42 protein-coding genes, 1 tRNA gene and 1 riboswitch (1 of these 44 running past the window's edge) are annotated in these 57,671 nt (G+C 45.7%); of the genes, 33 read left to right on the plus strand and 10 right to left on the minus strand.

The annotated features are described in order from the left end of the window. The first annotated feature begins 37 nt into the window (after positions 1-37). Positions 38-114 (plus strand) — tRNA-Asp (locus tag NL647_RS24330). Positions 115-768: 654 nt separating this feature from the next. Here NL647_RS24330 and NL647_RS24335 read toward each other — a convergent pair. Continuing rightward, the gene (locus NL647_RS24335; RefSeq protein ID WP_253650748.1) at positions 769-2,094 is read right to left on the minus strand and encodes a sodium:proton antiporter; all 1,326 of its coding nucleotides are present in this window, start codon (positions 2,092-2,094) and stop codon (positions 769-771) included. A 189-nt stretch (positions 2,095-2,283) separates the two neighbouring features. Between NL647_RS24335 and metH the strand changes: the two genes are divergently transcribed. Then, entirely contained in the window at positions 2,284-5,964 is a 3,681-nt protein-coding gene (metH, locus tag NL647_RS24340; protein WP_253650749.1) for a methionine synthase, read from the plus strand. A gap of 66 nt (positions 5,965-6,030) precedes the next feature. Here the strand turns inward: metH and lysC are convergent, their stop codons facing one another. Further along, positions 6,031-7,383 (minus strand): lysine-sensitive aspartokinase 3, encoded by a 1,353-nt coding sequence (gene lysC, locus NL647_RS24345; RefSeq protein ID WP_005444309.1) that lies wholly within the window; start codon positions 7,381-7,383, stop codon positions 6,031-6,033. Between the two features lie 123 nt (positions 7,384-7,506). Then, a riboswitch (Lysine riboswitch) is annotated at positions 7,507-7,685 on the minus strand. A gap of 223 nt (positions 7,686-7,908) precedes the next feature. Between lysC and NL647_RS24350 the strand changes: the two genes are divergently transcribed. Then, positions 7,909-9,030 carry an alanine--glyoxylate aminotransferase family protein gene (locus tag NL647_RS24350; RefSeq protein ID WP_253650750.1) on the plus strand — a complete coding sequence of 374 codons (1,122 nt, stop codon included), beginning with the start codon at positions 7,909-7,911 and terminating at the stop codon, positions 9,028-9,030. A gap of 56 nt (positions 9,031-9,086) precedes the next feature. On the opposite strand, the gene NL647_RS24355 is transcribed toward NL647_RS24350, so the two are convergent. The 4 genes from NL647_RS24355 to NL647_RS24370 all read right to left on the minus strand — a co-directional run bounded on the left by NL647_RS24355 (position 9,087) and on the right by NL647_RS24370 (position 15,577). Further along, entirely contained in the window at positions 9,087-10,871 is a 1,785-nt protein-coding gene (locus NL647_RS24355; protein ID WP_017187912.1) for a PglL family O-oligosaccharyltransferase, read from the minus strand. A 67-nt stretch (positions 10,872-10,938) separates the two neighbouring features. Next, on the minus strand, positions 10,939-13,761 hold the full coding sequence (uvrA, locus tag NL647_RS24360) for an excinuclease ABC subunit UvrA (RefSeq protein WP_253650751.1): 2,823 nt from the start codon (positions 13,759-13,761) through the stop codon (positions 10,939-10,941). A 137-nt stretch (positions 13,762-13,898) separates the two neighbouring features. Further along, complete coding sequence (galU, locus tag NL647_RS24365; protein WP_005444317.1) at positions 13,899-14,771, minus strand: UTP--glucose-1-phosphate uridylyltransferase GalU; 873 nt, start codon at positions 14,769-14,771, stop codon at positions 13,899-13,901. Between the two features lie 161 nt (positions 14,772-14,932). Further along, complete coding sequence (locus NL647_RS24370) at positions 14,933-15,577, minus strand: LuxR C-terminal-related transcriptional regulator (RefSeq protein WP_009698824.1); 645 nt, start codon at positions 15,575-15,577, stop codon at positions 14,933-14,935. 294 nt (positions 15,578-15,871) lie between these two features. On the opposite strand from NL647_RS24370, the gene NL647_RS24375 reads away from it, so the two are divergent. The 26 genes from NL647_RS24375 to tldD all read left to right on the plus strand — a co-directional run bounded on the left by NL647_RS24375 (position 15,872) and on the right by tldD (position 46,950). Next, positions 15,872-16,411: a single-stranded DNA-binding protein gene (locus tag NL647_RS24375; RefSeq protein WP_005444320.1), complete on the plus strand. Its 540-nt coding sequence runs from the start codon at positions 15,872-15,874 to the stop codon at positions 16,409-16,411. Between the two features lie 251 nt (positions 16,412-16,662). Further along, on the plus strand, positions 16,663-18,672 hold the full coding sequence (csrD, locus tag NL647_RS24380; protein ID WP_253650752.1) for an RNase E specificity factor CsrD: 2,010 nt from the start codon (positions 16,663-16,665) through the stop codon (positions 18,670-18,672). An 11-nt stretch (positions 18,673-18,683) separates the two neighbouring features. Further along, positions 18,684-20,132, plus strand: a complete 1,449-nt coding sequence (locus NL647_RS24385) for an MSHA biogenesis protein MshI (RefSeq protein WP_005444325.1) — start codon at positions 18,684-18,686, stop codon at positions 20,130-20,132. Next, positions 20,129-20,779, plus strand: a complete 651-nt coding sequence (gene gspM / locus NL647_RS24390; RefSeq protein WP_005444327.1) for a type II secretion system protein GspM — start codon at positions 20,129-20,131, stop codon at positions 20,777-20,779. The genes NL647_RS24385 and gspM overlap by 4 nt, the downstream gene beginning before the upstream one ends. After that, positions 20,772-21,101: a hypothetical protein gene (locus NL647_RS24395; RefSeq protein WP_005444329.1), complete on the plus strand. Its 330-nt coding sequence runs from the start codon at positions 20,772-20,774 to the stop codon at positions 21,099-21,101. The genes gspM and NL647_RS24395 overlap by 8 nt, the downstream gene beginning before the upstream one ends. 20 nt (positions 21,102-21,121) lie before the next feature. Further along, a complete protein-coding gene (gene mshL, locus NL647_RS24400) occupies positions 21,122-22,765 on the plus strand; it encodes a pilus (MSHA type) biogenesis protein MshL (protein ID WP_029789687.1) in 1,644 nt (547 codons plus the stop codon). Between the two features lie 45 nt (positions 22,766-22,810). Next, positions 22,811-23,656 carry an ExeA family protein gene (locus tag NL647_RS24405; RefSeq protein ID WP_253650753.1) on the plus strand — a complete coding sequence of 282 codons (846 nt, stop codon included), beginning with the start codon at positions 22,811-22,813 and terminating at the stop codon, positions 23,654-23,656. Continuing rightward, a complete protein-coding gene (locus tag NL647_RS24410) occupies positions 23,641-24,738 on the plus strand; it encodes a lipopolysaccharide assembly protein LapB (protein WP_017187906.1) in 1,098 nt (365 codons plus the stop codon). The genes NL647_RS24405 and NL647_RS24410 overlap by 16 nt, the downstream gene beginning before the upstream one ends. After that, complete coding sequence (locus NL647_RS24415; RefSeq protein WP_005444338.1) at positions 24,735-26,459, plus strand: GspE/PulE family protein; 1,725 nt, start codon at positions 24,735-24,737, stop codon at positions 26,457-26,459. Before NL647_RS24410 ends, NL647_RS24415 begins: the two co-directional genes overlap by 4 nt. 8 nt (positions 26,460-26,467) lie before the next feature. Continuing rightward, complete coding sequence (locus tag NL647_RS24420) at positions 26,468-27,691, plus strand: type II secretion system F family protein (RefSeq protein ID WP_005444339.1); 1,224 nt, start codon at positions 26,468-26,470, stop codon at positions 27,689-27,691. A 4-nt stretch (positions 27,692-27,695) separates the two neighbouring features. Further along, entirely contained in the window at positions 27,696-28,157 is a 462-nt protein-coding gene (locus NL647_RS24425) for a hypothetical protein (protein WP_050922695.1), read from the plus strand. A gap of 290 nt (positions 28,158-28,447) precedes the next feature. After that, on the plus strand, positions 28,448-28,939 hold the full coding sequence (locus tag NL647_RS24430; RefSeq protein WP_061065403.1) for a type II secretion system protein: 492 nt from the start codon (positions 28,448-28,450) through the stop codon (positions 28,937-28,939). Between the two features lie 63 nt (positions 28,940-29,002). Next, a complete protein-coding gene (locus NL647_RS24435; RefSeq protein ID WP_005432800.1) occupies positions 29,003-29,233 on the plus strand; it encodes a type II secretion system protein in 231 nt (76 codons plus the stop codon). Between the two features lie 119 nt (positions 29,234-29,352). Then, positions 29,353-29,901, plus strand: a complete 549-nt coding sequence (locus tag NL647_RS24440) for a type II secretion system protein (RefSeq protein WP_017187903.1) — start codon at positions 29,353-29,355, stop codon at positions 29,899-29,901. Next, the gene (locus NL647_RS24445; RefSeq protein WP_253650754.1) at positions 29,898-30,479 is read left to right on the plus strand and encodes a type II secretion system protein; all 582 of its coding nucleotides are present in this window, start codon (positions 29,898-29,900) and stop codon (positions 30,477-30,479) included. Before NL647_RS24440 ends, NL647_RS24445 begins: the two co-directional genes overlap by 4 nt. Next, positions 30,479-31,192 (plus strand): PilW family protein, encoded by a 714-nt coding sequence (locus tag NL647_RS24450; protein WP_253650755.1) that lies wholly within the window; start codon positions 30,479-30,481, stop codon positions 31,190-31,192. The genes NL647_RS24445 and NL647_RS24450 overlap by 1 nt, the downstream gene beginning before the upstream one ends. Next, a complete protein-coding gene (locus tag NL647_RS24455; RefSeq protein ID WP_005533762.1) occupies positions 31,182-31,625 on the plus strand; it encodes a hypothetical protein in 444 nt (147 codons plus the stop codon). Before NL647_RS24450 ends, NL647_RS24455 begins: the two co-directional genes overlap by 11 nt. 8 nt (positions 31,626-31,633) lie before the next feature. Continuing rightward, positions 31,634-35,968 carry a DUF6701 domain-containing protein gene (locus NL647_RS24460; RefSeq protein ID WP_253650756.1) on the plus strand — a complete coding sequence of 1,445 codons (4,335 nt, stop codon included), beginning with the start codon at positions 31,634-31,636 and terminating at the stop codon, positions 35,966-35,968. A 152-nt stretch (positions 35,969-36,120) separates the two neighbouring features. After that, complete coding sequence (locus NL647_RS24465) at positions 36,121-37,164, plus strand: rod shape-determining protein (protein WP_005381144.1); 1,044 nt, start codon at positions 36,121-36,123, stop codon at positions 37,162-37,164. A gap of 147 nt (positions 37,165-37,311) precedes the next feature. Then, complete coding sequence (gene mreC, locus NL647_RS24470; protein ID WP_005444357.1) at positions 37,312-38,202, plus strand: rod shape-determining protein MreC; 891 nt, start codon at positions 37,312-37,314, stop codon at positions 38,200-38,202. Then, positions 38,192-38,680 carry a rod shape-determining protein MreD gene (mreD, locus tag NL647_RS24475; RefSeq protein WP_005444359.1) on the plus strand — a complete coding sequence of 163 codons (489 nt, stop codon included), beginning with the start codon at positions 38,192-38,194 and terminating at the stop codon, positions 38,678-38,680. The genes mreC and mreD overlap by 11 nt, the downstream gene beginning before the upstream one ends. A gap of 4 nt (positions 38,681-38,684) precedes the next feature. Further along, complete coding sequence (locus NL647_RS24480; RefSeq protein ID WP_253650757.1) at positions 38,685-39,254, plus strand: Maf family protein; 570 nt, start codon at positions 38,685-38,687, stop codon at positions 39,252-39,254. Between the two features lie 18 nt (positions 39,255-39,272). Continuing rightward, a complete protein-coding gene (rng, locus tag NL647_RS24485; protein WP_005444363.1) occupies positions 39,273-40,742 on the plus strand; it encodes a ribonuclease G in 1,470 nt (489 codons plus the stop codon). Between the two features lie 11 nt (positions 40,743-40,753). Then, complete coding sequence (locus NL647_RS24490; protein ID WP_050935753.1) at positions 40,754-44,632, plus strand: YhdP family protein; 3,879 nt, start codon at positions 40,754-40,756, stop codon at positions 44,630-44,632. Positions 44,633-44,671: 39 nt separating this feature from the next. After that, positions 44,672-45,493: a carbon-nitrogen hydrolase family protein gene (locus NL647_RS24495; RefSeq protein WP_253650758.1), complete on the plus strand. Its 822-nt coding sequence runs from the start codon at positions 44,672-44,674 to the stop codon at positions 45,491-45,493. A gap of 11 nt (positions 45,494-45,504) precedes the next feature. Next, positions 45,505-46,950: a metalloprotease TldD gene (gene tldD, locus NL647_RS24500; RefSeq protein WP_005444369.1), complete on the plus strand. Its 1,446-nt coding sequence runs from the start codon at positions 45,505-45,507 to the stop codon at positions 46,948-46,950. Positions 46,951-47,020: 70 nt separating this feature from the next. Here tldD and NL647_RS24505 read toward each other — a convergent pair whose 3' ends face one another. Continuing rightward, complete coding sequence (locus NL647_RS24505) at positions 47,021-48,397, minus strand: PhoH family protein (RefSeq protein ID WP_005444370.1); 1,377 nt, start codon at positions 48,395-48,397, stop codon at positions 47,021-47,023. A gap of 536 nt (positions 48,398-48,933) precedes the next feature. Here NL647_RS24505 and rapA point away from each other — a divergent pair. Continuing rightward, positions 48,934-51,843: an RNA polymerase-associated protein RapA gene (gene rapA, locus NL647_RS24510; RefSeq protein WP_085319115.1), complete on the plus strand. Its 2,910-nt coding sequence runs from the start codon at positions 48,934-48,936 to the stop codon at positions 51,841-51,843. 99 nt (positions 51,844-51,942) lie between these two features. Here rapA and NL647_RS24515 read toward each other — a convergent pair whose 3' ends face one another. After that, positions 51,943-53,208, minus strand: coding sequence for an NRAMP family divalent metal transporter (locus tag NL647_RS24515; protein WP_005432869.1), 1,266 nt, complete (start codon positions 53,206-53,208; stop codon positions 51,943-51,945). Between the two features lie 238 nt (positions 53,209-53,446). On the opposite strand from NL647_RS24515, the gene rluA reads away from it, so the two are divergent. Together rluA and NL647_RS24525 are read left to right on the plus strand one after the other, a co-directional pair. Continuing rightward, a complete protein-coding gene (gene rluA / locus NL647_RS24520) occupies positions 53,447-54,199 on the plus strand; it encodes a bifunctional tRNA pseudouridine(32) synthase/23S rRNA pseudouridine(746) synthase RluA (protein ID WP_005444373.1) in 753 nt (250 codons plus the stop codon). 32 nt (positions 54,200-54,231) lie between these two features. Beyond that, a complete protein-coding gene (locus NL647_RS24525) occupies positions 54,232-55,194 on the plus strand; it encodes a D-2-hydroxyacid dehydrogenase (RefSeq protein ID WP_253650759.1) in 963 nt (320 codons plus the stop codon). Between the two features lie 65 nt (positions 55,195-55,259). Here the strand turns inward: NL647_RS24525 and yjgA are convergent, their stop codons facing one another. Further along, entirely contained in the window at positions 55,260-55,784 is a 525-nt protein-coding gene (gene yjgA, locus NL647_RS24530) for a ribosome biogenesis factor YjgA (protein ID WP_005444375.1), read from the minus strand. 110 nt (positions 55,785-55,894) lie between these two features. On the opposite strand from yjgA, the gene pmbA reads away from it, so the two are divergent. Further along, on the plus strand, positions 55,895-57,238 hold the full coding sequence (gene pmbA, locus NL647_RS24535; RefSeq protein WP_253650760.1) for a metalloprotease PmbA: 1,344 nt from the start codon (positions 55,895-55,897) through the stop codon (positions 57,236-57,238). A gap of 83 nt (positions 57,239-57,321) precedes the next feature. Here the strand turns inward: pmbA and mgtE are convergent, their stop codons facing one another. Then, positions 57,322-57,671 carry the final stretch of a magnesium transporter gene (gene mgtE / locus NL647_RS24540; RefSeq protein ID WP_038898325.1) on the minus strand. Its footprint extends 1,006 nt past the window's final position, so only the last 350 of its 1,356 coding nucleotides appear in the window; its start codon lies off the right edge, out of view; the stop codon is at positions 57,322-57,324.

The raw sequence follows: 57,671 nt of genomic DNA on the forward strand, positions 1-57,671 counted from the left end.
TGAAGACAAAAACTTAGACTTTAGGTCTAACCAGTGCGGAGCGGTAGTTCAGTTGGTTAGAATACCGGCCTGTCACGCCGGGGGTCGCGGGTTCGAGTCCCGTCCGCTCCGCCACTTATTCAGACAAAGCCCTAGCAGAAATGCTAGGGCTTTTTCGTATCTAACAATTCAAATTCACCTATTGGTGTATGAACTCCGCTCGTGTGCGAGTCCAATTGAGTGCAAGTCCAACCGCTCCGCCACTTATTTAGAAACCTAGTCTCCGGACTGGGTTTTGTCGTTTCTAGAGTACGATTCCCTCTTTCTAGGAAACGAGCCCGCAAAAGTTTCAGGTAACCTGCAATTTCTTCCGACGTCCCTACCTTAATTACTCTTATTCAGAAAAACACCACACAACGACGTGGTTCGACAGAACAACTTTTGTATTTAGATACTCATTGACTTTTCAACTAGAGCTCAGTGGCTCGTAAATTTGCTTGAGCATTAATGTTTGGACTTCGTCACACTCACATAGAACGTTTTGTCCTCGCTAGTAAAGATCTCGAGGTTTGCAAAAGTGAATCTGATAGATTTTGCTAGCCATCTTTATGCATTCCCGTAGATTTTTCTCAAGTTGAAGCTATTCATTACCACTTTGGCTGCATTTGGTTGATCGAACTATAAAAGGTGCTGGGCTAGGGAATAGAATATTGTCTAGAGGTCTAGTCGCGAACAAAGTATAAAAAAGGCAGCCAGTTGGCTGCCTTTTTTTAAGAATTATCGCGGTACTTATTCTTGAGATGCTTTTGCTTCTTGTGGTTCCGATGAAACTTCTGCTTCCATGTCTTTCTCTGCTTGTTTCGCTTTCTCGATCATTGGCGTAATGGTGGAGCCTTGAATCAGGATTGAGAACACAACCACCGAGTAGGTCATCACCATGATGATCTCTTTCACATCAATCAATTTCTCTGGAATAACTAAGATACCCGATGGGATTGATAGTGCCATAGCTAGAGCGAGGCCGCCGCGCAAGCCACCCCAAGTTAAGATCTTAATAGACCAAGGATTATATTTTCTATAGCGCTTAAATCCGATGTAAGAAATGAACACGCTTAGATAGCGAGCAGCCAGTACTAGTGGTACTGAAATTGCCATCATGATCCAGTCTTCTTTGTGGAATTCGAACAGCAGCATCGACATACCAATAAGAAGGAATAGCACGCCATTTAAGAACTCATCGACCAATTCCCAAAAGTGGTCTAGATGATCTTCACTCTCTTTAGAGAAGCCAATAAAGCGCGTCCAGTTACCGATCATGATGCCCGATACTACCATTGCAAGTGGACCCGAAACATGAAGGTATTCAGCAAATGCGTAACCAGCGGTTGGCACACCAATAGTAAGCAATAGCTCCATTGAGTGGTCATCAGTGGCGCTGATTAAGTAGTGGAAAATAAGACCTAGTACGAAGCCATAAACGATGCCGCCAATCGCTTCTTGAACAAATAGAAGTGTCACACTGCCAACGGTAGGAGCTTCAGTACCGAAGGCGATGGTGAATAGTGTTACGAAAATTACCAGACCAAAGCCGTCGTTAAACAGAGATTCACCTTCGATCTGTGTAGAGATTCGTTTTGGTGCATTAAGCTTTTTAACAATGGCGAGTACTGCAATCGGGTCGGTTGGGGAGATAAGCGCACCAAAGAGCAGACAGTAGACGAGGTCAAATTGAATGCCGATAACTTGGCAGAAGCCGTAAAGTACAAAACCGATAAAGAAGGTTGAGAAGAGTGTTGCACCTAAAGCGAGTACAGTGATTTCCCATTTTTGATCTTTGAGGTTAGGGAGTTTGATACCCAAACCACCGGCAAAAAGTAGGAATCCGAGGATACCTTTAAGAAGAAAATCCTCGAAGTTAATGCTGGTAACCGTTTCGGTCGCTATCTCGGTGAGATGAAACCAATCATTTTGACCTGCGATTAGAATGAGGAGTGAAAGAATCATCGAACCGGCAGTGATTGCGATGGTGGTTTGCATCTTTCCTATCTTACTGTTTACAAAGGCAATAACCATTGCGGCTGCAGATAGAAAACATAAAGTATGATAGACCGACATAGAGCTCTCTATTTGTAACATTTTATGAATGGAATTCTCGGACGATGTTGACTAAATAGCAAACATTTTTTCGAGATTATTTTGTAACTCGACGGAGACAAAATAATCAGTAATTCGCATTTTAGACGTCTAGACTCCTTTAATTTGTGTGATAGGATGGAGAGATAACTAAAGGAATGAGGCTGTACTGTGGGAAGTAATGTAAGACAACAGATTGAAGCTCAATTAAAGCAACGTATCTTGCTGATCGATGGTGGTATGGGCACCATGATTCAGGGATATAAACTTGAAGAGCAAGACTATCGAGGAGAGCGCTTTGCGGATTGGCATTGTGATCTAAAAGGCAACAACGATTTGTTGGTGCTCACTCAGCCTCAATTGATTAAGGAAATTCACAGCGCTTACTTAGAAGCAGGCGCTGATATTCTTGAAACTAACACCTTTAACGCGACGACGATTGCGATGGCTGACTATGAGATGGAAAGCCTGAGTGAGGAAATCAACTTTGCCGCTGCAAAGCTTGCGCGTGAAGCCGCTGATGAGTGGACGGCAAAAACGCCAGAGTGCCCACGTTATGTCGCGGGTGTGCTTGGTCCAACAAACCGTACTTGTTCTATCTCCCCTGATGTAAACGATCCGGGCTATCGTAACGTCAGCTTCGATGAGCTTGTTGAAGCTTATTCAGAATCAACTCGAGCGCTGATCAAAGGTGGCTCTGACCTTATTCTGATCGAGACTATCTTCGATACACTTAACGCGAAAGCTTGTGCCTTCGCGGTTGATAGCGTCTTCGAAGAACTAGGCATCGAGTTGCCAGTTATGATCTCCGGTACCATTACCGATGCTTCTGGACGTACGCTTTCTGGTCAAACAACGGAAGCCTTCTATAACTCTCTTCGTCATGTTAACCCTATTTCATTTGGTTTGAACTGTGCGCTTGGTCCTGACGAACTGCGCCCGTACGTAGAAGAGCTTTCTCGTATTTCTGAATCTTTTGTTTCTACTCACCCAAACGCGGGTCTACCGAATGCTTTTGGTGAGTATGACCTTTCGCCAGAAGATATGGCGGAACACGTTAGAGAATGGGCGGAGAGTGGTTTCCTTAACCTAATTGGTGGTTGTTGTGGTACCACTCCAGAGCATATTCGCCATATGGCAATGGCAGTTGACGGCGTGAAACCTCGTGATTTGCCTGAGCTTACGGTTGCTTGTCGTTTATCCGGTCTTGAGCCTCTTACTATTGAAAAAGAGACGCTGTTTATTAACGTAGGTGAGCGTACTAACGTTACTGGTTCTGCTCGATTTAAACGTTTGATCAAAGAAGAGCTCTATGATGAAGCGCTAGAGGTCGCCCGACAACAAGTTGAGAACGGCGCTCAGATTATCGACATCAACATGGATGAAGGCATGTTGGATGCAGAAGCCTGTATGGTTCGCTTCCTAAACCTATGCGCATCTGAGCCTGAGATCTCTAAAGTGCCTATCATGGTCGACTCTTCTAAATGGGAGGTTATCGAGGCGGGTCTGAAGTGTATTCAGGGCAAGGGCATCGTAAACTCCATCTCTTTGAAAGAAGGTAAAGAGAAGTTTGTTGAGCAAGCAAAGCTGATCCGTCGCTATGGTGCTGCAGTTATCGTTATGGCGTTTGACGAAGTTGGTCAGGCAGAAACACGTGAGCGTAAGCTAGAAATCTGTACTAATGCTTATCGTATCTTGGTTGATGAAGTCGGCTTCCCACCAGAAGACATCATCTTTGACCCGAACATCTTTGCGGTTGCGACGGGCATCGAAGAGCATAACAACTACGCCGTGGATTTCATCGAAGCGGTTGCCGACATTAAGCGCGACTTGCCTCACGCGATGATCTCCGGTGGTGTCTCTAACGTTTCCTTCTCATTCCGCGGTAACAACTACGTTCGTGAAGCGATTCACGCGGTGTTCCTATACCACTGTTTTAAAAACGGTATGGACATGGGCATCGTGAACGCGGGTCAGTTAGAAATTTACGATAACGTTCCTGATAAGTTACGTGAAGCAGTAGAAGATGTGGTTCTTAACCGCCGTGATGATTCGACCGAGCGACTACTTGATATCGCGGCAGAATACGCCGGAAAGGGTGTCGGCAAAGAAGAAGATGCTTCTGCACTAGAGTGGCGTACTTGGGCGGTAGAAAAACGTCTAGAGCATGCGCTGGTTAAAGGCATTACTGAGTTCATCGTTGAAGATACCGAAGAAGCTCGCCTTAATGCCTCTAAGCCACTTGAAGTCATTGAAGGTCCATTGATGGACGGCATGAACGTGGTTGGTGACTTATTTGGTGAAGGTAAGATGTTCCTTCCGCAGGTAGTGAAATCAGCGCGTGTTATGAAGCAGGCGGTAGCGCACTTAGAGCCTTTTATCAATAAAGAGAAGCAAGCAGGTTCTTCCAACGGTAAGATTTTGTTGGCTACGGTAAAAGGTGACGTGCACGATATCGGTAAGAACATTGTTGGCGTGGTTCTACAATGTAACAACTACGAGATCATCGATCTTGGCGTCATGGTGCCATGTGAGAAGATCCTCAAGGTAGCCAAAGAAGAAAACGTCGACATTATTGGTCTTTCTGGTTTGATCACACCGTCTCTCGATGAAATGGTGCATGTCGCGAAAGAAATGGAACGTCTTGATTTCGATCTTCCACTTCTGATTGGTGGTGCAACAACATCCAAAGCGCATACGGCGGTTAAGATTGAGCAGAACTACAAACATCCAGTGGTTTACGTCAATAACGCTTCTCGTGCGGTTGGTGTATGTACATCATTACTTTCAGACGAACTTCGTCCTGGCTTTGTTGAGAAGCTGGACGTGGACTATGAACGCGTGCGTGATCAGCATAACCGTAAGAAGCCGCGCACTAAGCCTGTTACTTTAGAAGAAGCAAGAGCGAACAAAGTTGCGATTGATTGGGATAAGTATACGCCTCCTGCTCCTGTGAAGCCGGGCATCCATATCTTTGATGACTTTGAAGTGTCTACTTTGCGTAAGTACATCGACTGGACACCTTTCTTTATGACTTGGTCATTAGTCGGTAAATACCCAACAATCTTTGACCATGAAGAAGTGGGTGAAGAGGCGCAGCGCCTGTACAAAGACGCTAATGAGTTATTGGATCGTGTTGAGCGTGAAGGCTTACTCAAAGCGCGCGGTATGTGTGGTCTGTTTCCTGCTGCAAGCGTGGGTGATGATATTGAAGTTTACACCGACGAGTCGCGAACTGAAGTGGCGAAAGTGCTGCATAACTTGCGCCAGCAAACGGAGAAACCAAAAGGCTTCAACTACTGTCTGTCTGATTATGTTGCACCGAAAGAGTCTGGTAAGCGCGATTGGGTTGGTGCTTTTGCAGTAACTGGTGGTATCGGTGAGCGTGAACTTGCTGACGAATACAAAGCACAGGGTGATGATTACAATGCCATCATGATCCAAGCAGTAGCGGACCGTTTGGCGGAAGCATTTGCTGAGTATCTACATGAGCGCGTGCGCAAAGAGATTTGGGGTTACGCTGCGGATGAAGCTCTGTCGAATGAAGAACTGATTCGTGAGAAATACCAAGGTATTCGTCCTGCTCCTGGCTATCCAGCATGTCCAGAGCATACTGAGAAAGGACCGCTTTGGGAGCTTATGAATGTTGAAGAAAACATTGGTATGTCACTGACATCGAGTTATGCGATGTACCCAGGAGCATCCGTATCGGGTTGGTACTTCTCGCATCCTGATTCTCGTTACTTTGCGATCGCTCAGATCCAAGAAGATCAGCTGCAAAGCTATGCTGATCGTAAAGGCTGGGATAGGATCGAAGCGGAAAAATGGTTAGGTCCCAACATTAACGGTTAACCAAACCGTCTTGAAACTAAAAGGGCTGCAATTTGCAGCCCTTGTTTATTAGTGATTGAAAGTACTTTATTGCTCAAACAACTCGGTGTGTAATTTTTGGATTGCTTGTCGAGATACGGATTCGTGAACAAGGAAGCACAGGTTATGCGGGCTTGCTCCGTAACAGATCATACGTAGGTTGAAGTCTTCTAGCGTGCCAAATACTTGCTTCGCGTAGCCTTTGCTTTCACTCATGTTGTTACCAATCAGAGCGACGAGACATAGGTCGTGTTCTACTTCTACTTTACATAGCTCTTCAAGCTCTTCACGCGCGGCTTGTGGTAACTGAGGAGCACCGCCAGACGTGTCTGTTTGGTCAAGAGTGAGTGACACACTGATTTCAGATGTGGTGATCAGATCTACAGAGATTTTGTGCTTCGCTAGGATCTCAAATACTTTGGCTAAGAAGCCGTATGCGTGGAACATGTTAGCACTGCGTAATGTCACCATGGTTTGGTTGCAGCGCAGAGCAAGTGCTCGGAATAAAGGTGAGCTCTCTACTTGGTGGCGGATCCATGTACCACCTTTTTCCGGTTCTTTAGACGAGCCTACGAATACAGGGATGTCGTGACGAAGTGCCGGAACTAGCGTTGAAGGGTGTAGAATTTTTGCGCCGAAGTTTGCCATCTCTGATGCTTCGCTAAAGCTGATCTCTGGGATTGGCGCTGCTTTTGAGGCGATACGTGGGTCTGTGGTATAGATGCCCGGTACGTCGGTCCAAATCTCTAGACCTGCTGCTTTCACACCTTCTGCAATGAGTGCTGCACTGTAGTCACTGCCGCCACGACCAAGCGTGGTGGTATTACCTTCTTCATCTGAGCCAATAAAACCTTGGGTGATAACCACGTATTCTTGGCAAAGTGGTACTAACTTTTCTTGTGCTAGCTGCGAAATTGTCTCGACATTAGGTTCAGCTCGACCAAAATTACCATCGGTTTTTAGCACGTCGCGAATATCAAAACGAACTGCGTTCACACCACGCTCACGCATTAGTTGTGCAAGGATATGAGTCGACATTAATTCACCACAAGCGACTAAATGGTCTGTCAGTTTGGTGCTTGCTTGGATTGAAGCAGCCTCTGCCAAGCTCGTGACGGTATCAAGAATCGAATAAACCTCAGCTGCTGCTTCGGTTGCGTTTTCTAGCTGCGACAGAATCGATTCGTGGATACCTGCTAGTTTCTGAAGTACTTCTGCTCGATGTTCTTGGTCTTGAACACCATTTGCCAGCTCAACCAATAAGTTAGTGACACCTGAGCAAGCGCTGCTGACGACAAGACGAGTATTTGGGTTGTTTTCTATGATAGTGGAGCAACGACTCATTGCCTCAAAGTTGGCAACACTGGTTCCACCGAATTTTGCTACGTTAAATGCGCTCACTGCGTTCTCCCACGACTTCCTGAAACAATAACAACAATTAATTGGTTGCCCAATACATCCAATGTTTGGTGAGGAAAGGAACAGAGCAAATAGAGAGGTAGTTAGAATGTAATTTGAAAATTTACCCTCAGAAGCTCTTCATCATACGGCGCTGATGACAGTTGATGGGACTCAACCCAAGTCAACCGACAAGTCAAATCCTGCAACTTTGACTTACCTCGGCACTACTCCCCCTGAGTGATTGGTATTGGAATTGCGGCTCCACAAATCACCTGCCTGGGTAGTGCTCCTCTTCTGCATAAAGCTTAAACATTGAACGGTTTTGCTGTCACATTGTCAACCAATATCTCAACCATTATGAAAGTTTTTATTAACGAATTTGTGACAGTGGTTTGACCTCTATACTTAGGGCTAATTGCCGATAGAGGAAAAATCTATTAGGGTGAAAACTTTGATACCTGAGCCAACCTTTTGAATAGAACTTTTATAACGCTCAGGATGAATGACTGCAATCAAGGAGCTGACATGCCGATCCAAAGCTTTATTCCCCCACATCGTATTTTGATGGGACCTGGTCCATCTGATATTTCACCTCAGGTTTTACAAGCGCTTAGCCGTCCAACGGTTGGTCACCTAGACCCACTTTTCATTGCTATGATGGATGAACTAAAACAACTGCTTAAATACGCTTTCCAAACGGAAAATGAATTTACTATCGCAGTCTCTGCGCCGGGTAGTGCAGGTATGGAAACGTGCTTTGTCAACTTGATTGAAAAGGGCGACAAAGTCATCGTCTGCCGCAATGGTGTTTTCGGTGAGCGTATGCGTGAAAACGTGGTTCGTGCTGGTGGGGAAGCGGTTGTCGTCGATGATGAGTGGGGAACGCCTGTATCGGTCGATAAAGTTGAAGAAGCGTTAAAGCAGCACCCTGATGCTAAGATTCTTGCTTTTGTTCATGCAGAAACATCGACGGGCGCGGTAAGTGACGCCCAGGCCTTGGGTAAGCTTGCGAAGCAATACGGTTTGCTATCGATTGTCGATGCCGTGACTTCGCTTGGTGGTGTACCTCTCAAAGTCGATGAATGGCTGTTAGATGCTGTGTATTCTGGCAGCCAAAAATGTTTGTCTTGTGTTCCCGGCTTATCGCCAGTGACTCTTTCTCCGGCTGCTATTGAGAAGATTCAATCCAGGACGACACCGGTTCAAAGCTGGTTCTTGGATCAAAGCTTAGTATTAGGTTACTGGAGTGGAGAAGGCAAACGCAGCTATCACCACACTGCGCCAGTAAACAGCTTGTATGCTCTGCATGAAGCTCTACTTATCCTTAAAAATGAAGGTTTAGAAAATGCATGGGCGCGTCACCAGTTAATGCACGAGAAACTCAAAGCAGGTCTGCAAAAACTAGGTTTTGAATTCGTGGTAGAAGAAGAATATCGACTACCGCAATTGAATGCGATTTATGTCCCTGAAGGAATTGATGAAGCAAAAGTGCGCAATCACTTACTTGAAACCTACAACCTAGAGATTGGTGCAGGTCTTGGTGCACTTGCTGGTAAAGCATGGCGAATTGGACTGATGGGCTATGGTGCTCGACCTGAAAATGTTGCTTTGTGTTTGCGAGCTTTGGAAGAGTCACTGACTGAGTAAATCGCCTCGGTAATGAGGTAAAGAAAAGCGAAGGTTATTCCTTCGCTTTTTTGTATTTATTGCTCAGCGCTGGACGTTGGTGTTGGTGAGGCTGAGATAGCTTGAGAAGGTGGCTGATAGTTGACGCCACTGAAATCAATTTTAGGGAACAAGAACTGTGCCTCAGCGCGAATTTGTTCTGCCTTGCTTGTGTCATCCAACCCTTGATATGCCAGTATCAAGTTGTTGTAAAACGCTGGGCGTGGCTTGTCTTTAATGATTTCCAGAGACCAATCAATGTAAGGCTGAATCAAGGTTGGATCTTGTTTATATAAGCCGATGTTTAAGAAAGTACTGTATACATCCCAATCGAAACGATCTTTCCAAACCACAGGATTTGTCACCTGATTCAAGATGTCCGGGTTGGTCGGGCGCGTTGTTTCAAACTTGGTTAAGACATAGTTGGTGTGCAATGCGCTAACCATATAGAAAGTAAATACTGCTGGAATGACGAGGCTACATACTCGCAATAAACTTTTGGTTACTTTGCTAAACGGTGCTTGGCGGTAACGAGAAACTCGTTGGTCGACCCAATAAAGCAGAATCACAAAGATCAGCCAATGCACCAATGAATGATAGAAGGGATATTCTAATTGCGAGTGCAGCACGATTGGAATAAACAGTGCCAGCAGTGCTAAGCGAGTACCGCGTTTGGCTTGGTAGATGCGATATAGCACTAACGCCATTGCCAAAAAGATCCCCAGAATTGGCAACAATCCGCCCTCTACCGCCCAGTACAACAATTCATTGTGCGGGTGATCCATCGATGGCAAGCCCGCAGGATAACTTTCATTGAGTGCATGCTGACGCGCTGTGTATAGCATGTATTCTGACTCAAACTTGCCGTAACCGTACCCAGTGAATGGCTTCTCAATCACCATGTCCAATGTTTGTGGGAAGGTGTAAGCACGTGGTGACTCCATATTCACCTTTTCACTGGCAAGACCGTTTCCATCTGGGAAGGCAATATTCATCACCACAATCGACAGCGCGAGACCTGTTGCCATCGCCATTACCCATCGAACAAAACGTGCACGCGTTGCAAAGCGATACATGTATGGAATCACCAGCAAAATAGCAATGATGGATGCTAGCCAACCAGTACGAGAGGCAAGGGCAACGATAAGAGGTAGTGTCAGTACAGGTACGGCGTACAACAGGTAAATATCGCTGAGTTTACGAGAATATTTGTAAGGTTGTCTGGCGAGTAGATAGCTGGCAATCACTAAACCAGTTGCAAGGAAGCTCGCCATGACATTTGGTTGCTGGAAGATGCCATAAGGGCGGTTAGCTATCGTGTCGTATCCAAATACGTTTCCTGGTTTAAGGTAAAGATATTGCGTTAAACCGAAAATCGCTTCGATAACAACGGCAAGGACAATAAACCACAACAAGCGCTGGCGATGCTTGTTACTGAAGTGGAACTGCTGCAGTACAACGAAGAACAACATGCCGCACCACAGACCAATTAGTTTATTTGCTGCGAGCGCACTATCCGCATTGGGGTAGAAGATAGGTAGCGTCATGATGATACAGCTGATCAACAGACCGATTGTTAATTTGGAATAGCGTAATACACGATTGGTCGCAAGTTGGTAGCAGCCAATACCAAGTGCAAAGCTGAACGCAATCCACGTGGTCGCATTAAAAGACAGTGCTAGTCCAGAGCCACCCGGATTTGGCATAAAGAAGTGCATCGCCAACAGAAAGAGAGCTGCTAACGCGATGAGAAACTTGCGGTTAAGAGGAACTTGGACTTTCCCTGGAGAAAGCTTAGTTCCACTGACGTGTATAGTTGCCATAGTTATTGTGTTGTTTTGAATGAAAAAAGACCAGCATTGGCTGGTCTTTGTACTTTACCTGTTTTTTCTACTTCAACATAGGCTTAAGGAAGCGAGCTGTGTGCGAACCTTCGATCTGAGACACATCTTCAGGCGTTCCTTGTGCGATGATCTCACCGCCGCCTTGTCCACCTTCAGGACCTAAGTCAATAATCCAGTCTGCCGTCTTAATTACATCGAGGTTGTGCTCAATGACGACAACGGTATTTCCGTGGTCTCGCAGACGGTGCAGTACAGTTAGTAGCTGCTGGATATCGTGGAAGTGCAGACCGGTTGTCGGCTCATCCAAAATGTATAAGGTTTTACCAGTATCACGCTTAGACAGCTCTCGAGCCAGTTTCACACGCTGAGCTTCACCACCTGACAACGTAGTTGCTGCTTGACCTAAGCGAATGTAAGACAAACCAACATCCATTAGCGTTTGCAGCTTACGAGCAATCGCTGGCACCGGGTCGAAGAAAGTACGTGCATCTTCTACCGTCATTTCTAGTACTTCATCAATGGTCTTGCCTTTGTAACGAACCTCAAGTGTTTCGCGGTTGTAGCGTTTACCTTTACACACATCACAAGGAACGTAAACGTCAGGTAAGAAGTGCATTTCCACCTTGATTACGCCGTCGCCCTGACAGGCTTCACAGCGACCACCACGAACGTTAAAGCTAAAGCGCCCCGGTTTGTACCCGCGAGAGCGCGACTCTTGTGTACCCGCAAACAGTTCACGAATCGGAGTAAATATGCCTGTGTAAGTGGCAGGGTTTGAACGTGGTGTGCGACCGATAGGGCTTTGGTCAATGTCGATAACTTTATCGAAGTGCTCTAAACCTTTGATCGCTTTGTATGGTGAAGGGTGCGCAGTTGTTGCACCGTTTAATTGAGTATGGGCAATCTTAAAGAAGGTATCGTTGATCAGAGTCGACTTACCTGAACCGGATACACCGGTGATACAACTGAACAAGCCAGCAGGAACGGAAAGATCGACATTCTTTAAGTTATTACCTGTTGCACCAAGTAGTTCAACGGTTTTCTTTGGATCGCGTGGCGTACGCTCTTTTGGTACCGCAATCTCTTTCGCGCCACTGAGGTACTGACCAGTCAGTGAGTTCGGATTGGCGATAATCTCGTCCATCGTACCTTCAGCGACCACGTTACCACCGTGTACACCTGCGCCTGGACCGATATCGATCACGTGATCAGCGCAACGAATCGCATCTTCATCGTGCTCAACCACTAATACTGTGTTACCCAAATCTCTTAAGTGGGTTAGGGTTTTCAATAGGCGTTCGTTATCACGCTGGTGGAGACCAATCGATGGCTCATCTAGAACATACATGACGCCCACTAAACCAGCACCAATTTGGCTTGCTAAACGAATACGTTGAGCTTCACCACCCGATAGGGTTTCCGCGCTGCGCGATAAGTTGAGGTAGTTCAAACCCACGTTAACTAAGAACTGCAAGCGGTCGTTGATTTCCTTCATCACTTTTTCAGCGATTTGGGCGCGTTGACCTTCTAGTTGCAATGAGTGGAAGAATTCCAATGCGTCGGCGATGCTGAGCTCAACGATCTCTGGTAGTGTCGTATCAGCAATAAAAACGTTACGTGCTTCTAGGCGCAGACGTGTACCGCCACAGCTTGAGCAAGACTTGGTCGAGATGTATTTTGCGAGCTCTTCACGTACTGAGTTAGATTCAGTATCGCGGTAACGGCGTTCAAGTGTATTCAGAATCCCTTCAAAAGGATGACGCTTAACACGAATGTCACCACGATCGTTAATGTACTTAAACTCGACTTCAGTACGCCCCGATCCTTTAAGAATGATGTCTTGGGTTTTCTTTGGTAGAGAGTTAAATGGTGCGTGAAGATCGAAGCCGTAATGATCCGCCAGTGCAGTCAGCATCTGGAAATAATAGTAGTTCTTTTGATCCCAACCTCGAATCGCACCTTGTGCCAAACTCAGCGTTTCATCTTGAATAACTCGACTTGGGTCGAAATATTGCTGCACACCTAAACCATCACAAGTGCCACACGCACCTGCTGGGTTGTTGAATGAGAACAAACGAGGCTCAAGTTCTTGCATGCTGTAGCCACAAATAGGGCAAGCAAAGTTAGCTGAGAAGATCACCTCTTCGCCCTCGCCGTCCATTGGTGCCACAACCGCAATACCACCAGAAAGCTCTAGCGTGGTTTCGAAGGATTCAGCTAAACGTTGCTGCAAATCTGGGCGAACTTTAAAGCGGTCCACAACCACTTCAATAGTGTGTTTCTTGTGCAGTTCTAGCTGCGGTGGATCAGAAAGATCGCAAGTTTCACCATCGATACGTGCGCGGATGAAACCTTGAGCTGCTAGGTTCTCCAGTGTCTTAACGTGCTCACCTTTACGCTCTTTCACGATAGGAGCAAGTAGCATCATTTTGCTGCCTTCTGGCAACTCTAAGACTTTATCGACCATTTGGCTGATGGTTTGTGCTGCTAGAGGCGTATGGTGTGTTGGACAACGAGGTTCACCAACGCGTGCGTAAAGCAGACGCAGGTAGTCGTACACCTCAGTAATAGTACCAACAGTAGAGCGTGGGTTATGTGATGTTGATTTCTGCTCAATCGAGATTGCAGGAGACAAACCTTCTATGTGGTCAACATCTGGTTTTTCCATAAGAGACAAAAACTGGCGTGCGTAAGCTGATAAGGATTCGACGTAACGTCTTTGACCTTCAGCATACAAAGTATCGAATGCGAGAGAGGATTTACCAGAACCACTCAAACCAGTAATGACAATCAGTTTATCGCGGGGGATAGTGAGGTTGATGTCTTTGAGGTTATGGGTGCGGGCACCACGAACTTCTATTTTATCCATCGTTTTTGCTCTATGTATAACCAAGTGACGCAAGTATTACATAGTGTGAGAAATGTGCAAAGAAAATACTGGACAAAAAAACAGTAAAAGAAAGCCCAGCATTAAGCTGGGCTTTAGAATCAGTAAGTTTGAGTTATTTACACTTCTTTCTTTGTTGCGTGTTTACCTAGCTCAGACTTCTTTTCGTCTTTTAGGTATAGGTTTTCGAAGCAGTAGTTTGTGGCTTCGATGTAACCTTCTACGCTACCACAGTCGAAACGTTGACCTTTAAATTTGTACGCCAATACACAACCTGCTTTTGCTTGCTTAAGCAGTGCGTCAGTAATTTGGATTTCGCCGCCTTTACCCGGTTCCGTGTTTTCGATCAGTTCGAAAATGTCTGGAGTTAGGATGTAACGACCGATGATCGCTAGATTACTTGGCGCAGTACCTTGTTCTGGTTTCTCAACCATGTCGTCTACGCGGTAGATGTCATCTTTAATCATCTCACCAGAGATTACGCCGTATTTATGAGTTTCTTCTTCTGGTACTTCCTGAACAGCAACGATTGAACAACGGAACTGTTTGAATAGCGCTACCATTTGAGCCAACACGCCTTCCTGCTCGTTCACACAAAGGTCATCGGCAAGTACTACTGCAAATGGTTCATCACCGACCAATTCGCGACCAGTAAGGATTGCGTGACCTAGACCTTTCATCTCACGCTGGCGAATGTAAGTGAAGTTTGCAGAGTCAATGATTTCACGGATATCAACCAATAGTTCTTCTTTGTTTGTTCCGCTGATTTGGTGTTCCAGTTCGTAGTTTTTATCGAAGTGGTCCATGATTGAGTGCTTACCACGACCTGTTACGATGCACATGCCATTCATGCCAGCTTGGATGGCTTCTTCTACACCGTACTCAATCAGTGGCTTGTTCACTACAGGCATCATTTCTTTAGGCATAGACTTAGTCGCTGGGAGGAAGCGCGTACCATAGCCAGCTGCAGGGAACAGACATTTTTTAATCATTGGGGGAATATCCTTTCTCATTTTTTAATCAAGAATCTGGGCATCACTTTAACACGAGAGATGCATATGAATCATGAATTAAGTAGGAAAAAGTACGTCAATTTGAGCCTAAATAAGCATGAGCCATCACTGTATGAGCGAAATTGTGTTGTTCATCTGATTTATGACAACAAGTTTTGGTCTGCCCAAGCGATAGCTTGAACGCGATTCTTTACGGAGAGCTTTTTGAATATCTGATAAAGGTGAGATTTAATGGTGAATTCACTGACGAACAATTCTTCTGCCATTTGATTGTTAGATGCTCCTGCCTGAAGACAACGTAAAACTTGCAACTCACGGATGGTTAAGTCCACGGTTGCTGGGGCGGTGTGCGTGCTGAGGACATTGCGATAATAGTGAAGCAATTGACTAGTGACATTTCTTGGCAACCAGTTCTGACCATTCACGATTTCTCTCAAGCCTTCACCTACCTGCTCTAGAGAGTCTTCCTGATAAAATACGCCTTTTAGTTGCCCAAAAGACAACAACTCATCGGTGGTTAAGCGTTTAGGAACATTGAATATGACCGTTTCAAAATTCTTCCAAATTAAAGGCAAGTTTTTGATCGATTGTACGAGTGTTTTATGTTCACTAAAGTCAATCAACAGGATTTTATTGCGATGCTTTGGATTGGCTTCCATCAGTGCTTGTGTGGAGATGACAGGGATATCAATATCAGTGTATTTCACGAGCGCTTCGACTTTTTTCTCTGCGTCGTCTTCCATACTGATCAAAAACAATTTTCTCGCATAAGCTGATTTTTTCACGCGCCCTAATCTCCTTGAGTGAAGTTCCATGAGGTCAAAAACGCAAATACGGTGTCATCAATCACAATTTGGAGCTATAGCGTTAGAGAGGAAATGCGTTGAGATTCAAAGGTTCACGAAACGATATCTGCAAAACGAATCAAAAATGCTACGCCTAGAGGTTGGAGTGAGATTTTGATTCCACAATTTCTAATCTCAGAACACAATGGGATTAGGCTTTAATCAAAACACCAAAGCGTGTATTCTTATGCGCTAAAATTTTATATATAGATCCAGAGTGAAACGGAGCACATCATGGCCAGCCGTGGAATTAACAAAGTTATTTTGGTGGGGAATCTAGGTAACGACCCTGAAATTCGTTACATGCCTAATGGCGGTGCAGTAGCAAACATCACGATTGCAACTTCTGAGTCATGGCGTGATAAAGCGACTGGCGAACAGCGCGAAAAAACAGAATGGCACCGTGTTGTGTTATTCGGCAAGCTTGCTGAAGTAGCGGGTGAGTACCTACGTAAAGGTTCTCAAGTTTACGTTGAAGGTCAACTTCAAACTCGTAAATGGCAAGACCAAAGTGGTCAAGATCGCTACTCAACAGAAGTGGTTGTTCAAGGCTTCAATGGCGTAATGCAAATGCTTGGCGGTCGTGCTCAAGGTGGCGCTCCAATGGGTGGCGGTCAACAACAGCAGCAACAAGGCGGCTGGGGTCAACCTCAACAACCGGCTCAACAGCAGCAATACAACGCTCCTCAGCAACAGCAACAACAGGCTCCGCAGCAACAACAGCCGCAATATAACGAGCCGCCAATGGATTTTGACGACGATATCCCGTTCTAAAATCTAATTGATATTGAATTTAAAAGGCCGCGAATTTCGCGGCTTTTTTATTCCCGTTATGTTCTGTCATTGTGGTTCACATTATTTCCGTATCGCCACAAAAAGGCAGCAACTCTCAAATATCGAATGATGCCTTGTTTCTTTCCGCCTCAGCTTCTCACATTCATACGAATGCGATTGTTTACTGAACGCTTATCAAGTATAAACATTTCAACAAGGTATATGATGAATAGAAAAGGAATTTGGTATTCATGAGGTATACCCCAACTCTTAAGCTAAGCACGCGGCTGGTGGCTTTTGTCACCATGATCGTCATTTGCGCAATGTTTATCTTGTTTGTCGGCGGCACCCTCTCTTTTAAGCGACTAGGGCAAGAGTATCTCAACCATTATTTGGAAGGGATCGTTGAAGTGGTTGATAAAGAGATGGAAGACCCTGACGCAGCATATTCCATGCAGCGTTGGATGCCAAAGATGCTACAGGCAAGTAACATTGTTGAGATGACGCTCTCGACGAATAACGCCGTCGTATACCGCTTCAAAGACACCTCCCACAAGATAGACAGTTCCATGTTGTTTGAGCATGAGTTTCAGCTCACTCACAACCAAGACTATGTCATCTACTTTAAGGCTATTCCTCCTTATTTAGGCTACGGCTATTCAATGCAAGCTTTGTGGTCGATTACGCTCGCGGTCATCTTGATCATCTTCTGCTTGATGCGTGGTGTTGCATGGCTCAAAGAACAACTTGCTGGCTCTGAAATGCTCGAAGAGCGCGGTCGTATGATCTTAGCTGGGCGGGTTGAGCAATACGCGAAAGGTGATGAGCGAGAATGGCCATACACGGCAAGCGAAGCATTGGATGTATTAATTGAAGAGCTGCAAGATGCCCGCCAAGAGCGCAGTCGCTTTGATACCTTTATTCGTACTCAAACTTTCCTCGATAAGTTAACTGGTACAGCAAACCGAGTTTTGTTTGATAGTAAGCTTGAATCGGCGCTGTTAGAAAGTGGGGCTCGTGGTGCAGTGATGCTGATACGAGTTCAAGACTGGAAATCTGTAGAAGAAGAACAGGACAAACAAACTTGCGATGAATTTATCGTTGAGATTGGTAGTTTGCTGTCCAATTTAGTTCAACGTTATCCCGATGTCGTATTTTCTCGTTACTACGATGCTGACTTTGCGCTTTTCTTACCTCACCAAGCAGCGAAAGATGTCGCAAACTTGGCGTCTCAATGTATTCGTCAATTAGAAAAACTCCATCCTCCTTATCCATTGGATTCTGATAACTGGTGTCATATCGGAATCACCATGTACAAAGAAGGAGAGCGTCATAGCCAAATCATTGATGAAGCAGAAACCGCATTGCGTAGTGCCCAATTGCAGAACAACAATAATTGGAGCCGTTTTAAAAAGTGGAATCATGATGAAGAAGCACGAGGCAGTGTGAGATGGCGTACGCTATTTGACACAGCACTCACGTCTGAAAATGTGATACTCTACGCACAATCAGCCTATTCAATAAGTGATGTGGCGCATAAAAAACCATTGCACGAAGAGTTAACATGTCGGATTCGCGATCCGGAAAATGGCATTGTTAAAGCTTCTCGTTTTATTTCTGCCGTTCGTCAAGTCGGCTATGAAGCGCAAATGGATCGCGCCGTTATTGGTACATTCTTAAAAGACTTTAAACACAACTTTGATAGCTCTAAGCAATATGTGCTTAATCTTCATGTTGTGCCTTTTGGGCAGCGAGAATATTTCAAGTGGTTCCGTGATGAACTCTTACAATTGTCACGGGAGCAAAGAAAGTGTCTCATTTTTGAGTTTGTGGAAGCACAATTTGTAAGACACTTAGACTTTATGCGACCAGTCGCTAAAATGCTGTCCGGTTTAGAATGCTACGTAATGATTGGGCAGGCCGGACGTACCATTGTCAGCACGCATTACTTAAAAGAAGTAGACATTCGTTATCTCAAGCTTCATCGCAGCTTGGTAACAAAGATCGATCAGAGACATGAAAACCAGTTGTTTGTTCGCAGTATGTTGGGTGCGGCCGCAAACAGCAAAACAAAAATAATAGCAGTGGGTATTGAGAATAAGCACGAGTTGAACACGCTTAATGAGTTGGGTGTTCACGGTGGGCAAGGGCGTTACTTCTCTTCTGAAGAGCAGTACCTTCCTCGTTCTGCACCGGCGCCGACTTCTCAATCTGAATCCCAAGTTAAACTGGGACGAAGAAATCGCTGGCGAAAAAAATAAAGATAATAATCATGGATTTTAAAGCAGTACTCGACAAGCTCAAGCGATCATCGGTCGGTGGTCGCACTTGCTTTTTGGTTATTCAGCCAGACGCAGTTTATTTATCATCACCGACGAAAAGCAGCCGACCATCTAAATTTGAGATCTCAGAATCAAATTGGGAACGTGCCTGTGAACAGGCATTAAGTGTAGCTGCAAGCTCTTATGATTCGTTAACGGTTGTGTTAGCTCACAACTACTATCAGATGTACCAAATCGACAAGCCTGCTATGCCTCGCAATGAGTGGCCATCGGCGTTGCCGTTTTTGTTAAAAGAGCTGATATCTGAGCGTGCTATTGACATTATTGCCGATGCAGTAGAGCTACCAAACTCGAATAAAGTCCAAGCTTATGTTCTTTCTCGCAAAATTCTCGATAAGATTGTACTGCTTGCGAGTCGAGTTCAACTGAGCCTTGAAGCGATTATTCCTGAAGATGACATCTGGGGTGATACCTCAGGTGAACTTGGTAATTTCTTATTGCTACAACGCAGCGCACGCGGACACTTCCGTATCAGCGCATTCGTTGATCATACTATCGCTTTCCACCGTTCTATTCGCAGTGTAACGCCACCACTAACGGGCGTACCTTCGAGTGACTTGCAAATGGATAGCTTGTCGCTAGAGCTACAGCGTTCAATCGATTACCTCTCTTCTCAACTGCGTCATGTTCAGTTGCACCAACTGAAGGTGTGTTGTGACGATGAAGATGAACAAGAACTGGTGGAATCGCTTAACTACCGCTTAAGCACCAAAGTCTCTCCGCTGCTTACTGAAGAACACGAACTATCTGGTCATGTATTGGCAGATACGGCGTTAGCTACGTCCAGTGAGCGACGTGTCAATCTTTATCCAGACTTCCTTAAACCGAAGAAGAATTTATTAACCCTCAAAAACGTTGCTATTTCTTGGGGTGTTGCGGCTGCGTTGATCTTTGTTTCTTACGGTTATGTGACTTGGCAAAGCCAAGGTGTAGAAGATGAAATTGCGATTGTGAAAAGCAAGGGCGATATCATGAAGTCAGAACTTCAACACCAACAAGCCAAATTACGTAAGCATCAGCCAGACACCAATAAGATCGCGGCCAAAGCGCGTTTAGAGCGTGAAGTAAAAGCGAAGCGTGACTCATTAAAAGCCGTTGGTAAGTACGATGATTCACAACGTACAGGCTACTCTGGCGTAATGCAGGCTTTAGCCAAGTTGGGCAGCAACAATATTTCTTTGTCTGCAATTCGTATTGATGCATCGACTTTAGATCTCCAAGGTTTGGCGAGATCGCCAAGCGCAGTTCCGAATTGGGTAAGCCAGTTTAAAAATGAAATTAGCCTTGTAGGGCGCACGTTTGATGACGTAAAAATCGGACGTAATGAAGACAACATCGTGACCTTTGAATTGAAGACGCGCGGAGACAAAGAGAAATGAATGAGTTTTGGTCCTCGTTAGAAGAGCGCTTCGATGAAATGAGCGGGCGTGAAAAAGTACTCATCGCACTGTGTGGTTTAGTGACGGTAGTGATGTTGCTTTTCACTTTGGTCTTGGAGCCAAAACTGAATGAGGTTACGAGTAACGATAAGCAGCTACGTAACTTAAAACAGACGAATCAACAGACAGAAATCGAGATCTTACGTATTCAAGCGCAGTTGAAAAAAGATCCGAACGCGGAAATTGATCAAGCTATCTCTCAATTGCTTATGGAAAGCCAACACCTTTCAATGCAACTTTCAGAGATCATCGAACATTTGATTACTCCTTCGCAAATGGCAAGTTTGTTAGAGAGTGTCTTAGAGCAGCAAAGTGGTATTCATTTGGTATCTCTACAAACTTTACCTGCTGAACCAATTACAGAAGACAAAGAAGCGTCGCAATACTCGGGTTATTACGTACACCCTGTGCGCATGGAGCTGACTGGCGATTACTTTTCAATTGCTAACTATCTGACGAAATTAGAAGGTTTACCAGCGAGTTACTACTGGCGAAGCTTTAGCTACAACGTGGAAGAATATCCAAAAGCAAAACTTGTACTGGAAGTTTACACCTTAGGTTCACGAGAGGAGTTTATCGGTGGTTAAGCAAATCATAATCTCCCTAATGCTGACAGTTGTTGCTGGTCATAGCTGGGCAAGCCAAGACCCAACAGCACCATTAGGCTGGCAAAAGCCGGTCACAGAGCAAAAAAAGCCGAAAGCAAAACAATATCGCTTGCCAACACTGAACAGTATTGTATGTAAACCAAATACTCAATGCGTGGCGATTTTGAATAACCGTATTGTTGAGCCGGGAGCGAAACTCAATGGCTACCGTGTAGCCAGTATCAACAGTGAATTTGTAACTTTAAAGCGTGGTGACCGTCAGTGGAAACTAGAGCTTTTTGGTTTAAACGTAAAAAAATAATAACCAGAGCCTGATCAGATATGCGCAAATTAGTTGTAGGAATCGTGGTTGCTTCCTTAATGGGTTGTTCTATGGGTCACCGAGACCCAGTGGAAGTGAAGCAAGCACTTAATGAGTCTATCAATGAAGCAAATAGCCGTGCACTAGAAGAGATCCCTTCTTCTGTAGAAGCCGATCTTATGCCGAACTTAGACACTAGCGTGTCTTCAGAGCAAGGCACTTTAAAGCGTTTTAGAATCCAAGCGAACGCAGTAGAAGCTCGTAGCTTCTTTGCCTCTTTGGTGAAAGGAACTGAATACAGTGTGGCTATCCACCCAGCAGTGCAAGGCAACATCACCGTTAACCTTTCCGACGTCACCCTAGATGAAGTGCTCAACGTTGTACAAGACATGTATGGCTACGATGTTGTGAAATCAGGCAAAGTGATTCAGGTTTATCCTGCTGGTATGCGCACAGTGACCATTCCTGTTGATTATCTTCAGTTCAAACGTTCTGGCCGCTCACTGACCAGTATCGTGACGGGTTCTGTGACATCTGCGGGCACTTCTAGCTCTGGTGGCAGTTCTGACGATTCAGATTCTTCTGATTCAAATAACAACAACGGTGATAGCTCAACCACATCGACTGGCGGTACACGCATTGAAACCATCACCGAAAGTGATTTTTGGCCGATGCTGCAACAAGCCGTTGCAAACCTAATTGGCTCAGGTCAAGGCCAAAGTGTTGTTGTTACGCCACAAGCGGGTGTGATCACCTTACGTGCTTTCCCTGATGAAATTCGTGAAGTTCGTGAGTTCTTGGGCGTTTCTCAGGAGCGTATGCAGCGCCAAGTTATCCTAGAAGCGAAGATTTTAGAGGTGACGCTAAGTGATGGTTACCAGCAAGGTATCAACTGGTCGAATATGACTGCTTCTATTGGTAATTCAGGTAGCGTAGTTATCAACCGTCCAGGTCCTACAGGTGGTCTACCTCCATTGGATGCGATTGGTTCACTTTTAGGTGGGCAAACTAATATCACCATCAGTGATGGTAACTTCTCAGCCGTGATGAACTTTATGGCGACGCAGGGCGACTTGAACGTGCTTTCTAGCCCACGTATTACCGCAGCAAATAACCAGAAATCAGTTATTAAAGTCGGTACCGACGAGTACTTTGTAACCGAACTTTCTAGTAATGCGGGTAATGGTGAAAACTCTAATGCGGTTCCTGAAGTTGAGTTGACGCCTTTCTTCTCAGGGATCTCTCTAGATGTTACGCCACAGATTGACAACAAAGGTAACGTATTCCTGCATGTTCACCCTGCCGTAATTGAAGTGGAAGAAGAGATTAAGAAGCTAAACCTTGGTGGTGACTTCAACAACGTTCAACTCCCGCTGGCAAAAAGCTCGATTCGAGAATCTGACTCAGTGATTCGCGCAAAAGATGGCGATGTGGTGGTTATTGGCGGCTTGATGAAACAGCAAAATATCGAGCAAGTGTCAAAAGTACCGTTCCTAGGTGATGTGCCTGCACTTGGTAACTTGTTCAGAACTATCAATAATGTATCGCAGAAAACAGAACTCGTCATTCTTCTTAAACCAACAGTTGTTGGCGTAAATACATGGCAGAAAGAGCTAGAGCGCTCACGTGATTTACTGCAAGAGTGGTTCCCTGACGCTGAATAATTGGCGTTAGGAAGTCTCTGTTTAACGTGGTGTTGTGATTCGAGTATGTACCTGTCACATTTTGGATTTCGAGTTCAACCTTTCTCACTAACCCCAAATACAGAAATGTTTCTGGGGCTGGTACCTCATTATGAGGCGATTCAGACCATTATGGCAGCCGTCAAAATGGGGGAAGGGGTCATCAAAATAACAGGTGAAGTGGGCACGGGTAAAACCATGGTGTGCCGAAAACTGATTGAGCAAATTGAATCAAAAGTCGAATTAGTTTATTTGCCAAATCCGGTTCTAAGTGGTGAGCAATTGCAGTTTGCTGTGGCCAGAGAGCTTGGGATTGAAGATACTGACCCACTTAAAGTCGTTTCACTGATCCAAGAGCGGCTGATCCAAGTCCACGTGTCAGGGAAAAAAACGGTACTGATTGTTGATGAAGCACAAGCTCTGTCTTCTGAGGCGTTAGAAACCTTGCGCTTGTTTGGCAACTTGGAAACGGAACAAGATAAGCTGATTCAATTGGTCTTGTTTGGTCAGCCCGAATTAGATGAGCGATTAGAGACTCACGAATTGCGCCAATTTCGTCAACGCATTACGTTCAGTTGCCAACTGCGTCCTCTCTCGATCGAAGAGGGCGTTGCCTACATCAACAATCGTCTAGATAAAGCGGGTAATGGGGCGCATATCTTCTCTATTGAACAAAAGAAAGCCATTTGGCGCTCGGCGATGGGCATCCCGAGATTGATTAATCAGATCAGCCATAAAGCTTTACTTACTGCGTTCAATGACCGTTGTACGCTTTTGAACAATCATCATGTTTACGTTGCCATGCATGACACTTTTGACGCACGTAAACCTAAGTTTAAATCTCCCGTATTTTGGGGATGGAGTCAGCCTTGAGTGCCATCAATAAAGCATTATCAGAACTTGCTGAAAAAGAATCGCCTTCGGAACTAACCAAGGCAGAGATCCCGAGTATTTCTCGAAGCAAACCATGGCTATGGCTTGTGGGGGGCTTTTCGTTGAGCTTAGCTGTCGGTGGTTGGGCGGTATCTCAAGGTCCCGCTCCTATTGAAGAGATTGCAACAGTTTCGTCTTCAACGACTAATATGGAGAATGTTCCACCTTTGCCCGTAGTTGAAGTAAGCCAATCTCCAACCAATAAGACAACGCCACAATTAAATGATGTGGTGTACACGCAACGAATTGAAAAACCGAAGGTAAAAGTCGCATTATCTGCTGCGAAATCAACGCCAGAGGTGGATGATTATGTTCCTCGTAATGAGGTGAGCAGCACGGTCGAGCAGCCAGTGTTGTTGGCGAGTCTGAGCAATAATGTGACGAATTCATCGAATGTTGAGCAAGAGCATTCGATGCGAATTGAACAAGTAGAACTGACCCATCAAGAGTTAGCTGAAAAAGCGTTGGCACGTGCGGATAAAGCGATGGATGCAAATGACATGAAAACCGCATTGTCATCTTTTAATGAAGCACTTCGTTACCAACCAACGAACCTTGAAGCTCGTCAAAAGCTAGCCGCATTATATTTTGGCAAGGGTGACACGCGCAAAGCCTACGAAATCCTACAAGCTGGTATCTCGCTAGATACGAATAACCAGTCACTTCGCTTAGCGTTATCAAAGTTATTGGTGAAAGCAGACCAACCAGAAGCGGCGCTGAGCCCTCTAGTGCATCTGCCTCCTGCACCAAGCCGTGATTATCTAGCGATGCGTGCCGCTTTGGCACAAAAGCAAAAACAAAATCAAATTGCCCTAGAGAGCTACCAACTGCTGACGCAGCGCGAACCTGACAACGCGCGCTGGTGGCTTGGTTTAGGTATTCAGCAAGAGCGAGCATTGGATTTTTCTGCTGCGATTGCCGCTTATCAACAAGCATTGGGGAAAGTGGGTATTTCGAATCAGTCTCAGGCATTTATTCGTGATCGTTTGAACATCTTAAAACAACTGGAGAACGCGCAATGAAAATTCAGTTGAGAAAGCGCTTAGGTGATCTACTTGTTGAAGAGGGGATTGTCTCTGAAGAACAAATTCAGCAAGCATTGAGTGCTCAGCACAGCACAGGACAAAAACTGGGTGATGCGTTGATTGACCTTGGTTTTATCAGCGAAAAGCAGATGCTGGAGTTCTTATCTCAGCAGCTCGGTTTGCCATTGATTGATTTGAGCCGAGCCCCGATTGATGCCGATGCTGTACAAGTTTTGCCTGAAGTGCACGCGCGACGCTTGCGTGCCATGGTCGTTGCTCGAAACGGTGACACGCTACGCGTTGCAATGAGTGATCCTGCGGACTTGTTTACTCAAGAGTCCCTGATGAACTTGCTTGGTGAATATGACCTAGAGTTCATCATTGCGCCAGAACGTCAATTAGTCGAAAGCTTTGACCGTTACTACCGTCGTACAAAAGAAATTGCCTCGTTTGCTGAGCAGCTTCAGGCTGAGCACCAAGACGTTGAAGGCTTTGACTATGGTATTGATGAAGGTGATAGTGAAGAAGTTACCGTCGTAAAACTGGTTAACTCGATGTTTGAAGATGCGGTGCAAGTCGGCGCGTCAGATATTCACATCGAGCCTGATGACAAAGTGCTTCGCTTACGTCAACGTGTTGATGGTGTATTGCACGAGACGCTTCTAAATGAAGTTAACATTGCCTCTGCGCTGGTTCTGCGCCTTAAACTGATGGCGCACTTAGATATTTCTGAAAAGCGTTTGCCACAAGATGGTCGCTTTAATATCAAAGTTCGTGGTCAATCGATCGATATTCGTATGTCGACACTACCAACGCAATACGGTGAGTCGGTGGTGATGCGTTTGCTCAACCAATCTTCTGGTTTGCGCAAACTTGAAGACTCTGGCCTACCTCCAGAACTGCTTGCTCGCTTACGGCGACAGCTTTCTCGTCCTCACGGTATGATTTTGGTTACGGGACCGACAGGTTCTGGTAAAACCACCACGCTTTATGGCGCGCTGAGTGAGTTGAATGAACCGGGTAAGAAGATCATCACTGCAGAAGACCCGGTGGAATATCGCCTACCACGTATTACTCAGGTTCAGATCAACAGTAAGATCGACCTAACGTTTTCTCGCGTGCTACGTACCTTCCTGCGTCAGGACCCGGACATCATCCTCGTTGGTGAGATGCGTGACCAAGAAACAGTAGAGATTGGTTTACGCGCTGCACTGACTGGTCACTTAGTGTTAAGTACGTTACACACAAACGACGCAGTAGACAGTGCGCTACGTATGATTGATATGGGTGCGCCTGGTTATCTAGTTGCGAGTGCGGTCCGTGCTGTGGTTGCTCAGCGTCTGGTTCGTCGTGTTTGTCCCGACTGTAAAACCACGGATGTATTGGATGAATCGCGCCAGCAATGGTTGGCTGGTCGCTTCCCGAATCAAGTCGGCACCACTTTCCACAAAGGTGCGGGTTGTCAAAACTGTAACTTGACGGGCTATCGAGGTCGAATCGGTGTGTTCGAAATGCTTGAGCTAGAGAATGAAATGATGGACAAGCTGCGTGCGAATGACGCGGTAGGGTTCGCTCAAGCAGCGAGACGTTCCGAGAATTACAAGCCACTACTTGCTTCAGCGATGGAACTGGCATTGCAAGGTATTGTTAGTTTGGATGAAGTGATGACCCTAGGTGAAGGGGATGCTTCTGGTAAAACCGACCCAATTTTCATGTAGGTAAGTGAATGCCAACTTTTCGTTATCAAGGTCGCACTTTAGACGGCTCATCCACCAGTGGCAAAGTCGATGCTGTGAATTCTGAAGCTGCAGCGGAAGCATTGATGAATAAGGGGATCATTCCTCTTAACCTGCGTTTGGAAAAAGAAGCGGTAAAGAGCAAAGTTAGCCTGTCTAAATTGTTCGTACCGGCGATTCCGCTTGAAGTGATTATCCTGTTTTCTCGCCAGCTATTTAGTTTGACGAAGGCTGGTGTACCACTGCTGCGTTCTATGCGTGGGCTGCTGCAAAACTGCGAAAACAAACAGCTCAAAGAAGCGCTTGAAGATGTGGTAGCGGAGCTGAGCAATGGTCGTGGCTTGTCCTCGGCAATGCAGCCACATTCCAAGGTATTCAGCCCGTTGTTTGTTTCTATGATCAACGTTGGTGAAAACACAGGTCGACTAGACCAAGCTTTATTGCAATTGGCGAATTACTACGAGCAAGAACTAGAAACTCGTAAGCGAATTAAAGCAGCAATGCGTTACCCAACATTCGTTATTGTGTTCATCACTATAGCAATGTTTATTTTGAACATTCTGGTGATCCCAGAGTTTGCATCGATGTTTACCCGTTTTGGGGTGGAGCTTCCTTTGCCAACCAGAATCCTGATTGCGACCTCTAACTTCTTTGTGAATTTTTGGGGACTACTCATTGCGGCAATTGTTGGGGCATTCTTTTTGTTCAGAGCTTGGGTTGCAACCGCAGATGGTCGAGAGAAGTTCGATAAGTTCCGTCTACGATTGCCAATCGTGGGCGATATCGTAAACCGAGCACAGCTATCTCGTTTCTCAAGAACCTTTTCGTTGATGCTGAAATCCGGTGTACCTCTAAACCAGTCTTTAGCTCTGGCTGGTGAGGCGCTTGGCAACAAGTTCTTGGAAAACCGAATTTTAGAAATGAAGTCTGCTATTGAAGCGGGCAGTACCATTTCTGTCACGGCAATCAACAGTAAAATTTTTACGCCTTTGGTTATTCAAATGATAGCGGTTGGTGAAGAGACTGGTCGTATCGATGAGCTTCTCTTAGAAGTGTCGGACTTCTACGATCGAGAAGTGGATTACGACTTGAAGACACTGACCGCTCGAATTGAACCACTACTTTTGGTCATTGTGGCAGGCATGGTTATGGTGCTCGCACTGGGTATTTTCCTTCCAATGTGGGGGATGCTGGACATCATCAAAGGCGGCTAAACCAGTGGTTGAAAATCAGAGTCGCGCAACGCTTATCCTTGCAGGTGTTATTGGGTTAATTTTGCTGGTGGCGTTTGTGCATAGCCTCAAGCCAGTAGAGCAGCAAGCGCAAGTCACTGGAGCCAAGCTTGCCAAGGTTTGGATGCAAGATAGCGTGCAACGTTATCATCAGGCGTGGATGGTTCATGGTGAGCCCAAACATATGTCGATGGATGGGTTTGAACTCGATATGACAGAAGCAGGTCTAGTGTCGCCATTTCGTCAAGACGGGGTTTTGGATTGTGGCTTTTGGTTAGCGGTGCATTACCCGCAACGTAAAATTATGGCGAGCGAGTTGTTAGAAATTCGTGGAGCAATTAAAAGTAATAGTTATACATGTCACTATACTTATGAAAATGGACAGAGAGTTGTCGTTATATCTGACGCTAATTACCTGAAAATAGACGTCGAAATGTCGGCGGAGTGAATTTTTTGACACTTAAGTACTATAAATAGGAATGAAAGTCGGTATAATGCAAACATTACCATAAGAAAAAGGTTGTAATTGAAAGTAAACCATTTGGTTATTTACTTTTTAGCGCAGCTTTTACTTAACAATGGCGAATCGTCATTCTGCTCAAGCGGTAGAGAAAGTACTCACCTAACTAATTTCGCTTAGTGTGTTGAGACGCAAAACCGTTTTGACAATATCCAAAATGGTCGTGTGACCGATAAACTTTGCAGTCACTCTGCATGCTTACATAGAGAGAGTAAACAATGAAAAGACAAGGTGGTTTCACCCTTATCGAATTGGTAGTGGTAATTGTAATCCTAGGTATTCTAGCGGTAACTGCAGCACCACGTTTCCTTAACCTGCAAGATGATGCTCGCAATTCAACGCTTGACGGCTTAGCAGGGGCAATTCAAGGTGCTTCGGGTATTATTTATGGTAAAGCTGCAATTGATGGTATTGAAGCTCTAGATGCGGGCGCAAGTGTTGCAGTGTCAACAGATAATGGTAAGGTTTTGACTAAATTCGGTTACCCAACCGCAATTCAAACAAACATCGAGACAATTGTTCAGGGCGTTGGTACAGGTGAAGACTTCCAGTTTATCAAGACTGGTGCTACACAATCACAAGCATGGGCTACATTTGGTATTCCTTCTTACACTAAGTCATGTGTTAAATACACTGAGGCAACTTCTACTCAAGAAGCAAAAGCTGTTCGTATTGAAGATGAAAATGTTGCAGCGACTGACTGTAAATAATAGAAAAAGGCCAGCTAGTCTGGCCTTTATCTCCTTATTTTGATTAATCTCGGAATAGTTCATATGCGTAAATCATCGGGTCTTAGTGCAATAGAGTTTGTGGTTGTGCTGATTATCTTAGGTGTGATCGGTTATGTGGTATTACCAAGATTTATCAGCTTTGAACCAGAAACTTACGAAGCGAAGTGGGAGCAAACTAAGCAAACCGCTGAGCACGTTTCTGAAACGCTAAGCAATAAAGAAACCTACGATCGAATTGAAGAAGAATTGGAGCGCTCGAAAGGAGAGAAATAACTTGTTGGTGGTTATTTGTACACTTGCTCACACTTCGAATTTAAAACTTATAAACCTATCATTATTCTCATAATTTCATCGTATACTTACTTCGCTTGTCTTAAGCCTAAGGTTGGGTTATGAAAATTCGCAGCTCTACATTAGGGTTTACCTTGATGGAATTGATCTTAGTGATCGTTCTCTTATCTATTCTCTCCCTGTTTGCTGCCAGTCGTTTTATGGGCAAAGGCAGTGTGTCTGCATTTGCACTTCAAGAACAAGCCATTTCTGTGATTCGCCAAGTTCAAGTGAATCGCATGCAGTCGAATATCAATATCCCAAACAAGTCTTATCCTGAAAGATGTCTACCCAGTAGCTACAAAGCTGGAGAGGACTCTAGCTACACTAACTTTTGTCTATCGATTACGAGTACTTGTATAGGAGCCAGTGCAGCGTGCAATCTGGCTAGTAAGGAACGAGATGCTCGAAGCGATGTTGTTGTCGATAACTCAGCACAGTTTTCTATTATTAATGGTGCCTCTAGTCCCATTGAATTTGATCTATTGGGTAATCCTCTCAATGTTTCCTCTGCTGGTATTTCTATTCTTATTCAAGATAAAAACAGTCAAAGCCAGTGCCGAGTATTGATCAACCCTCAGGGTTATGTTTCGGAGGGAGCATGCTCATGAGAAAGCACATTGGTATGACGCTTATTGAGATGATCATTGCCATCGTTCTTATGGGGATTGCGATGGTAGCGTTTACGTCTTTTTTAGTTCCTCAAATTCGTGATTCAGCAATGCCTCATTATCAAATGCGTGCAGCAGCCTTAGGGCAGGGATTTATGTCGCAAATATTGGCGCGCGGCTTTGATGAAAACAGTGACTTCGATGGTGGTACTGTTCGATGTGGTGAGAATGGTGTGAATTGCACTGAGGTGAGTAAATTAGGTGCTGATAGAAAACTCGACGGTTCTTGGGAGGCAACGCCTAATGATTTTAATGATGTAGATGACTATATCGGGTGTTGGAGTACGTCTACAACGGTAGGTCAATGCCAAGGAGCGAAGCGTGGGAGTATTGCTGATGTGTTAGGGAAGAGCGGTGAAGATAAATATCGCAATTTCCGTGTTGAGGTCGGAGTTGCGTACGACAACTTATCTACGGCAAAAACGACAGGCATCACTAACTATAAAAAAATCACTATTACTATTTTTGCAAGCAACACTCAGCCATTAACACTCACTGCCATAAGAGGAAACTACTGATGAAAGCTCGTGGTTTTACCTTAATGGAAATGATCGTCACCATTGTGATCGGGAGTTTTATCATGCTGGGTATTGCGGGTTATGTTCAGCTTGGTATGAAAGGTTACGCGGATACAATTGACCGACAACGTATGCAAACTCAAGCCCAGTTTGTGTTGGAGAAAATGTCTCGAGAAATTCGCCATGCGGTACCGAATAGTTTTCATGAGCCTGATGACACGACGAAGTGTTTAGAGTTTGTACCTATTGAGTATTCAGGGTTCTACACACTGACAAATAACGACTTGGAGTTCTTATTGGGCAATGACGCCACGTTAAACCCAATGCCCGCTAACGCTTGGATGGTTATTAATCCGAGTCGTTATGAAGATCTGCAACCTTCTTCTTCACAAAGTTTAAATGTTGGTGGTCTAGCCAAAACTGGTGATGTCTTTGTTATTAGTGGGGCTGCCAGTATGATTGGGGGCTCTTCTATTTCGAGCCGTCATTACGTCTATCAAGATAAGTCTGAAGTACGTTACTGCTTCGAAAATAATCAAATAACGCGCAATGGAATTACAGTCGCGGATAGTGTCGATACTTCTGTAAGTGATATGCACTATCTAGAGCCAACGCTGCAGCGTGGTGGTCTTGTACACATCAATTTAGAGTTCACTCAAAACGGGGAGCGTAGTGTTTACCAACAAGACGTGCAGGTGCTCAATGTTCCGTAGAAATGTCCAACAAGGTAGTGTTCTGATCGTCGTGTTGTTTGTCATCATAGTGATGGGGTACTTAGCTGCTTCTTTGATGAGAGTAAGTTGGTCAAACCAAAGTACATTAACGAAAGAATTCTTGGGCACCAAAGCTTGGTTTATTGCTCAATCTGCCAATGAGTGGGCACTAACTCAGCTTTATCCATTAAACACAGATGGCTCCGTCATCGCTGATGTTTGCTCTAAGATTGAAAACGGTAATACATCTCCTCCTACACAGATTACACAAGGCTCGGGTTGCCGAATCAATACTATGACATGTTCAAATATCGGTACCTTTAACGCAGGTACCTCTGAAGCTGAATCTCTTTTCAGAGTGCAAGCCACAGCAATTTGTGGTTCCGGGGTTGCACAAGTACAGCGCCAACAAGAGATTTGGGTTAGGGAGTAAATAAAATAATGAAAAAAATAATATTAATCATAATTACAATGCTTGCTTGCCTGCTTAATGTTCCTGCTCAAGCTGCTACTTGTGATGTGTGGGGAAATAAAGACTTTACTGTAACCTTTAATGTGGTTGGTCCTGCATCAAATAGCTATGTGTATTTAGAGCACAGTGGACGCCATCCTCGCGAAGTGCTTTGGTATAATGGCTATGAATATGGTAATGCAAACTACTACTTCGATGAGCCTAATTTATTAGCAGGTCAACCTTATAACATTCGTCTTGAACATCAGGTTAGCCATAATTCTGGAACGTTAAAATATTATCGCAAGTTTGCTGGGGAAGGTGACTGGCAACTAATTAGTACAATAAATAATGTTAACTTGAAAAATGGTAAGTTAAGTCTTTATGAACAAGGAAGCCCAAGTGGACTTGATTGCGATGGCAGTCTACCTGCTCCAATAGAACCTGAATTACCTAGTAATATTTGTCAATATTTCCCTGAGCCAATTCAGGGGATGAAAGGTTATTCAGAAAATACACTTAATGTGCCAAACAAGAGTGCGCGTGTATTAGGTTGGTCGGAAGACTACAAAAGCTTCTATACGGTCACAAATAAAGAAGACCTATTTTATTACTCGTCAAATGCTCAACAACCAAATAAAGCTCAATATATTCTGGCGGGTTTTGATAAAGCGAACGTAGATGATGCTCGAGATAGACTGTATCGTTCCCCTATTTGTGGAAGTGATACGGGGTGTGATGTCGGTAATAATGATGGGCATCTAGAGGCGAGAAAAGCGTCTGAACCTACAGGTGTTCCTACCGACTTTGGCGACCATTCATTGTCGTTAGAGGCTCATAATATCGGCTATAAGTGTGACAATACTAGCTTGTGTAGCGCGATACGCTACTCTCTAAATGGCAAGAGTGGAATCGAGATTAAAATCGAAAAGAATCTTGATAGGTTATGGGTAAGTCAGAACAATTCGCCTTTTGATCAAATTAAAGTAATTTTACCCGACGGCACCAATGTTCGTAACTTCAGAGCTGAAGCGGGTCCGAGAGATGACTTGAGAATTGTTATTCCTCAAGATTCTACTGTCACTTTTGAGCGTTGGGAGCATGTTGGGCACACTAAGTATTCTTTTTATAACAATTCCAGAATCAACGTGAGTGGTAACTCAGTTGTTTTCTCTAATCCTATTGATGTTACAACAAACTACTACGCAACAATTTATGCGCCAAATGCGTCAGTGAATTTTCAAACAAAATCTAAACAATTCTATGGGTTTATCTTAGCCGATACTGTTAATTTCAATAACCCGATAACAGTTTATGGCTCCGTTACTGCACGTCATCTTACGATGAAAAAGAGAGTTGTGATTCAGAAGCCAGATTATTCGTGCCCAGTGGAGCCCCCTGTCCAGCAATGTAACTTGCTTCCAATGGAAACGTTCAGCTCATCTAATGTTGATAACTGGTCTGTTATTGGTTACGACAGCAGCATTAAGCCGCAAGTAGTTAATGGACGATTTCGATTAAATGGTAATAGAGCTCGTCAAGCGACTGCTTCTGCTTACAACTACTTATTCCCATCCGATGAGAACTACTTAGAAGTTGAGTTCGATCACTTTGCTTATGGTGGTGGCTATAATGGTGCAGATGGCGTTGCGTTGGTTATCTCTGATGCTAATGTGCCTCCGCAAACAGGGGCTTTCGGCGGACCATTGGGTTATGGTATGAAGCTACACAAAAACCACTCTGGTGAGGTGTCTCATGATGTTGAGGGCTTTGCTGGCGGCTGGTTAGGCATAGGTATCGATGAATACGGCAACTTTTACCGAGAAGGTGGGGAAAACCTTGCTAGTCATGGCTCTGCAAACAGTGTTGGCGTGCGTGGCGCAGGCATTAAAGACAACAACGGTAAATGGCTAAAAGGTTACAAGTACATCAAAGGAAAGCAGTTTAACCAACCGTTAGATAATCGTTCGAGCACTCCTCATCGCTACAAGGTTATTTTGAACTCTCGCAATTCGGGAGCGATTACTCTATCCGTACAGCGAAAGGTTGGAGTTAATGGTCAATGGCATACAGTAATTAGTAATTTTGATGTATTAACTGAAGGGAACTTCAATTACACACCTGAAAACTTCCGTATTTCAGTTACTGCTTCCACGGGGGCACTTACAAACACACACGAAATGGATAACTTCCAAGTTTGTGCCGATAAATACCAGAAAATAACGGAAGGCATTCACCACTTCGAATTTGATTACGCTGGTACTGGCAGTATTTGTCAGGCGTCCGAGGTAACACTACGAGCATGTATGGATGCTTCTTGTTCAAAAACGTACCCATCTTCAGTATTGAGCTCGAACCCAGGAGCAACGGTTGATCCTGTGACGGTGTCCTTATTGCCACAATCGGATTCTCTCGTCGCATGGGAAGGGGGAGATCGTGTTACTTTCTCTGACTCTGTTTCGTTGAAACTACAAGCGTTCCAATCAGGTTCAGCAAAACTTGGAATTGCAAGTAGCTCGGTTCCACAGTTTGGCTTTGACGGAGCGAAGTGTCGTATCGCTGGTGGCCCGCTATCTGAGCAAAACTGTAATATCGTATTTAACTCTGCGGCGTTGGGTGTAACGGTTCCAGATAAGGTCGCTGGTAAGCCATTCTTCAATACCAAAGGACAGGCACAATATAGTAATCAACGTTCGCCTTATTTGGAGTTTTGTAGCTCACCAAGCCAACAGGGCGGTGACGGCGAAAATCGAGATGTTCAGTTATCCATTGAAAGAATCGAACCGACAAGCAATGCAGTATCAGTCCCCGCTTATGTCTCTTTCAAAAAGAGAGATGGTTCTTTCAGTAACGAGGTTACCGTTGGGACAAATACTGTTGAGGTTGCTGATGTCTACTTTAATAAGCAAGGTAAAGCTTACTTCAACTTAAAGTATCCAGAGGCAGGCAAAGTCGCGCTGAAGGCGAAAATAAAAGATGAAAAGGATTCGTTAGGACAGAATAGCTTTGTGAGTTTTCCAGCATATCTCAAATTGACGGTTGATGGTGGTCTGTGCGGTTCAGGCTCTTGTAGCCAGAAACTTGTTGCTGCTGGAGAAGAGTTCACAATGAAAGTGACGGCCTATCAATTTGGTGATGACAAGAAGCCAGCACAAAACTATCAACAATCAGGTTTAACGATTAGTCATAAAGTATCTTACCCGCAGTTTGATAATGCGATCCCTGGCACTTTAGGGACGACCACATACGATCATATCAATCTAACTAATGGTACGGGGTCAGTGACGCAAACTGTGTCCGAAGTTGGTGCTTTTGACTTTACGATTACACCACCTGAAACGTATCTCGGTAGTAAAGCTTTCACCATTACGCCAGCAGAAGAAAATATTGGTCGTTTCTACCCTAAGTATTTCCGAGTTGATGAAGCGAAAGGAAATCAATGGGCTTACCCACATAAAGAAAACTTTGCTTATATGGGACAAAGCTTTGGCGTCGAGGAGTTTTATGTTGAGGCATTAAATGCGGATAAAGGCGCTTTAACAAACTACGCCTTCTTCTCTAGTGGCTTACAAGCAAATTTTGGTTTGAAAGATACTAGCTCTTATCAGCCTCGTTTTATTTTGAACAAAACCTATACGGGGACTTGGGTGAATAATGGTGCTGCTTATGTCACTTCAAGAAGTCTAGGTAAGTTTACTGGTTCAACGACGGATGGGTTAGAGCTATTAAAAGGTTCTGGCTCAAGTTACCCAGATGGTCCGCTCAATTTTAACGAGAACGCGAAAGATACGGCGATATCAATCAAATCTGCGGATGATAATAAGGATCCAGTATCTATCGATGGTAGTGAGGGGTTATTGCCTACCCAACCTGACATCCGCTTTGGTCGTGTAGACCTAGATGATGTTGGTGGCAACCAGGGGTCGACGTTGAGAGTGCCATTACGAGTTGAATACTGGAATGGTAGCCGCTTTATTGCTAACCCAAATGACAGCCAAACCGATGTTATTGGTGTGAAGGCTAAACAAGAGCATATTTGGCCTAAAGGTGATAATGCGAAACCTAAGGATGTCACGTTAGGGGCTGGTGGAGAGGTCGCTTCTGGTCACTCTCGTTCTGTAACAGCAAAAGAAGCAGAGCCGTATCGCCAGCAAACTCGCGTATGGCTTAATCTTGAAGGTGGTGGCAATTCGCTCCCTTGGCTCAAATACGACTGGGATAAAGATGGCTCCGAAGAAAACCCATCATCGGTAGTCACGTTTGGTATTCATCGAGGCAATGACCGAGTGATTTATCGTGGTGAACCGGGCTTAACCGGACAATAACAAACTTCGGTTTCTTGCGTTAAGTAAGGAAACTGCAAGAAATTGAGGCTTTCTGCTCATGTTTGTGTACCAATGCCTTGCTGTGACAGCGAGGCATTGGTACATTTAGGACAATTTTTGTCTTCTAAATTTTTGCAGGATGAGCGAAGAATATGTTTAAAAAACTTCGTGGCATGTTTTCAAACGACCTATCTATCGATTTAGGTACTGCCAACACTCTAATTTACGTAAAGGGACAGGGTATTGTCCTTGATGAACCTTCTGTAGTTGCTATTCGTCAAGATCGTGTAGGTTCTGCAAAAAGCGTTGCTGCTGTAGGCCATGCGGCAAAACAGATGCTTGGTCGTACGCCAGGTAACATCTCAGCTATCCGTCCAATGAAAGATGGCGTTATCGCTGACTTCTACGTAACAGAAAAAATGCTTCAGCACTTCATTAAGCAAGTGCATGACAACAGCATCCTTAAACCAAGCCCACGTGTACTGGTTTGTGTTCCTTGTGGTTCTACTCAAGTTGAGCGTCGTGCGATTCGTGAATCTGCACTAGGTGCCGGTGCGCGCGAAGTTTACCTAATTGATGAGCCAATGGCGGCAGCAATCGGTGCAGGTCTGCGTGTCTCTGAGCCAACAGGTTCAATGGTGGTTGATATCGGTGGTGGTACAACTGAAGTTGCGGTTATCTCACTAAACGGTGTGGTTTACTCTTCTTCTGTACGTATCGGTGGTGACCGCTTTGATGAAGCTGTGATCAACTACGTACGTCGTAACTACGGCAGCTTGATCGGTGAAGCAACGGCTGAAAAGATCAAACACGAAATCGGTTCTGCTTACCCTGGCGATGAGGTTCAAGAGATCGAAGTTCGCGGTCGTAACCTTGCAGAAGGTGTGCCACGCAGCTTTAGCCTGAACTCAAACGAAATCCTAGAAGCATTACAAGAGCCACTGTCAGGCATCGTATCGGCAGTGATGGTTGCACTAGAACAGTGTCCACCAGAGCTTGCGTCTGATATCTCTGAAAACGGTATGGTGTTAACAGGTGGTGGTGCACTACTGAAAGACCTAGACCGTCTACTAATGGAAGAAACTGGTATTCCAGTGGTTATCGCTGAAGATCCACTAACCTGTGTGGCTCGTGGCGGCGGTAAAGCACTAGAAATGATCGACATGCACGGTGGCGATCTATTCTCTGAAGAATAAAGTGCAGGGTGGAGTCCATATGGGCTTCACCTTCATTTCCGCTCTCTGTAATTTCAATCTGCTCCATACCTAGAATCTCTTCATGTCAGATTCTCAGGTTGCCAAGTAAGGCTCAATAATCATGGTAGCAATCAGGTTAAAAACAAGATGAAACCGATTTTTGGCAGAGGTCCATCTCTGCAATTGCGTCTGTTTTTTGCTGTCATCGTGTCGGCGAGCTTGATGCTGGCTGATAACCGTCTAGATACGTTTTCCAACGTCCGATACCTATTGAACAGTATGGTTGCGCCAATCCAATACGCAGCTAATTTGCCTCGTAGCATGTTCGATGGAATGTTCGAGAGTTTAAATACTCGTCAGGCACTGATTGAAGGCAATCGCAATTTGAAGCGCGAAGTGCTTCGCCTGAAGAGCGAGCTGATCTTGCTCGACCAATATAAAGAAGAAAACCAACGCCTGCGTAAACTGCTCGGCTCTTCATTCGTCCGTGACGAGAAGAAAGTCGTCACAGAAGTGATGGCTGTGGACACGTCACCGTACCGCCACCAAGTGGTGATCGATAAAGGTCGTATTGATGGCGTTTACGTTGGTCAACCTGTTATCAACGAGAAAGGTATCGTTGGTCAGGTAACGTTTGTGGCCGCGCACAACGCACGTGTCTTGTTGTTAACAGATGCGAAAAACGCAATTCCAGTCCAAGTGATTCGTAACGATATTCGTGTTATCGCTTCCGGTAATGGTGAAGTGGATGAAATCCAACTAGAGCACATCCCAACCAGTACCGATATCCAAGTCGGCGATTTGCTGGTGACATCGGGTCTTGGGGGTATTTATCCAGAAGGCTACCCAGTCGCAACTGTTACGAATGTGGATCACGATACTCGCCAAGAATTCGCATCAATCAAAGCGGAACCTGTGGTTGAGTTTGATCGTCTGCGCTACTTGCTATTGATTTGGCCGAATGAAGACCGTCAACACAAAGTACTGCAGTCCAATGTAGAAGAAGGTTCAGAACAAGAGGTAACCGATGGCCAATAGTGTATTTAGAAGCCGAATGGTCATCGGCGTCAGCTTCTTCGTCGCGCTAGTCCTGCAAACTATTCCATGGCCAGGCGTTTTGGATTTACTACGTCCATCATGGCTGTTCCTTGTTACCTGTTATTGGGTGCTGGCACTGCCGCATCGTGTCAACGTTGGTACCGCTCTGGTTTTAGGTTTGCTTTGGGATATTTTGATTGGCTCGACGCTCGGGATCCGAGGGATGATGATGTCGATCGTTATCTACTTGGTTGCGTTGAACTTCTTGGTGATTCGTAACATGGCATTGTGGCAACAATCGATTTTGATTGCCTTTTTTACCGTGCTACTGGAACTTCTTATATTCTGTGGGGAATATTTGAACCAGGACGTAGTATTTAATCCATTATCTCTGTGGACTGCGGCAATAAACTGTATACTTTGGCCATGGATGTTTTTATTAATGCGACGCGTCCGTCGCGCATGGCACGTAAGGTAGCGTTGTGAAAAAGGGCTTATCCCTCGTTCTCGCATCGGGTTCTCCGAGAAGAAAAGAGTTGCTTGCTCAACTAGGTTATGACTTTGATATTGTGCTTCCTGATATAGAGGAAGCCAAACAAGATCACGAGCAAGCAAAAGACTATGTTTTGCGTCTCTCTCTGGAAAAAGCTCAAGCAGGCTTAGCGATGGCTAAGCCTGATTCCGTTGTATTGGGCTCCGATACCGTGGTGGTGTGCGATAACTACGTATTAGAAAAACCAAAAAATTTCGAAGATTCAAAACGCATGCTCAGCGATTTATCGGGTCGTCAGCATCAAGTGATGACTGCGGTGAGCGTCGTATCAAAAGAACAACAACACTCAGTGGTCGTTATCACTGACGTGTGGTTCAAAACTCTGACTGAAGAAGAAATAGAACGATACTGGCAGTCAGGCGAACCATGCGATAAAGCTGGAAGTTATGGTATTCAAGGACTCGGTGGACGCTTCGTCACCCGAATCGAAGGCAGTTATCACGCCGTAGTAGGCTTACCTTTGTTCGAAACCGATCAGCTAATTCAAGAATTTTTATAATTGTTTTGAGGTGTGCACATGAGTGCAGAATTGCTGCTTAACGTGACCCCGAGTGAAACTCGTGTGGCCATGATTGAAGGTGGAGTACTACAAGAAGTTCATATAGAACGAGAATCGCGCCGTGGCATTGTTGGCAATATTTATAAAGGCAAAGTGAGCCGAGTATTGCCGGGCATGCAAGCGGCGTTTGTCGATATTGGTTTAGATAAAGCGGCATTCTTGCACGCGTCAGATATTGTTCCGCATACTGAGTGTGTGGCGGAAAACGAAAAGCAACAATTTCAAGTTCGTGATATTTCTGAGTTGGTTCGCCAAGGTCAGGATATTGTTGTGCAGGTGGTTAAAGACCCACTAGGCACCAAGGGCGCTCGCCTGACGACTGATATTACCCTCCCATCACGTTATCTTGTCTTTATGCCTGGGGCTAGCCATGTTGGCGTTTCTCAGCGTATCGAAAGTGAAAGTGAACGTGAGCGTCTAAAGAAAGTGGTTAACCACTACTGCGACGAGCACGGCGGTTTTATTATTCGTACTGCGGCAGAAGGTGCAGACGAAAAAGAGCTCTCTCAAGATGCGGCATTTTTGAAGCGCTTATGGCAGAAAGTCATGGAGCGTCGCTCGAAGTACAAAACCCGTTCGACCTTGTACGGTGAGTTAGGCTTGGCACAACGCATCCTGCGTGATTTTGTTGGCACTGAGCTAGACAAGGTTATGGTTGACTCTCGTCTTGAATACGAGAACCTTAAAGAGTTTACGTCTGAGTATGTTCCTGAGCTGACTGATAAGCTTGAGTTGTACGAAGGCGATAAGCCAATCTTCGATATGTACGACACAGAGAACGAAATTCAACGCTCTCTGGAACGTAAAGTTGAGCTTAAGTCAGGTGGCTACCTAATCATTGATCAAACTGAAGCAATGACAACGGTCGACATCAATACTGGCGCGTTTGTCGGTCGTCGTAATCTTGAAGAAACCATCTTCAACACTAATGTTGAAGCGACTCAAGCGATCGCTCGTCAGCTGCGTCTACGCAACTTAGGCGGCATTATCATTATCGACTTTATCGATATGGCGTCAGAAGAACATCGTAAGCGTGTACTAACTTCGCTGGAAACAGCGCTCTCAAAAGATCGAGTGAAGACCAACATTAACGGCTTTACTCAGCTAGGCTTAGTTGAGATGACTCGTAAGCGTACGCGCGAAAGTATTGAACATATCTTATGTTCTAGCTGTCCTACTTGTGAAGGTCGCGGTAGCGTGAAGACAGTAGAGACCGTGTGTTACGAGATCCTACGTGAAATTACCCGAGTGAACCGTGCTTATGATGCAGACAACTTTGTCGTATACGCGTCACCATACGTAGCGGAAACACTATTGGGTGATGAATCTCACGCACTGGCTGAACTCGAAGTATTTATTGGTAAGCAAGTTCGTATTCAAGCTGAACCCCTGTACATTCAGGAGCAGTTTGACGTCGTCATGATGTAATTGGAAAATTTGTGAATTCTGGTTTTAACCGTTTCGGGCGTTTCTGCGCGTGGACTTTAGTGACGTTATTGGTGCTTTTAGCCATTTTAGTAACCACACTACGCGTAGCATTGCCACAACTTAACCACTTCCAAGATGAGATCAAAACCTGGGTCAAGCAAGGTACAGGTTTTGACTTTTCTATTGCCAGCGTTGCTGGCTCTTGGCGTAATAGCCATCCCTCTATCGCACTGCAAGGCCTAGAAGCGAATCTGCCGAATAACCAAGACGCGCGCTTTGCCGTGGATGAAATTCATATTGAATTCGACTTGATTCAATCTCTCCTAAAGTTTAAGCCTGTGGTCGCAGATCTCACCATTGATGACTTGGCTTTAGACATTCGTACCGTTGATTTGTTGTCTAAATCAGAAAATAACGACCCAGCAGCGAATGTCAGCCAAAGTGAATCAAAGCTGATTGATCAGTTGGACTCCTTGTTACTGCGTCAGTTTGAAGATTTCACGATTACCGACTCACGTATTTGGTACAAGTCAGTGTCTGGTGAAACACGCCGCTTGGACATCGAGCAATTACGTTGGAGCAACCAAGGTAAGCATCACTTAGCGGAAGGTACAGTGAGCATTGCGGACGCAAGTCTCAACTCATTGTTAGTGCGTGCTAACTTCAAAGATTATGGTTCGCTGCGTGATATCTCAGGTGAATTTTACGTAAGTGCAAAAGATGTGTCCGTGACGCCTTGGCTAACCACTTACATGCAAGATGAGTCTGGCGTTGAGTCAGGCAAAGTGAGTCTCAACACTTGGTTGACGTTGCAACACAGCCAACCAAGTTACGCTTATGTCGATCTGCAACCCTCTGAGTTAGTGTGGAATGAGAAAGGGCGTCATGAACTGCTGCTGGAGTCTGGTATTTTCAAGCTTTCACCAGATAAAGAAGGCTGGAAAGTAAATGGTCACTCACTGCAAATCCGCACCGATGACCGACCATGGCCTGAGCTGGATGTTGCCTTTGATTGGCAACCAGATGGCTGGCTACTCAACTTATCCCAATTAGACATTGAAGCGTTAACCCCGCTCGTTAAGTTAGCACCTAAATCAGAATCCACTACGGATTTGCTAGATAAACTAGCGCCGAAAGGACGAGTGGAAGACATTCGCCTGTCGATGAATGGTGGTTTAGATACGCTACGTTACTCAGCCGAACTGGATGAATTGGGTTTAACGCAGTGGGAGCTGCTGCCTGGCTTTAGTCATGTGCAAGGCAAAGTCTCGGGTAACCTAGAACAAGCAAAAGCGAAAGTGACGGTTATCGATGATGTCTTCCCATATGGGGACGTATTCCAAGCGCCTTTAAACATCAAGCAGGGTGAAGTCGACATCGTTTGGCAGCAAGATGAAGATGGTTGGCGTTTGTGGTCTGATAAAGTGACTGCGGCGACACCCGATCTGCAAGTGCTGGGTGCGTTCCGTCTCGATTTCCCGAAAGAGCAAAGCCCATTTCTGTCGTTTTATGCAGAAGCTGATCTCTACAACGCTGGTGAAACGTGGCGTTACCTTCCAACTCTAGCACTTGGGCAAGATTTGACAGACTACCTATCTACTGCGATTCAGGGTGGTAAGGTCAATACTGCGAAGCTGCTTTGGTATGGCGAGCTAGGTGACTTCCCGTATAAAGAGCATAACGGCATGTTCCAAGCATGGGTTGGATTGAAGAATGCGAAGTTCAGCTTTGATACTGCTTGGCCAACCATTACAGATTTACAACTCGATTTGTTGTTTGAAAATGATGCCATGTACTTGGATTCGAAGTCTGCCACGTTAAATGGCGTGAAAGCGAAGCGAATCACAGGTCGCATTCCCGAGCTTGCAGAAGGTGGTCATATCGAGATCGAAGCGAAAGCAAGCGCACCGGGTAATGAAGTTCGTGACTACATGATGGCAACGCCACTGGTTGACTCTGTGGGGGCTGCGTTGACCGCACTGCAAGTTAGTGGTCCTGTTTATTCAGAATTCCAACTCAATATTCCATTTGATACCGAGAAAGACGCTCGCGCATGGGGCTATGCGGATCTTAAGAACAACCGCGTAGATATTGATGCGCCGCCGATGACGTTAGAGAATGCGACTGGACGTATCAAGTTCGATAACGATGTAGTGACTACTTCTGGTCTATCTGCTGAATTGTTGAAGCAGCCAATCTCACTGGACTTTCGTGGTGAGAACGCCGAACAAGGCTACAATGTGACCATCAATACCCTTGGTGATTGGGAGGTAGACCCACTCAAACCTTACCTTGGCGAGCGTTGGTTAAGCCTTGTTTCAGGGCATGCACCATGGCAAATGGACATCGATCTACAACTCAACGATGTGGGTTTTACCTATCAAGTGGATGTGCTTGCTCAGCTTAGTCAGTTAGCAAGTGAATATCCGTACCCGCTTGGGAAAAAACGGGGCGAAAAAGGGCAAGCGAAGCTCCAAGCTTCTGGAAACCAAGAAAGTGTTTCGGCTCGTTTGCAGATCCCAAATGCGAAGTACCAAACGGAAATCGACATTTCAGGCGATGTCCCAGTATTGACCGCAACAAATCTCGTTGTGGGGAACGGCGGTTTCAAAATCAGCCCTGTGGTAGGACACGATGCCTCAATTCGTTTGGATGATTTGAGCCTCGATAAGTGGGCGGATTTAATGCACGTTCCACAAAGTACCACACAGTCTGTTTTGTCGAGCATGAAAACACCGACTGTTCCACTTCCAACGCGTATTAGCATGGATGTGAAGAATTTGGAGCTTGGTGGTATCGAGTTTCACGATGTGGATTTGAATGCACGTAAGAAGAATCTAAGCTGGCAGCTCGATGTTGATAGTCAAGAAGTGAAAGGCAAAGCCAATTACCTCAAACCGTATGATTTGTCCGTCTCATTGGAGCATTTACACCTGTATATTCCAGGTTTTGATGAGATGACGAAAGAGCGCAGTTCTTTGTTCGCTAGTGAAGACCAGAGCGCACCACTAATCTCAAACTTTGACCGCAAGTTCCATGCAGAAATGCCAAACTTAACTTTGAACATTGATGATTTCTGGTTGCAAGGTTACAAGGTTGGCAAGGTAAATGTGGATGTCGAGCGTGGTAATAATCGACTTGAATGGAAGAACGTAACTTTCAGTAGTGGTCAAAACCGTATTGATATGAGCGGTTGGTGGGAGCTAACCAAAGAGCGAAGTCATTCAAACCTATCTATGAAAGTTAAGGGTGATAACAACAGTGATTTGATGGAGCGCTTTGGGATCACCTCTGGCATCCAACAAGCGCCGTTTGAAATCAATGCCAACCTAGACTGGGATGGCGCGCCTTGGTCGATGAAGACTCAAAGTTTGCAAGGTGACGTTTCTACCGAATTTGGTAAAGGTGTGATCACCGAAGTGAGTGGCGCGGCGCGATTGCTCGGTCTGTTTAGTCTTGATTCGATCATTCGTAAGATGCAGCTCGACTTTACCGACGTGTTCGACAAAGGGATGGCATTCAACTCAATCACGGGTACAGGCAAAATCCAAGATGGTGTATTTATCACCAACGATATTGTGATGGATGCACTGGCCGGTGAAATGAAGATTCGTGGGATCGCCGATATGAACACCCGCTTGGTGGATGCGGAAGTGAACTTTACTCCGGACATTACTTCAGGTTTGCCTATGCTGACTGCCTTTGCTGTAGCGCCTCAAACGGCGTTGTACGTACTGGCGATTTCGACGGTTATCTCTCCAGTAGTGGAAGTCTTCACGCAAGTAAACTACGAAGTGAAAGGTCCTCTGGATTCACCTACCGTAAAAGAGATTTCACGAAGCAAAGGTGAATACAAGTTGCCAGAAAAACTGCGTGAGCAAGCTAAGTAATTGTGCGGTTAGTCTTCTGACGAACAAGGAATTGAATACATGGAACGTGTTGGCATCATTCAAATGACATCAGGTCCAGATATCGAGGAGAATCTGGACTTCATTGCCAAGCAATGTGCATTGGCTGCAGAGCAAGGTGTGAAGCTGGTTGTGACACCAGAAAACGCTACGCAGTTTGCCAATCGAGAGGCGTATCACCAGAACGCAGAAACTTTGGGTGACGGTCCTATTCAGCAGTGTTTGTCTGAGATCGTACAACGCAATCAATTAACTCTAATAGTCGGAAGCATGCCGATTCGCACTGAACAAGGTGTGACTACCACGACATTAGTTTTCTCACCGCAAGGTGAGCGTATTGCTCATTACGATAAGCTGCATATGTTTGACGTGGATGTAGCCGATGGGCATGGCAGTTATCGTGAGTCGGATACCTTTAATGCAGGTAATCGCATCGTGACGGCAGAGACCAATATTGGTACGGTAGGCTTAAGTATTTGCTACGACGTACGCTTTCCTGAACTGTTTAAAGCACTACGCTTAGCAGGAGCACAAGTTATCGTTGTGCCCGCTGCCTTTACCGCCGTCACGGGAGAGGCGCATTGGGAAGTACTGCTAAGAGCGCGTGCGATTGAAACCCAGTGCTGGATTCTTGCCTGCGGGCAAACGGGGACGCATCCATGTGGTCGTCAAACCTGGGGGCACTCCATGGTGATTGACCCTTGGGGGCGCGTTCACCAACAATTGAATGACCAAGTAGGACTGCTGGTGGCAGAGATAGATTTGTCACACAACCAGCAAGTAAGGCAGAATATGCCGCTGACTCAACACAGTCGCTTTCAAAATGAATTGAAACGGAAATAAAAGAGCTAACTATGAGCATAAACCAAATAGAACAGGCACTCCTTGCCCCAAACGGTCTGACAGAGCAAGACATCGCTGACACACTAGCGAGCATTGCGACGCGCCAGATCGATTATGCGGACATTTACTTTCAGTCCAGCTGGCATGAGTCTCTGGTTCTAGAAGACAGTATCATTAAAGATGGCTCTTTCAATATTGACTGTGGTGTCGGTGTACGTGCAGTCACAGGCGAGAAAACCGGTTTCGCCTACTCAGACCAAATTCAACTAGAAGGTTTGAAGCAAAGTGCGATTGCAGCGCGTGGTATTGCGCAGCAAGGTCAAAACGGCAAAGTGCACGCATTCAAGCGTTCTGATAACCAAGCTTACTACGATGCGGTAAACCCACTAGCAAGCTGGGAAAAGCAACAAAAAACTGAACTGTTATTGTCTCTGGATGCGTACATTCGTACCAAAGAGCCACTCATCAAAGAAGTGTCGATAAGCATCAGCGGTGTGCACGAGCAAATGCTAGTTGCAGCAACCGACGGTACTTACGCTGGCGATATTCGTCCGCTTGTTCGTCTATCAATCAGTGTTCTTGCTGAAAAAGGCGATCGCCGTGAACGCGGTAGCGCTGGTGGTGGTGGTCGTTTTGGTTACGACTTCTTCCTATCTGAAACGAACGGCGTGAAACAAGCCTTCCAATTCGCAGATGAAGCGATTCGTATGGCGCTAGTGAACTTAGAAGCAGAAGCAGCACCTGCAGGCATGATGCCTGTGGTACTTGGTTCTGGCTGGCCGGGCGTATTGCTGCACGAAGCGGTAGGTCACGGTTTAGAAGGTGATTTCAACCGCAAAGAGTCGTCAGTGTTCTCGGGCAAGATGGGTGAGCAAGTGACATCTCCGCTTTGTACGATCGTGGATGATGGCACGCTAAAAGATCTGCGCGGTTCATTGAACGTGGATGATGAAGGTGTGAACGGTCAATACAACACACTTATCGAAAATGGTGTGCTTAAGGGCTACATGCAAGATAAGTTGAACGCACGCCTAATGGGTGTGAATCCTACAGGTAACGGTCGTCGTGAGTCTTACGCGCATCTACCAATGCCACGTATGACCAACACTTACATGCTGCCGGGTGAGCACACGCCAGAAGAGATCATCTCTACAGTGAAGAAAGGTCTGTACGCACCAAACTTCGGGGGCGGTCAGGTGGACATCACTTCTGGTAAGTTCGTGTTCTCTGCATCGGAAGCGTACTTGATTGAAGATGGCAAAATCACTCGCCCAGTGAAAGGCGCAACGTTGATAGGCTCAGGCATCGAAGCAATGCAACAAGTTTCTATGGTGGGTAACGACCTAAGCATCGACAGAGGCGTTGGCGTATGTGGTAAGGCGGGTCAAAGCGTACCGGTTGGCGTTGGTCAACCAACATTGAAACTCGACTCCATTACCGTTGGTGGTACTGAGTAAACTTCATCTGAAATAGAATTAAAAAGAGCGCTCATTGAGCGCTCTTTTGTTTTTAGGGGGAGGGTATTCGCTATAGGTTCTCTTCAGCAAATTCAGCCAAGCGACTGCGCACCACACCATTGAGGTGAATATTGGCGCTGCCTTCAAAGTTCTTGAAGCGCTCAACCATATACGTCAAACCAGACGTCACTGGGGTTAGGTAGTGGGAGTCAATCTGTGCCAAGTTACCCGAGCACACAATCTTAGTGCCTTCACCACAACGGGTGATGATGGTTTTGATTTGTGAAGCGGTTAAGTTCTGACACTCATCGAGCAAGACAAACGCATTCTGGATAGAGCGACCACGCATAAAGTTAATCGATTTAAACTGAATGTTGGCTTTATCGCAGATGTACTTCATCGAACCTTCGGTGCAATGGTCGTTCTTGTGCAGTGCTTCCAAGGTATCGGTCACTGCGGCTAACCACGGCATCATTTTCTCTTCTTCCGAGCCCGGTAAGAAACCAATCGACTCACCAATATCTGGCGTGTTCCGCGTTACGATAATCTTATCGAACATGCCTTTTTCAATGGTTTGCTCTAGTGCTGCTGCCATTGCAAGGAGCGTTTTACCACTACCGGCAGCGCCGGTCAGAATCACCAAATCAATATCAGGATCAAGCAAGGCATCCATCGCCATGCCTTGATAGATATTTTTCGGTGTAATGTCCCAAGCGCGACGATGCATCATGCGCTCACGACTCAGGTCGAGCAGCGTAACCTTATCCTCATTAATGGTTTCTACTCGACCTACAAAATCACTCTCTTCATCAATCACGTATTGGTTGATAAAGGTCGGCTCGAACGGTTCGCGGTTGAGTTTATGGAACGTTTTTCCACCCAGCGCGTAACTCTCAACTTCATCCACATCACTCCAAAAATCACCTTCACGTTGTTGGAAGCCTTTGGTGAGATATTGGATATCATCAATCAGTTGATCCGTACGATAGTCTTCAACGAAACGTACGCCAGCGCCTTTGGCTCGCAAACGCATGTTGATGTCTTTGGTTACGAGCACGACTTCACGTGGTGCGCGTTTGTTTTGCAGATAAAGCACCGCATTGAGTATGCGGTTGTCACCGGCTTTGTCGGCGAAGGCTTTGACGGTTTCCTGCAATTCGAAGTCCGCCAAAATAGAGATGGTGCCTTGGCTTGGGTTATCTTTAGAAACTGGAATACCTTCTGAGATTTCATCGGGTGTTGCGTCTTTAAACAGATCTTCCAAAGCGCGAATCGCAACGCGTGCATCCCTTGCTACATCACGTTTACTGTCTTTGATTCGGTCGAGTTCTTCCAACACGGTCATTGGGATGACGACATCGTGTTCTTGGAAAGAGAAGATGGCGAAGGGTTCATGAAGAAGAATGTTGGTATCGAGTACAAACAGTTTCCGATCGGTATCGCCCATAGCGTCTCCTTGCCGCAGCGCGGCTTTGCTGGCTAGTAGCTAAGAAGGAACAGTCTTCCTAACTCTGATTGCTTGCAATAGAGGTTGTCGGGCAATGTCGGTTAGTGCGCAACCGAGTAGCAAGACAACTTACTGCAAACCCGTGTTGATCCTAATCGTGTACTTAATGCGCTCAAATCATGCTTGATGACTCTAAGCGCCCCTCATTAGAAGTATACGTAAAATTTACTTCTTACAACTTAATAATTGTCATGAGTTTTTTACAATTTGATTGCATTCCTAATTCAGGAAAAAAAGTTGCCCCTCTGGGCGGTTTCGGCGTGACCTAAATCACAGCTTCAAGTAAGATTAGCGACCTTTTTCTGCGTATAGGCTACGCCCGATTTATCATGTTCAGCTGGCTTAAAAATGCACAGCACAAAGTGGCATGACAAGCACGATTGGCATAGCAGAAGCCAGAATCAGATCTAAACTATTATCCATGCCCATCGGGATGGGTAGAGACCAACAAGAAACAACAACGAGGTAGTCAATTCATGACATTTGCTTTGGGGCAGCGCTGGATTAGCGATACGGAAAGCGATTTAGGTTTAGGTACCGTAGTAGCAATGGATGCTCGTACTGTGACATTGATGTTTGCAGCATCAGAGGAAAACCGAGTTTACGCACGTAACGATGCACCAGTTACCCGAGTAACGTTCAACGTCGGTGATGTCATCGATTGCCAAGAAGGTTGGTCATTAAAAGTTGAAGAAGTACTGGAAGATGAAGGTCTATACACCTATTTCGGTACTCGTGAAGACACGCAAGAAACGGCGATCGTGTTGCGTGAAATCTTCCTAAGCAACCACATTCGTTTTAACAAGCCGCAAGACAAGTTGTACGCAGGTCAAATCGATCGCATGGACAACTTTGTACTTCGCTACCGTGCGCTACAAAACCAATTTGAGCAACACAAGAGCCCAATGCGTGGTCTGTGTGGCATGCGTGCAGGCTTGATCCCTCACCAGCTTTACATCGCGCACGAAGTCGGTCGTCGTCACGCGCCTCGCGTATTGCTAGCGGATGAAGTTGGTCTGGGTAAAACCATCGAAGCGGGCATGATCATCCACCAGCAAGTGCTGTCCGGTCGTGCTGAACGTATCCTTATCGTGGTGCCAGAGACACTGCAACACCAGTGGCTCGTTGAGATGATGCGTCGTTTCAACCTGCACTTCTCTATCTTCGATGAAGAGCGTTGTATTGAAGCGTTCGCAGAAGCGGAAAACCCATTTGATACGCAGCAATACGTGCTGTGTTCACTGGATTTCCTACGTAAGAGCCGCAAGCGTTTCGAGCAAGCGCTAGAAGGCGAGTGGGATCTATTGGTTGTCGATGAAGCGCACCACTTAGAATGGAGCCAAGACAAACCAAGCCGCGAATACCAAGTGGTAGAAGGCTTGGCAGAACGCACTGCGGGTGTGCTACTGCTAACAGCAACACCAGAGCAGCTAGGTCGTGAGAGTCACTTCGCTCGTTTACGTCTGCTAGACCCAGATCGCTTCTACGATTACGACGCATTCGTTGAAGAAGAAGAGCAATACGCACCTGTTGCGGATGCTATTACTTCGCTGTTCTCTGGTGAGAAGCTGCCTGACGAAGCGAAAAACCAAATTACTGAACTGCTTTCTGAGCAAGACGTTGAGCCACTATTCCGTATTATCGAAAGCGACAGTGATGAAGAAGCGAAAGCGTCAGCGCGCCAAGAACTGATCGACAACCTGATGGACCGTCACGGTACAGGTCGCGTTCTGTTCCGTAACACGCGTGCAGCAATCAAAGGCTTCCCGAAGCGTAACGTGCATCTAATGCCAATGGACATTCCGCAGCAGTACACCACGTCAATGCGTGTATCAGGCATGATCGGTGGCAAGATGACACCAGAAGCGCGCGCGGTGAAGAACCTTTATCCAGAAGAAATCTTCCAAGAATTTGAAGGCGAAGATTCAAGCTGGTGGCAGTTCGACTCACGTGTTAACTGGCTACTTGAGAAAGTAAAAGAGAAACGCAGCGACAAAGTATTGGTTATTGCTTCTCGTGCAAGCACTGCGCTGCAACTTGAGCAAGCACTGCGTGAGCGTGAAGGTATTCGTGCAACTGTATTCCACGAAGGTATGTCGATCCTTGAGCGTGACAAAGCGGCTGCTTACTTTGCGCAAGAAGAGGGTGGCGCACAGGTTCTTATCTGTAGCGAAATCGGCTCAGAAGGTCGTAACTTCCAGTTTGCTAACCAGCTTGTGATGTTCGATTTACCGTTCAACCCAGACTTGCTAGAGCAGCGTATTGGTCGTCTGGACCGTATCGGTCAGAAGCGTGATATCGATATCCACGTGCCTTACCTAAAAGACACGTCACAAGCGATTCTTGCTCGTTGGTTTGATGAAGGTCTGAACGCGTTTGCTGAAACCTGTCCAACAGGTCGCGCGGTTTACGATAAGTACTCTGATGCTCTGATTGAAATGCTGGCGTCTGGTGATGTTTCAAACCTTGATGAAGTGATTGAAGAATCAGCGAAGATGAACAAAGAGCTGAAATCACAACTTGAGCAAGGTCGTGACCGCCTACTAGAGATGCATTCAAACGGCGGCGAGAAAGCGCAGCAGATCGTTGAGAAAATCTCATCGACAGATGGTGACACAAACCTAGTGACGTTCGCTCTGTCTCTGTTCGACACCATTGGCTTGAACCAAGACGACAAAGGCGAAAATGCACTTGTGGTAACGCCATCTGAGCACATGATGGTGCCAAGCTACCCAGGCTTGCCATACGAAGGTGCGACTATCACATTTGACCGTGATACAGCGCTGTCTCGCGAAGACATGCACTTTATCAGTTGGGAACACCCAATGATTCAAGGTGGTATTGATCTGCTGATGAGCGAAGGTGTTGGTACCTCTGCGGTTTCTCTGCTGAAGAACAAAGCGCTACCAGTGGGCACTATCCTACTTGAATTGGTATACGCGGTAGATGCACAAGCACCAAAACGCAGCGGTATTACTCGTTTCTTACCGAAGACACCAATTCGCATGATGATGGATGCTCGTGGTAACGATCTGTCTTCTCAGGTTGAGTTTGAAGGCTTCAACCGTCAGCTTAGCCCTGTAAACCGTCACCTAGGCAGCAAGTTAGTGACATCGGTACAGAAAGACATTCACAGCCTAATCGAAGCGGGTGACGCATTGGTTGAGCAGAAAGTGGAAGACGTTCGCAAACAAGCGCATCAAGACATGCAACAAAGCTTGAATGCTGAGCTTGAGCGTCTACAAGCACTGAAAGCGGTTAACCCGAATATCCGTGATGAAGAAATTGAATCGATTGAAGAACAAATCAAAGAGCTAACAGGTTACATCAACCAAGCTCAGGTTCAGCTAGATTCGCTACGTCTGATTGTGGTCAGCCACAACTAATCAGCGTTCAAACACACGAAAAAAGGTCTTCAATTGAAGACCTTTTTCTTTATCTGAGTTTGGCTTACCTCAGCGGTTCAGTTAATCGCTCGCAGCTAATTACATTAGCCACTTCCACCAAATAAACAGCGCTAAGAAGCCGAATAAGTAAATCAAGCCAGCAATCGACAACCACTTCAATTTACGCCCCAATGCCAATGGCTTAGGCAAGTCGGTTTTGCTCACCAGAATGTAGTTCAGTAGCGCGAAGAACGGTGTCGTCATAAACGCCAGTACCATAGCAAAGTTCAGCATTGGTAGTAGTGCTGACGCCCAGAACACCACAATACCTAATGCTAAGACCGATACCGTTAGCATGATCGCAGACGTGGCTTTTGGGTTCGTTTCTGGTTGCGAGCGCAGTAGACGTTGAGAGTCTGAAATCACACGAGAGTAGCCATCAATTACCGTAATTGTACTGCCGAAGATGCAGAAGAACGCAATCACCGCAATTAGGTAGCGTGACCATTCACCAATAGTTGCAGCGTACAAGCCGACTAGCTGGTGGGAGAAGCCCACGCCAGAGCTTTTAAGCTCGATGCCTGAGCCGTGTAGCATCAACGCACCTAGCGATACAAACACCAAAGCCAATACCGCAGTACCAATATAGCCGACATTGAAATCAAACAACGCAGATTTTGCGGTGACTTCTTGTTGGCTAGTTTGGCGTTTGAGCCACGCAGACGTCAAACAAGAGATCTCGATTGGTGCTGGCATCCAGCCCATGGTTACAACGATAAAGCCGATAGCTGCAATTGACCAAGGAGAGGGGGATTCAAAGTTCGCAACGGGCTCTACCGGATTACCAAATGCAATCGCCACTGCTAGTAATGTCGCAATGGTCAGTACTGTCATGATGACTTTCGAGAGCGTATCCAGCGCTTTGTAATGACCAGCAAATAGGATCACCAAGCACGTGACCAATACAATGATACTGAGTGATGCCATCGACAATGAAAATGGAATGAAGTAGCCCAACAAGCTCGCACTGAACATCAGAAGCGCTGCTGTATTGATCACCGCAGAAACGGAGCTGAGAAACAAGAACAACCACAGGTAGGGGCGACCAAGCTTAGCGTAGCCTTCAACCAAGGTTTTACCTGTGCCCATGGTGTATTGCACGCCTGCTCGAAAAAATGGGTATTTAAAAAGGTTTACTAGCAGGATAAGCACGGCGAGTTGCCAGCCATAAATGGCACCAGCTTTTGTTGAAGCAACGAGGTGAGAGCCACCCACCGCCGCAGAAGCCATTAGAATGCCGGGACCCAACGAGCGTACAAATTGGGAGATTTTGGATTGGGGTTGATCTGGTACTGCCGATTCCATTTGTTATTGTCCTTGTTCATCAACGATAAACTATAAGTAACATGCCCAGTATGGTTGTCAATTTAAATTTACAACTTGGTTTGGATTTATTTTTATTGGTGGTTTGACTTGTTAATTTTTGTTATTTCAAAAAGTTATATCGACTCTGGTTCGCGATAAAATTAAACGTGTTTTGTGCATGCATCTTGAGGGCTCTTGGGTATAATCAGCGCGTTTTTATTCTGTAGAGATCCTGCCCATGGCAATGCTTGAGTACAATCCACCAACCGATCCTTGGATTGATGTCGTTTTTGAAGATGAGCAAATATTGGCTGTGAATAAGCCATCCGGTCTGCTCTCTGTGCCGGGCCGTCTCGCTGAGCACTATGACAGTATGTGGAGTCGCCTCACTGAGCAGTATCCAGACATTCAAGTGGTACACCGTTTGGATATGTCGACTTCCGGTTTGATGGTTCTGGCGAAGAACAAACATGCAGAAAGTGCTTTAAAGAAGCAGTTTCAATATCGATTGACGCATAAGATCTACTATGCACGAGTTTGGGGGCACGTAGAGCAAGAAGAAGGTGATATTGACCTGCCGCTGATTTGCGATTGGCCTAACCGTCCACTGCAGAAAGTGTGTTTTGAAGATGGCAAACCTTCTAAGACGCTATTCCAAGTGGCGAAGCGAGAAGAGCACCCTGATGGAGCGAAGACGACGATTGTACGTTTATTGCCTATCACTGGTCGCTCACACCAATTGCGTGTCCACATGCAAGCATTAGGTCACCCGATTGTGGGGGATGAATTTTACGCAACTGAAGAAGCAAAAGCTTTCTCTGAGCGCCTAGAACTGCACGCCGCTGAATTGAGCTTTTACCATCCGAAATGCCATTGGCTGCGCAGCATTTTTGTTCCTTGTGATTTTTACCCGGAAGCGGAAGCGATGATCTTTGACTATTTCGACCCAGCGCGTAAATTACCAGATTACAAAACACTGCCACGTCCATAAATTCATCTTTAGGCAGTGAACAAGGAGTTGTTATGTCACTGCCTAAAGTGGTCTTCCTCGACCGCGCGACTATTCCCGTTCAAATTCAAGTTCCTCGTCCAAGCTTTGCCCATGATTGGGTGGAATACGATCTGACTTCTTCTGAGCAAGTTGTTGAACGCCTTTCTGATGCAGATATCGTGATCAGCAACAAAGTGATGCTCGACCAAACCGTTCTCTCTCAACTTCCCAATCTCAAGATGATTGCTGTCGCGGCTACGGGTTTTAATAATGTCGATGTTAATTATTGCGCTGAGCACAATGTTGCGGTCGCCAACGTGCGTGGCTATGCGACTCGCTCGGTGCCTGAACATGTCATTGCGATGCTTTTTGCCTTGCGCCGCAACTTGTTTGGTTATCATCAAGACATTGCCGCAGGCGAGTGGCAACGTAATAAACAGTTTTGTTTCTTTACGCATCCAATTGGGGACGTTGCAGGTAGCACTTTGGGGGTGGTTGGCAGCGGCGCATTAGGTCTGGCGACGGCACAATTAGCGAAAGCGTTAGGTATGAACGTGGTGTTTGCGGAGCGCAAAGGCGTAACCGAGTGCCGAGAAGGCTATGTCTCTTTTACTGAAATGCTAAATCAAGCGGACGCCATCACTCTGCATTGTCCATTGAATGATGAAACACGTAATTTGATTGGCGAAGTGGAACTTAAGCAGATGAAGCCAACATCAATTTTGATTAATACCGGACGTGGTGGCTTGGTAGATGAGCAAGCCTTAGTGGATAGCTTAAAACAAGGTGAGATTGCTGGTGCAGGGTTTGATGTCTTTACCCAAGAGCCCGCCGATGAGAGTAATCCGTTGGTTGCCAATATGCACTTACCCAATTTATTGTTAACGCCACACGTCGCTTGGGGCAGTGACTCATCGATTCAGCGTTTGGCTGAGATCTTGATTGAGAATATTAACGCCTTTGAGCGTGGTGAAAGCCTCAATCGCTTGGCGTAATATCTGAAAATAGGTATGAAAAAAGCAGACTCACAGGTCTGCTTTTTACTTTCTTAAGCGTTGAATTACATTTCTTCTTCAAATGCTTTCAGAATTTGGAAGATTTCACGGTAAGATTTTGCTGGTTTACCGGCTTTCTTCTCTTTTGCTGCTTGGCGAGCAAGTTGGCGTAGACGTTGACGATCCGCTTCTGGGTACAATTCCATTACGTCATCAATCGCTTTATCGCCTTCTTCCACAACGCGGTCACGCAGCGCTTCTAGCTTGTGCAGAGCAGCTGTCGCTTGTGAGTGCTTGTTGCGGATTTTATCCAGTGCCGCTTGAATTGGTTCTGGATCTTCGTAGCGCATTAGCTTACCAATGCGTTGTAGCTGACGACGACGTGCTTCGTTTTTAAAGCGTTGTGCATCAGCAACCGCTTCGCGCAGTTCTTCGCTCAATGGAAACTTTTCTAGAACCGCCGGCTTAAGACCAACTAGCTCTTCACCAAGCTTTTGCAGCTCTTCCATGTCTCGCTTCATCTCGGATTTACTAACCCAGATGATCTCTTCTTCTGGTTCCCATGGCGCTTTTTGATTCTTACGTGCCATTTCAGTTGCCTGTGTTTTGATTAATATTATGACTATTTTAACAAGAATCGTGGGGAGAAAGCGAAATTCTTGTTATTCTATTGTGCATCGAATACATGATGTGAAAGACAATGGATATTAAACAGCAGGTTGCTGAGCAACGTACCGAGCTAGAACAAGCCGTTTCACGTGCACTAGAAATCGCTGCGGCGAAGTCTGATGCCGCTGAAGTCGCAATCACCAAGAGTACGGGTTTGAGTGTTTCCACTCGCATGGGTGACGTGGAAAACGTTGAATTCAACAGCGATGGCGCACTAGGCATTACTGTCTACCGTGGTCAACGTAAAGGCAGTGCTTCCACATCTGACTTGAGCGAAGCTGCTATTGAGCAAACCGTTCTAGCAGCACTAGACATCGCTCAATACACATCAGAAGACCCGTTCGCAGGTCCTGCTCCAAAAGAATACATGGTGAAAGAGGTGCCAGACTTAGACCTTTTCCACCCAGATGCTCCTGATCCAGACTACGCAGCGCAGGTCGCTATCGCAGCTGAAAAAGAAGCGCTGAACTACAGCGACGCTATTAAGCAAAGCGATGGTGCGAGCTACGATAGTCACTACGGCGTTAAGGTTTACGGTAACAGCCATGGCTTGTTAGCAAGTTACGCATCAAGCCGTCATAGCACTAGCTGTTGTGTGATTGGCGTGGGTCAAAACGGCGAGATGGAACGCGATTACAGCTATACCGTTGCGCGCCATCGTGACGATCTTTGGTCACCAGAAATGGTTGGCCGCAAAGCGGCAGAGAAAACCATCAGTCGCCTTGACGCGCAAAAGCTTAAGACGGGCAAATACCCAGTGATGTTTGCTGCGGACGTAGCGACAGGCTTGATTGGTCACCTAGTGATGGCAATCAGCGGTGGTAACCTGTACCGCAAATCTTCTTTCCTATTGGATCACCTTGGTAAGCAAGTATTGCCGGAGTGGTTCAACATTTCTGAGCGTCCGCACGTACTACGTGGGTTAGCTTCAAGCCCATTCGATAGCGAAGGTGTCTACACGCAAGAGCGTGAAATCATTACCGATGGTGTTTTAGCTACCTACTTGCTAACTAGCTATGCCGCTCGCAAGATGAAGATGGAGCCAACGGGTCACGCTGGTGGTATCCATAACTGGTATGTGAAGTCGACAGGTCAAAATTTCGAGCAAATGCTAAAAGAGCTGGGCACAGGTTTACTAGTAACAGAAACCATGGGTCAAGGCGTAAACGTTGTAACTGGCGATTACTCTCGCGGTGCAGCTGGTTTCTGGGTTGAGAACGGTGAAATCCAATACCCAGTGTCTGAAATTACCATTGCGGGTAACTTGAAAGACATGTTCAACCAGATTGTTGCTGTGGGCAGCGACGTAGAAACACGCTCGCAAATCCAAACTGGTTCTATCTTGTTGGATACCATGAAGGTTGCTGGTGAATAAGCTTGCTAACCGCTAGATACGAAAAAGCCTGATGTGTTCATCAGGCTTTTTTATTGCTCGTTATTGGCGGTTCGCTACATAGCTTAAATCATTAAGGTTGCGAGACCGAGGAAGACTGATAGACCAATTACGTCCGTTACTGTGGTCAGAGCCATACCACCAGCGAGAGCTGGATCGATGTTCATTTTCTTGAGTAGGATTGGAATGGTAACGCCCGCAATACCTGCCACAAGCAGGTTGGTTAGCATGGCCGCCGAGATAATCCCACCAAGCATCCAGTTTCCTTTCCAGGCAACCACAATACCACCGATGATCAGCGCCCACATGATGCCGTTTAGCAAGCCGATAGCCGCCTCTTTCATCAAGAGTTCGCGTTTGTTCGAGTCACCGATATGACCGAGAGCTAAGCCACGGATTACAAGTGCAACGGTTT

Source organism: Vibrio sp. Y29_XK_CS5 (assembly GCF_024181835.1).
In the GTDB taxonomy this organism is placed as follows: domain Bacteria; phylum Pseudomonadota; class Gammaproteobacteria; order Enterobacterales; family Vibrionaceae; genus Vibrio; species Vibrio harveyi.

Coding starts and splice junctions, on each gene's coding strand:
- NL647_RS24335 (WP_253650748.1), bottom strand. CDS start 2,094: ATGTCGGTCTATCATACTTTATGTTTTCTATCTGCAGCCGCAATGGTT.
- NL647_RS24350 (WP_253650750.1), top strand. CDS start 7,909: ATGCCGATCCAAAGCTTTATTCCCCCACATCGTATTTTGATGGGACCT.
- NL647_RS24355 (WP_017187912.1), bottom strand. CDS start 10,871: ATGGCAACTATACACGTCAGTGGAACTAAGCTTTCTCCAGGGAAAGTC.
- uvrA (WP_253650751.1), bottom strand. CDS start 13,761: ATGGATAAAATAGAAGTTCGTGGTGCCCGCACCCATAACCTCAAAGAC.
- galU (WP_005444317.1), bottom strand. CDS start 14,771: ATGATTAAAAAATGTCTGTTCCCTGCAGCTGGCTATGGTACGCGCTTC.
- NL647_RS24375 (WP_005444320.1), top strand. CDS start 15,872: ATGGCCAGCCGTGGAATTAACAAAGTTATTTTGGTGGGGAATCTAGGT.
- csrD (WP_253650752.1), top strand. CDS start 16,663: ATGAGGTATACCCCAACTCTTAAGCTAAGCACGCGGCTGGTGGCTTTT.
- NL647_RS24385 (WP_005444325.1), top strand. CDS start 18,684: ATGGATTTTAAAGCAGTACTCGACAAGCTCAAGCGATCATCGGTCGGT.
- gspM (WP_005444327.1), top strand. CDS start 20,129: ATGAATGAGTTTTGGTCCTCGTTAGAAGAGCGCTTCGATGAAATGAGC.
- mshL (WP_029789687.1), top strand. CDS start 21,122: ATGCGCAAATTAGTTGTAGGAATCGTGGTTGCTTCCTTAATGGGTTGT.
- NL647_RS24405 (WP_253650753.1), top strand. CDS start 22,811: ATGTACCTGTCACATTTTGGATTTCGAGTTCAACCTTTCTCACTAACC.
- NL647_RS24410 (WP_017187906.1), top strand. CDS start 23,641: ATGGAGTCAGCCTTGAGTGCCATCAATAAAGCATTATCAGAACTTGCT.
- NL647_RS24415 (WP_005444338.1), top strand. CDS start 24,735: ATGAAAATTCAGTTGAGAAAGCGCTTAGGTGATCTACTTGTTGAAGAG.
- NL647_RS24420 (WP_005444339.1), top strand. CDS start 26,468: ATGCCAACTTTTCGTTATCAAGGTCGCACTTTAGACGGCTCATCCACC.
- NL647_RS24430 (WP_061065403.1), top strand. CDS start 28,448: ATGAAAAGACAAGGTGGTTTCACCCTTATCGAATTGGTAGTGGTAATT.
- NL647_RS24435 (WP_005432800.1), top strand. CDS start 29,003: ATGCGTAAATCATCGGGTCTTAGTGCAATAGAGTTTGTGGTTGTGCTG.
- NL647_RS24440 (WP_017187903.1), top strand. CDS start 29,353: ATGAAAATTCGCAGCTCTACATTAGGGTTTACCTTGATGGAATTGATC.
- NL647_RS24445 (WP_253650754.1), top strand. CDS start 29,898: ATGAGAAAGCACATTGGTATGACGCTTATTGAGATGATCATTGCCATC.
- NL647_RS24450 (WP_253650755.1), top strand. CDS start 30,479: ATGAAAGCTCGTGGTTTTACCTTAATGGAAATGATCGTCACCATTGTG.
- NL647_RS24455 (WP_005533762.1), top strand. CDS start 31,182: ATGTTCCGTAGAAATGTCCAACAAGGTAGTGTTCTGATCGTCGTGTTG.
- NL647_RS24460 (WP_253650756.1), top strand. CDS start 31,634: ATGAAAAAAATAATATTAATCATAATTACAATGCTTGCTTGCCTGCTT.
- NL647_RS24465 (WP_005381144.1), top strand. CDS start 36,121: ATGTTTAAAAAACTTCGTGGCATGTTTTCAAACGACCTATCTATCGAT.
- mreC (WP_005444357.1), top strand. CDS start 37,312: ATGAAACCGATTTTTGGCAGAGGTCCATCTCTGCAATTGCGTCTGTTT.
- mreD (WP_005444359.1), top strand. CDS start 38,192: ATGGCCAATAGTGTATTTAGAAGCCGAATGGTCATCGGCGTCAGCTTC.
- rng (WP_005444363.1), top strand. CDS start 39,273: ATGAGTGCAGAATTGCTGCTTAACGTGACCCCGAGTGAAACTCGTGTG.
- NL647_RS24495 (WP_253650758.1), top strand. CDS start 44,672: ATGGAACGTGTTGGCATCATTCAAATGACATCAGGTCCAGATATCGAG.
- tldD (WP_005444369.1), top strand. CDS start 45,505: ATGAGCATAAACCAAATAGAACAGGCACTCCTTGCCCCAAACGGTCTG.
- NL647_RS24505 (WP_005444370.1), bottom strand. CDS start 48,397: ATGGGCGATACCGATCGGAAACTGTTTGTACTCGATACCAACATTCTT.
- rapA (WP_085319115.1), top strand. CDS start 48,934: ATGACATTTGCTTTGGGGCAGCGCTGGATTAGCGATACGGAAAGCGAT.
- NL647_RS24515 (WP_005432869.1), bottom strand. CDS start 53,208: ATGGAATCGGCAGTACCAGATCAACCCCAATCCAAAATCTCCCAATTT.
- rluA (WP_005444373.1), top strand. CDS start 53,447: ATGGCAATGCTTGAGTACAATCCACCAACCGATCCTTGGATTGATGTC.
- NL647_RS24525 (WP_253650759.1), top strand. CDS start 54,232: ATGTCACTGCCTAAAGTGGTCTTCCTCGACCGCGCGACTATTCCCGTT.
- yjgA (WP_005444375.1), bottom strand. CDS start 55,784: ATGGCACGTAAGAATCAAAAAGCGCCATGGGAACCAGAAGAAGAGATC.
- pmbA (WP_253650760.1), top strand. CDS start 55,895: ATGGATATTAAACAGCAGGTTGCTGAGCAACGTACCGAGCTAGAACAA.